We start from the raw sequence: 56,655 nt of genomic DNA, 5'->3' as shown, positions 1-56,655 counted from the left end.
ACTCGTATCTGCTGCTGCGCGACGAGGGGGCCGTCGTCTATTCGGGACCCGACAGCGCCGCCGTCGACGACACCGTCACCCGCGGCGAGCACCGCTATTCGGTGATCGCCGTGGCCCATGGCGTGCCGTCGGCGGCGAGCGAGATCTCGACCGTGACGGTCGGTGACACCTGGGGGAGCTGGGCGCCGCTGGTGGCCGAGTTGCCCGACCTGCTCCCGCAGTTCCCGGACCAGACCGGCTGGCGGGAACTGACCTGCATGCCGATGGCGCGGGCGTCGGTGCCCGAGGTGGGGGACGGACCGTACGGCACCGACAGGCCGATCAACACAGCGCGGCTGGCCTGCGAATCCGACCGGGTGGGCGCGCTCCACGTGACCTGGCAGGCGTCGGAACAGGGGACCGAGGCCTACCTCGCCGACCTGGCGAGCCTGCCGACCGCGAGTCCGGTCACCTGGCGGCACGGCACCGGCTACTACTTCTCGGACACCACCGAACTGGTGCTGCGGCCGTCGACGCCGTCGACCGTGGTCTTCTCGCTGTCCGCGGACAAGGCTTCGAAGGACGATCTGCTCGGCACGGCCAACGACCTGCCGCTGGGCTGAACCGTCGCCGCCGCCGGCCCCCGCCGGTGTGGCGAATTCCACTACCGCGGAGAACGGGCCAGACCAGGCACAGCGAGGGCTACTGTAGAACGGGCGGGGGATCGCCGCTGCGTTGGTTGTGGACCTTTTGGGATGGTGGGAGCACATGGATCGGCTGAGTGGACTCGACGCGTCATTCCTGTACCTGGAGACGCCTTCGCAGGTGATGAACGTCGCGATCATCATGGAAGTCGATCCGAGCACCATCCCCGGCGGCTACAGCTTCGACGGTCTGCGGGCGGAGATGAATCGCCGGGTCACCGGGCTTCCGGTGATGCGCCGCAAGCTCGCGGACTCGCTCACCAACATCGACCATCCGGTCTGGGTGGAGGACGACGACTTCAACATCGAACGGCACGTGAACCGGATGGCCGTGCCCTCGCCCGGCCGCATCCAGGAGGTGGCGCAGATGTGCAGCCACCTGCTCGGTCAGGAACTCGACCGCAAGAAGCCGCTCTGGGACATGTGGGTGATGGAGGGGCTGGAGGGCGGCCGGATCGCGCTGTTCATCCGGATGCACCACGCCACCGTCGACGGCGCCACCGTCGCCGACATCCTCGCCGACCTGGCCACCACCAGTCCCGATGCGCCGGACCTGGATCCGGAGCTGGTGGCGGCGAACTCCGGCTCGGCGGTGCGCGGGGAACTGGCCCTGCACGGGGCGGCGAACTTCCTGATCCGCCGGCCCATCGCCGCGCTCAAGCTGATCCCCAAGACGGTGCCGGTGCCGTTCGAGTGGCTCAAGCGGGTGCGTTCCGGCGACGGCATGCCGGCCCCGTTCGAGGCGCCCCGCACCCGGTTCAACGCCCCGCTCAGCCCGCGCCGGTCCATTTCGCTGAGCCAATTCCCGCTGGCCGACGTCAAGAAGGTCAAGGACCACTTCGGGGTCAAGGTGAACGACGTGGTGCTGGCCATGTGCGGCGGCGCTCTGCGCCAGTACCTGATCGATCACGACGAGTTGCCCGACGCCCCGCTCGTCGGCCTGGTCCCGGTCTCGGTCCGCGGCGCCGACGAACACGATCTGGTGGAGATCGGCACCAACAAGGTGACCGGCATGTTCACCCGGCTGCCCAGCACCGTCGACGATCCCGTCGACCGGCTGCGCCTGGCGCAGATGTACGCCGGCCAGGCCAAGCAGCACCACAAGGACATCGACGCCAACATGCTGCGCGCCTACGCCGAGTTCGCGCCGGGCAACACCCTCGGCGCCCTGATGCGCATCTACGCCGACCGGCGGCTCTCGGCGCTGCACCCGCCGGTGTTCACGGCCATCGTCTCCAATGTGGCCGGGCCCCCGATCGACATGTACTTCCTCGGCGCGAAGGTCGAGTCCTGCTATCCGATCGCCCCGATCTTCCACGGTCTGGGCCTGAACATCACCGTGTTCTCCGCGGGGGACAAGCTCAACCTGGGCATCGTGACCTGCCCGGACATCACCTCCGACGTCTGGCATCTGGCCGAGTGCTTCCAGGGCCAGCTCGAGGCGCTCGTGGCGGCGGTCGACGCCGACGTGGCCGCCGGCCGCACCAGCGCGGCCGACACCGTCGACTGAGGACCCCCCACACCCCGGCCTCCGGGGAGTCCGCGACATCAGAACCGGCACGCGGGTCTGCGCACAGTCGCGTACCGGTCCGCGGGTCGCGTTCGTCGACGGCGGGGCCGGTCCGCGCTCGGGTCAGTCGGTGAGCGGGCGGAGCCAGGCGGTCGACGGGGCGTCGGAGGGGGCGCGCCAGTCGCCGCGCGGCGAGAGCGAACCGCCCGAGCCGATCTTGGGGCCGTTGGGCATCGCGGTCCGCTTGAACTGGTTGGCCATGAAGCGCTTGAGGAAGACCTGCAGCCAGCGGGCGATCGTCCCGTCGTCGTACACGTGGCGCTCGTCGTCGGACATCATCGACGGCCACCGGCCCCGGTCGAGCCGGCCCCACGCCTGGCCGGCCAGATAGGCGATCTTCTCCGGCCGGTAGCCGAACCGGGTGAGGTAGTACAGGAAGAAGTCGTGCAGCTCATACGGGCCGACGGCATCCTCGGTGGACTGTACCGATCCGTCCTCGCCCGGCGGGACCAGCTCAGGGGTGATCACGTCGGCGAGGATCTCGCGCAGTGCCGCCGTGGTCTCCGGCGCATAGTCGCCGAAGCCGATCATCCACCGGATCTGGTGCTGGATCAGCGATTTGGGCACCGAACCGTTCACGTTGTAGTGCGACATCTGATCGCCCACCCCGTACGTGCACCAGCCCAGCGCCAGCTCCGACAGATCACCGGTGCCCAGCACCAGCCCGCCCAGCCGGTTCGCCAGCCGGAACAGGTGCGAGGTCCGCTCACCGGCCTGCACGTTCTCGAATGTGACGTCGTAGACCGGCTCACCGTCGGCGAACGGATGGCCCAGGTCGGCCAGCATCTGCCGGCACGACGGCCGGATGTCGAGCTCGGTGCCGCTCACCCCGAGCGAATCCATCAGCACGTGACTGCGCGCCAGGGTCGCCTCGCCGGTCGCGAAACCGGGCATGGTGTAGGCGTGGATGTCGGTGCGCGGCAAGCCGATTCGGTCGAACGCCTCCACCGCCACGAGCAGCGCCAGGGTCGAGTCCAGGCCGCCGGACACTCCGATCACGATCCGGCCGATCCCGGTGGCCTTCAGCCGCGCCACCAGACCCTGCACCTGAATGTTCATCACCTCGCGGCACCGCCGATCCAGGTCGGCGTCGCCGGCCGGGACGAACGGGAAGCGCGGCACCTCCCGGTGCAGCAGGCCGTCCACGTCGTCCAGGTCGCCGAGCGTGAACGCGATCCGCCGCATCGAGCGGGCCTGCTCGGCGTAGTCGCCCACCTGGTCGCGCAGGCTGATCATCCGGGCGCGCTCGCTGCGCAGACGGTCCAGATCCACCTCCGAGACCAGCAGTTGCGCGTCCATGGAGAAGGCCGTGCTGCGGGCGAGCAGCGTGCCGTTCTCGGTGATCAGCGCATCGCCGTCCCAGGCCAGGTCCGTCGTCGACTCGCCGAAACCGGAGGCCACGTACAGGTGTGCGGCCACCAGCCGCGCCGAATGGCTGGTGCTCAGGGCCAGCCGGTAGGCCTCCTTGCCGACGGTCACCGGGCTGCCCGAGAGGTTCACCAGCACGGTGGCCCCGGCCAGCGCCGCCCAGGTGCTCGGCGGGATCGGCACCCAGCCGTCCTCACAGATCTCGGCGTGTACCCGGAAGCCCGGCAGATCGCTCGCCTCGAAGATCAGGTCGGTGCCGAACGGGACCTCCTGCCCGGCCAGCGTCACCGTGTCCACCACCGCATCGCGGGCGGCGGCGAAGAGCCGCTGCTCGTAGAACTCGCGGTAGTTCGGCAGATACGACTTGGGGGCGATGCCGAGGATCTGCCCGTCCTGAATCATGATCGCGCAGTTGAACAGTCCGTCGTCGACCCGCAGCGGAGCGCCGACCGCGATCAGCGGCCGCAGGCCCACAGAGGCGTCGACCACCGCGCCGATCGCCTCCATCACCGCATCGAGCAAAGCATCCTGCTGGACCAGATCGTCGACGCTGTACCCGCACAGCCCGAGTTCGGGGAAGACCACCAGCGCGGCGCCCGAGCGTTCCGCCTGCTCGATCAGCTCGATGGTGCGCCGGGCGTTGGTGTGCGGGTCGGCGAGGGCGAGCACCGGGACGGCCGCAGCCACCCGGGCGAAACCGTGAGAGTAGACGGACACGGGTTCAGGTTAGTGGACGGAGCGCGGCGAGGCCTCGATACACATCGCTCCTTCGTCGCGATGCACTCGGCCACCGAAAGGGCACTCGGCCACCGAGGGGAGGACGCGGAGCCGAAGGGCACTCGGCCACCGAAGGGGTATTCGGCCACCGAGGGGAGGGTGCGGCGCCGAAGGGCACTCGGCCACCGAAGGGGCGGGGAGATCCGTGGCAGCATAGGGGTATGAAACGTCGCGGTCTGCTCGTAGTGCTGGTCTCTCTCGTCGTGGCGGCGCTCACCGTCCTGGTCGCCGCGCCGGCGTCCGCGCATTCGGCGGCCACCGGATCGTCGCCCGAGAACGGGTCGAGCATCGACTCCTCGCCGGGCACCGTCTCGGTCACCTTCAACGAGAACCTGCAGGACGACGGCTTCGCGGTTCTGGTGGTGGTCGGACCCGACGGCCACTACTGGCACGGCGGCGAGCCGACCATCGACGGCCGGACCATCTCGGTTCCCGTCGGCGAACTTGGCCCCACCGGCGAATACAAGGTCAACTACCGGGTCACCTCGGCCGACGGCCACCCCGTGCAGGGCCAGCGCACCTTCACCCTCACCCAGGCCGGTGACGGCACCCCCGGACCGGTCGCCGATGACGTCGACACCACCGGCGACGGCGACGGTTTCCCGGTGTGGGCGATCGTGGTGATCGTCGTCGTCGTGCTGCTCGTCCTCGGTGGGGCGGCCGCCGCCGTGCTGGCCCGCCGACGCTCCTGACCGCGGCCGGTCCGCGCGAATGAGCCGGACCCCGCAGCCCGGCGTGGACCGTCGGCGCATCGTGCTCGCGGCCCTCGCCGGCGGCCTCAGTGTGGCCGGGGTGGGACTGTGCTGGATCCTCGCCCACCCGGCCGGACCGGAGAGCGCCGCCTGGCCGGGCGGGCTCGGAGTGCTCGCCGCCAGCCTGCTGCTGGGGATGGGCGGCCTGGAACTGCTCGGCGTCGAACCGCGGCGCGAGATGATCGCCGCAGTCGCCGCCGTCTGGGGTGCCGCCTCGGTGATCGCGGCCTGGCTGCAGGTGGCCGACCGGGCCGGAGTGAGCCCACTGAACCTCGGTGTCGACGATGTGCGGCTGGCCATGGAGAGCGGCGTCGCGCTGCTGGTGTGCGTGGCCGGCGCGGTCGCCGTGCTCGCCTGGAGCTGGTGGCCGATCGTGCCCGCATCCGCGGTGGGGCTGGTCGCGCTGATCGGGGTGCTGGTGATCGCCACCTCCGGGCATGCGGGCGTCCACCCCTGGACCCCCGTGGTGGTGGGGGTGCACGCGCTGTGCGCGGCCTGGTGGATCGGCACCCTCGGTGCCCTGATGCTGTGCGCCCGCGGTCGCCGCGGCTGGGCGCAGGCGCTGCCGGTGTTCTCCCGGTACGCCCTCTACGCCGTCGGCATCCTGCTGTTGACCGGCATCGTCGCGGCCGTCGCCGAACTGTCCGCACCGGAGCAGCTGTGGAGCACCGGGTACGGCCGGGTGCTGCTGGCCAAGACCGTACTGCTGGCCGGGCTGGTGGCCGTCGCGGCCGTGCACCGACGGAGCTGGCTGCCCGACGTCGCTCGCCACCGCGGTACCGAGACCGGGGCCCTGGCCCGGGCCGGCCTCGAGGTGGCGCTCGGGGCCGTGGTGCTGGGGCTGGCCGCCGGATTGGCCGCCACCGCGCCGGGTCTGAGCTGATCAGCACATGTGAAAACGGTGTGTATGTCGCGTTCCGGGCGGCGCCGCCGCGCACCGAAGAGTATTTTCGAGGCGTGGGGAAGAGTGGTTTTGAACTGAGTTCGATCAAGCGCGCCGCCGGTCATGTGATCCGGCCGTATCCGGTGCGCGATCTGCCGACCGGTGAATACCTCGAGCTTCCCGGCCGCGGCACCACCTACATCACCGACTCCGGCCCCAAGGACGGCCCGGTGCTGTTCCTGCTGCATTCGGTGAGCACCACCGGCCTGCTGTGCTGGTACCCGGTGATTCCGGAATTGAACAGCACCTACCGGGTGATCACCATCGACCACCGCTGGCACGGCCGGGGCATCCGGTCCGACGACTTCAGCCTCGACGACTGCGCTGACGACGCCGTCGCCGTGGCCGATGCGCTGGGCATCGACAGCTTCATCGCCGCCGGCTTCTCCATGGGCGGCGGCATCGCGCAGCTGGCCTGGCGCCGGCACGCCGACCGGGTCGGCGGACTGGTGCTCTGCTCCACCGGCCCCTTCTTCTCCAGTCACGACCCGGAGAACCTGGCCGTGGACATGCGGGTCGCCTCGGTGGCGCAGCGCCTGGACCGCTACCTGCCGGTGCCCACCGAGCGGCGCCTGAACGACACGACCGGCCGGCACCCGTTCGGCTGGGCCATGGCGCAGGTGCTGTCCACGCCGCTGACCAAGCTCGGCCAGTTCAGTGAGGCGATGGCGGTCTTCGACTCGCGCGACTGGCTCGGCGAGGTGAACATCCCCACCTCGGTGGTGGTCTCCACCCGGGACAAGGTGGTGCCCCCGCAGCGACAGGAGTTGCTGCTCAACGGAATTCCCGATGCGCAGTTCTTCGGAGTGGACGGCGGGCACGCCTGCTGCGTGGTCGGCGCCGAGCGATTCGTCCCGAACTTCGTCGACGCCGTCGACTCGGTGGCGCAGCGCAGCCTGGCCGCCCGGCCGATCATCCTCGGTTGACCAGGTCCGGCGCCGGAGGCGTCCGCCGATCCGGTAAACTGCCTGACGCGTTCGCTTCTCGTGGGCGTGATCAGCCCCTATAGCTCAGTTGGTAGAGCTACGGACTTTTAATCCGCAGGTCGTAGGTTCGAGCCCTACTGGGGGCACTCTCGGAGCCTCCGTCGTCCCCATCGGGGCCGGCGGGGGCTTCTTCGTGCGTAACGGGGGCTTCTTCGTGCGTAATCCGGGAGACCGGCTCACCTGCGGTGGCTGGAGCGGCCGCAGGTGAGTGTGAGGCAGCGACGATGAATGCGCGGCGGGGCGGCTATGCACGGCGCAGAGCTCGAATGCAGTGATGATCGTGCTCACGCCGGCGACGGTACACTGGCGGCGTGAGCGAGGTCGACTGCTTCTACGTGCGCGGCAGCCAGGCTGACGTGCCGGCGGTCAAGGCTGCGCTGGAGGCTATCCCGTACGACCGCGGGGCGGTTCAGGTGGTCGTGGAGTTCGACCCGCTGAACGGGCACGACATCGCCGTGGACGTGGAGACGTACCGGGGAATTTCGGCCACCACTGTGACCGCCAGCCTGATCGAGCCGATGGCGGGCTGGTCCGTCCTCGACTCAGACGAGATGGCGTCGGCCATTGAGGCCGAAATGCTGGGTACGACCCTCACGCCGCTCTGACGGGTCGGCGCCCGCGATCGAGGTCGAAGTGAGGTTCCCCGGTGGCCATGCCTAATGAACGACTGTGGGACGACTCCGGGTTCGTTCCGGCCGGTATGCCTCGGCCTGCGCCGCAGAGTCTGGGGCAGCTTCTGGCTAACCTTCACCTGACAACAGCGGACGACGCCACTCGACGCCGCGGGATTCACCGATGGCTCATCTCAAACACCCCGTCGGACCGGCTGGTACGCAGTATCCGACGCCGGGGTTACGGGGATCTGCTGAGTCAGCCCGCCGACTGATTCGCGACAACGAGACCGGCTCCGCACTATCCTGCGCGACCGGTCTCGTAGGCGTCCGCATGCCGGCCGGCGGTGGTGAGGCAGTGACCTTTCGGGACGAGCGGCCCATGGGGACTCGAGGCGGAGTTGGCCGCCGAGTCGGAGCCGGACGACGGAAGCGGCACGGGCGTCGTTGCAGCCGTTGAACCGCGCGTTCTCGCCACCGGGCAGAACCTGCAGACCTGTAGAAGAAGGAAGTTGTGGGTGCTGCACGGAAATAAGCTGATGCTGGTCCGGCTGATATGGAAAACGGGGCAGGAGGTTCGGCCTTTCAATCGTCCTGTTATTTCAAGGATCGGCCGAAGCGCCTCCCGCCTCACCTGGGACTTTACCCTGAATGGAAGGACAACGGCAATGGCTGCAACTGCACTGGCGGGCGGGCGTTGACCGCGCCGTCACGATTCCCGCGCACGTGCTGGACAACTACATCACGGCCGGCAGCTCGGCTGGCTCGCTCGACTACTCGGCGGAGCGGCACACAGGGTTCGAGCCCTACTGGGGGACAGCAGACCCCGCCCGGACGCTTCGTCCCGGTGGGGTCTCGTCGTTGCGGGCTCGGCGGGTGCGTGGATCCCCCGCGCGCCCCGGCCGATTCGCGCCGTTGGAGGGGGCCGGGAAGGCATCTGCTGCGACCCCCGAAAACCGACGGTGAACAGCCGATTTGTGTTTCTTTGAGAACGTGCCATAAGCTAAGCAAGCTCCCAACGAGGAACACCGGCCCCCTTCGTCTAGCGGCCTAGGACGCCGCCCTTTCAAGGCGGTAGCGCGGGTTCGAATCCCGTAGGGGGTACGCAAGGGGTACACCCCGGGCAACAACAGAATATGGCCCTGTGGCGCAGTTGGTTAGCGCGCCGCCCTGTCACGGCGGAGGTCGCGGGTTCGAGTCCCGTCAGGGTCGCTTAAGGTATCGGGTTTTCCGGCACGCCTTGAGGCCAGGTAGCTCAGTTGGTACGAGCGTCCGCCTGAAAAGCGGAAGGTCGCCGGTTCGATCCCGGCCCTGGCCACCCATTAGCCTCTCACTTGCTGCACGCAGGTGAGGGGCTTTTGTCATTGCGGCCGGCCGGGGAACTTCGGCACTCAAGTGTGGATGTGAGCCACACTTGAGTGCCGAAGTTCTTACGGCGGCGAAGCCGGGCCGCAGGAGCGGCCGTCGGGGGTTTGACGATTGCCGCGATCACCGGCTGACCTGGGAGTAGTTTCGTTCACACAGGGGACGATTGCGATGCCGACAGGCGCGCACCGATGCTTCTGTGGAAACCTGTGTGTACGTGCAGAACTCAGGAGGAGGCGTGATGGCCAAGGGCACTGCAGCCGATGGCGGTGACCACAAGGTCCCGAATGTCGTGGACAACGTGGTGGACCGGGAGTTCACCGTCGAACGACTGGTGGAGAATCCCGTCGAGAAGATCGTCGACAAGCCGGTCACGCTCGAGCGCATCGTCGAGCGCCTGGTGGTCGACACCGTGGACACCGTCGTCGACAAGCCCACCACCGTCTCCCGCCTGGTCGAACGCCCCGTGGTGACCATCGTCGACGACGTCACCGACAAGCCCGTCAAGGTCTCCCGGCTGGTCGAACGTCCGGTGGTCACCGTGCACGACGACGTCCAGGACACCCCCGTCGACGTGCCGCGGCTGGTGGAGAAGCCGATCGTCACGATCGTCGACGACGAGGTGGAAACCGACGTCGAGGTCTCCCGCATGGTGGAGAAGCCGGTCGTCACCATCGTCGACGACGTCCACGACAAGCCCGTGGACGTGATGCGCTTCGTGGAGAAGCCGCTGGTCAACATCGTCGACAATGTGGTCGAGATCCCCGTCGACGTCTCCCGGGCGGTGGAGAAGCCGATCGTGACGATCGTCGACGACGTGCAGGACAAGCCCGTCGACGTGTCCCGCCTGGTGGAGAAGCCGATCGTCTCCATCGTCGACGAGATCACCGAGAAGCCGGTCAACCTGCAGCGCCTGGTGGAGAAGCCGGTCGTCACCATCGTCGACGACGTGCAGGACAAGCCCGTCGACGTCGAGCGGCTGGTGGAGAAACTGGTCGTGAACGTGGTCGACGAGATCGCCGAGAAGGCGGTCGACGTGCCGCGGCTGGTGGAGAAGCTGGTCGTCACCGTGGTCGACGAGGTGGTCGAGGCGCCCGTCGAGGTGGACCGGCTGGTGGAGAAGCTGATCGTCTCGATCCGCGACAAGATCGTCGAGAAGCCGGTCACCATCGAGCGCGTCGTGGAGCAGCCGGTGGTCACCGTGGTCGACCGCGAGGTGGAGATCCCCGTCGAGACCATCGTCGAGAAGATCGTCGAGAAGCCGGTGGAGAAGATCGTCGAGGTGATCGTCGAGAAGCCGGTGGAGAAGATCGTCGAGAAGATCGTCGAAGTCCCGGTGGAGAAGATCGTCTACACGATGGTCGAGAAGGAAGTCGAGAAGATCGTCGAGGTGACCGTCGAGAAGCCGGTCGTCAAGGTGGTCGAGAAGCCGGTCGAGGTGACCGTCGAGCAGGTCGTCGAGAAGCCGGTCGAGAAGGTCGTCGACCACGTCGTCGAACGCATCGTCGAGCAGCCCAATGTGGTGGAGAAGCTCGTCGAGCAGCCCGTCGACCGGGTGGTCGAGCGGGTGGTGGAGAAGCCGAACATCATCGAACAGGTCACCGAGAAGCCGGTCGACCGGGTGGTCGAGCGGATCGTGGAGACCCCGAACGTGGTCGAGAAGGTCGTCGAGAAGCCGGTGGACCGCACCGTCGAGCGGATCGTGGAACAGCCGAACATCATCGAAGAGGTCGTCGACAAGCCCGTCGATCACGTCGTCGAGAAGATCGTCGAGAAGCCGAACGTGGTCGAGAAGGTGGTCGAGAAGGACGTCGACCGGGTGGTCGAGCGCGTCGTGGAGAAGCCGAACATCGTCGAGAAGGTGATCGAGCAGCCCGTCGACCGCACCGTCGAGCGCGTCGTGGAGACCCCGAACATCATCGAAGAGATCGTCGAGCGCGAGGTGGACCGCACGGTCGAGCGGGTGGTGGAGAAGCCGAACATCGTCGAGGAGATCGTCGAGAAGCCGGTCGACAAGACGGTCGAGCGGGTGGTGGAGAAGCCGAACATCGTCGAGAAGGTCGTCGAGAAGCCGGTCGACAAGACGGTCGAGCGGGTGGTGGAGAAGCCGAACATCGTCGAGAAGGTCGTCGAGAAGCCGGTCGACAAGACCGTCGAGCGGATCGTCGAGCGGCCCAACGTGGTGGAGAAGCTGGTCAACAAGCCGGTCCAGCACGTCGTGGAGAAGATCGTCGAGCGCCCCGAGGTGGTCGAGAAGCTCGTCGAGAAGCCGGTCAGCCGCGAGTTCGAGAAGGTCGTGCAGAACCCGGTCCTCGTCGAGAAGGTCGTCGAGAAGGAGTTCAAGCAGGTCGTCGAGCGGGTGGTGGAGAAGCCGGTGCCCGTCGAGGTGGAGAAGGTCGTCGAGAAGCCGGTCTTCGTCGAGGTGGAGAAGATCGTCGAGAAGCCGGTCGAGAAGATCGTGGAGAAGGTCGTCGAGAAGCCCGTCGAGGTCGAGAAGATCGTCGAGGTGGAGAAGATCATCGAGAAGCCGGTCGAGAAGATCGTCGAGGTGGTCGTCGAGAAGCCGGTCTTCGTCCGCAAGGTCGTGGAGAAGCCCGTCGAGCGGGTCATCGAGGAGAACGAGAGCCGGCGCACCATCACGCACGAGCCCGGCCGCGGCGAGAATCCGCAGGCGCAGTACCGGCCCACCGAGGAACGCCCCTCGGCGTGGGTCGACGCGCAGACCCTCGAGCACCCGGAGGACAACATCGCCGGCGCGGACTCACCCGAGTGGCAGGCCCGCGACGTGGTGGACGCGCAGTACATCGTCGACGACGATGACGCCGACGGTCCGCGCGACGCACAGTCCTGACGGGCGGAAACGGTGCACCTCGCGCGGCGGTCCGCCGCTGTCTTCACCGCTCTGCTCCTGATGCTCGGCGTGGCCGCCGCGCCCGGGCCGGCTCGCGCCGACGTGCTCGGCGACGCCCGCACGGCGATCACCGGCTATCTCGCGCAGGACGATCACGAGCAACTGCTCGGGGACCCGTCCGGCGGGGTGCGCCGGGTCGCCGGCGGCGCCGTGCAGTCCTTCGAGCACGGCCGGGTCTACTTCTCCCGGTCCACCGGCGCGCATGCGGTGCTCGGCGCCATCGCCGACCGGTACCGGGCGGCCGGCGGACCGGGAGCTCTGGGCTTCCCGGTCACCGACGAACAGGACGCCGGACCGGGCAAGGTGAGCGAGTTCGACCTGCCCGGCGGCGCGGCGATCTACTGGAGCCGGGACACCGGGGCGCACGCGATCCGCGGCGGCGTGCTCCGCGCCTGGCGGGCCAGCGGCGGAGTGGACGGACCGTTCGGCTTCCCGACCAGCGACACCGCCAGCACCGGCCGGGAGGACGCCTCCGAGTTCGCCGGTCCGCAGGGCACCCGGATCAGCTGGTCGTCGACGCTGGGGCTCGAGACCACGCCGGCCGAGCTGATGACGACCATTCCGGCGATGGCTCAGGCGGCCGCCGAGAACCCGGGCACCGGCGCGGCGGCGGCACCAGCCGAGGACGAGGGCACGTCGGTGACCGACTGGCTGCGGGACTGGTGGCTGTGGCTGCTCGTCGCAGTGGTCGTGCTGGTGCTGCTGATCTGGCTGCTGTGGTGGCTGCTGACCCGCCGGCGACGCAGCCGCACGGCTGCGGCAGCGGCCCCGGCCCCGGCCCCGGCGGCGGCGCCGAAGCAGGTGAAGCCCGCGAAGACGAAGCCGGCGAAGTCGAAGCCGGCGAAGGACAAGCAGAAACCGGCGAAGACGAAGAAGCCCGGGACGTCGAAGGCATCGGAGGCGGCCCGTCTCGCCGGGCCGGCTGGTACGAAGGAGAAGGACCGCACAACCGCCGACCAGAGTGAGGGATCGACGATCGATTCGACGACGCAGACCACGCAGACCGCCCCGGCCGAGGCCGCGCCGCCGAAGGAGGTGCTGACCCCGATCCCCGTCGATCTGCCCGACGAGCCGGAGGGGATGCGGCTGGTCTTCGACGGAGACGAGCCGGTCGACTCGCCCACGCTGGTGGTGAACTTCGAATCCGGAGACACCGGCCTGCAGGTGGCGTACGAGAACAACGCCGTCGGCGACGCCGAGCACAGCGGCGACGACGTGACGCTGGGCCTGCTCAGCGGCGACGACAGGCCGGCAGAGGCGGCGTCGGAGGGCGGGGACTCGGAAGGCGGGGACTCGGACGGTGAGAACGCGGCGAGCGAGAACGCGAAAGGCGGGGACCCGGAAGGGGACGAATAGGGGCGGAGATGTGACTCCTGCCACAAAGTCCGGAGCCACGGAATCAAGCGGACCATAGTCCGGTTATTCTGGGTATCGAGCGATTCGATAGACGTCCGACTTTCCACAAGGAGCACTCATGAGCATCAACGCCACCCCTCTGCTGACCGCCGGCACCTGGAACATCGACCCCGCCCACTCCACCGTGGGCTTCTCCGTGCGGCATCTGATGGTGTCCAAGGTTCGCGGCAACTTCGGTAACTTCTCCGGCGTGATCACCGTCGCCGAGGACGGCACCCCGTCGGTGACCGCCGACATCGACGTCACCTCCATCAGCACCCACAACGAGCAGCGTGACGCGCACGTGCGCTCGGCCGACTTCTTCGACGCCGAGAAGTTCCCCAAGGCCACCTTCGTCTCCACCTCCGTCGACGCCGACGGCGACGACTACGTGGTGCACGGCGACTTCACCCTCAAGGGCGTCACCAAGCCGGTCGATCTCAAGCTCGAGTTCAACGGCGTCAACCCGGGCATGGGCAACGGCCCGGTCGCCGGATTCGAGGCCGGCACCGTGATCAACCGCAAGGACTTCGGCATCGACATCGAGATGCCGCTCGAGACCGGCGGCACCGTCGTCGGCGACAAGATCACCATCACGCTCGAGATCGAAGCCGGACTCGCGCAGTAGTCCGCTCCCGCCGGCGGGCCGCTGAGGCGGTCCGGCCCGGCAGCACGCCTCCGCTCGCCTCCCGGGCTTGGGTACTCTGCAAGCCAGAGCGCTCGAGGCGGGAGGTGAGTCGTGGTTGAGCGGGAATGGGCTCGCGGCCTGCTGCATCGCCTCGCCGACCAGGCGGACCGGCTCTCCTTCGCGCAGCTGATCGGCGGCCCGCTGGGCACCGGCGAGGCACGCGGGGCCGGCGGCTACCTCGCCGAGGACTGGCGGGCCCTGGATATGGACCGGCGACGGCGCATCGCCAACCGGGCTATCGCGGTCAGTCTGGTGGTCGGTCTCGGTGCGCGGGTGCTGATCACCATCGAGACCTTCCTGCTGGTGCTGCTCGCCTTCAACGGCGGCCGGCTGAGCGTGCACACCGCCGTCGACCACCCGTCCTTCTGGGACATGTTCTGGGCCGTGCTGATCGGCGGCCTGGTGACTCTGATCGCGGCCGGGCTGCAGCTCAAACCCCAGACCGACTGGTTCATCTCGGGCGAGGTGGCCGACGCCGAACGCCGCAGAGCGGTGCGCAACATCCCGCTCAAACAGGCCTACAGCGACGTTCTCGGCTGGGTGGTGAGCATCGGCATCTACGCCCTGGTCGCCGATGTGAGTCTGCCGTTCCTGGCCGCGGTGGGCGGGGCCTTCTCGCTGGCCGCCGTCACCTCCGCCTGCCTGACCTACCTGTTCGTCGAGTCGGTGGTCCGGCCGATGGCCGTCATGGCGCTCAGCGGAAACTCCGAGTCCCGCGTGGTGCACGGGGTCCGCGAGCGGATGATCGTGGTCTGGTCGGTGTCCACAGCCGTGCCCATGCTGGGCCTGATCGTCATCAACTTCGGCCGCTGGATGGACTGGGTGGCGCCGGTGGCCGGCCGGGTGGACTGGGCGTCGATCTTCCTCGCCGGCGTCGCCCTGCTCTCCGGCCTGCGGGTGATCACCCTGGTGGGCCGGTCCATCGCCGACCCGCTCACCGAGATGCGCGAGGTGATCCAGTCCGCGGCCGGCGGCGACTTCACCTCCCGCGTGGCCGTCTACGACTCCTCCGAGCTCGGCATCCTGCAGAGCGGGCTCAACGGCATGCTCGACGGCCTGCAGGAACGCGAACGGATGCGTGAGATCTTCTCCCGGCACGTCGGCGACACGGTGGCCCGCCTGGCCCTCGAACAGCAGGGGGAGATGACCGGCGCCAACGCCGACGCGGCGGTGCTCTTCGTCGACATCACCGGGTCGACGGCCTTCGCCGAGAACCGCGATCCGCGGGAGACCGCGGTGGTCCTCAACGCCTTCTTCTCGCTCGCCGCCGAAGTGGTGGAACGGCACAACGGGCTGATCAACAAATTCGAGGGCGACGCGGCACTGGTGGTCTTCGGGGCGCCCACAGTGCTCGACGACCCGGCCGGTGCGGCACTCGCCGCGGCCCGCGAGCTCGGCGAGGTGCTGGCCGAGAAGCTGCCGCTGTCCTGGGGCATCGGGGTGAGTTACGGGCGGGTCTTCGCCGGGAACATCGGCGCACAGACCCGCCACGAGTACACCGTCATCGGCGATCCGGTGAACGAGTGCGCCCGGCTCTGCGACCGGGCCAAGGACGGTGCCTCGCCGATCTGTGCGGGCGGGCGGGCGGTGGCCGCGGCCGCGGAAACCGAAGCGCAGCACTGGCGTTCCTCCGAGCGTGTGACGTTGCGCGGCAGGGCCGAGGTCACCGAGATCTTCGTCCCGCGCGGAATGGCCAGTCACGCGGTGCCGCCGACCCTGGGCAGTGTGCTCGCCGAACTGGTCAAACTCCCGTACCAGACCCTGGTGCGCGGCGGCACCAGCGCCCGCGAACCGCGGCACGCCGCTCCGGCCAGGCAGACCGGAGCGGCGCGCCCACCGGTCGACGACGGCGCGCCGCCGGCCTGACCCGGATGGTCCCCGGTGACCGATGCCACGTCAGTGGGTAGGCTGACCGAAGTTCGTCACGAGAAGGGACACCGATATGAGCGGCTGGTCGATGCGGAATCTGGGGGACCAGACCGGGCGGAAGGTGACGATCACCGGCGCCAACAGCGGGCTGGGCGCGCAACTGGCGCTCGCCCTGGGCGCCGCGGGCGCGCAGGTGACCCTGGCCTGCCGCAACCAGGACAAGGCGCGCGCCGTGGCCGAGCAGATCGGCCCGTCCGCGACGGTCGCCGAACTCGACCTCGCCTCCCTGGACTCGGTGCGGCGCTTCGCCGACGGCTTCGCCGGCGCCGACGTGCTGATCAACAACGCCGGTGTGATGGCCGTGCCGCGGGCGCGCACCGCGGACGGCTTCGAGATGCAGATCGGCACCAACTTCCTGGGCCACTTCGCGCTCACCGGCCTCGTGCTCGACCGGGTCGCCGACCGGGTGGTCACCATGAGCTCGGCCATGCACCGGCTCGCCCGGCTCAACGTCGACGACCTCAACTGGGAGCACCGGCGCTACCAGCGCTGGATCGCCTACGGCGACTCCAAACTCGCCGACCTGATGTTCGGGCTGGAACTGGCCCGGCGCCTGGCCGGCGCCGGATCGTCGACGTCCTCGCTGATCGCTCACCCCGGGTACGCCGCCACCGATCTGCAGGGGCACACCGACTCCTGGATGGATTCGGTCATGGCGCTGGGCAACAAGACCCCGTTCGCGCAGTCCGCGGCGGACGGCGCCCTGCCGGCGCTGTTCGCGGCCACCGCGCCGGAGGCCGACAACGGCGAGTTCTACGGCCCCAAGGACTTCGGCGGCATGCGCGGCGCCCCGGTCCGTTGCGGCTACCGCAAGGTGGCCGACGACCAGCAGCTTCGCGGACGGCTGTGGGACAAGGCCGCGGATCTCACCGGGGTCAGCTTCCCCGTCTGAGCGGGCGGGTCACCGCACCCCGCGCGGCCGGAACTGCACGCTGATCCGCGGGCCGCAGCCGGCCGCCGTCTTGGGCACCGCATGATCCCAGGTGCGCTGGCAGCTGCCGCCCATCACCAGCAGGTCGCCGTTGCCCATGGTCATCCGCAGAGAGGCGCCGCCGCCGCGCGGGCGCAGCGCCAGCGTGCGCGGCGCGCCGAGCGAGACGATGGCGATCAGAGTGTCCTCGTAGTCGCCGCGGCCGATCCGGTCGCCGTGCCAGGCCACCGAATCCGATCCGTCGCGGTACAGGCACAGGCCGGCGGTGGCGAAGCCGTCGGGGAGCTCGCGCCGGTAGTGACTGCTCAGCTCGTCGCGCAGCTGCACCAGCAGTGGATCGGGGAGCGGGCGGTCGGCGTCGTAGTGCGCCATCAGGCGCGGCACCGTGAGCATGCTGTCGTACATCTGCCGTCGTTCGCCGTGCCAGGGGACGTGCTCGCGCAGCCGGTCGAACAAGGCGCTGGCCCCGGTCAACCAGCCCGGCCGCAGATCCACCCAGGCGCCGTGGGACAGTTCACGGCGGCGCACGCCCCCGGCCAGCGGGTGCACCGCGGTGACCGTCTCGTCGGGTGCGTCGAAGAGGGACTCCTGGATTCCGCCGCGCATGACGTCACTCTACCCCGCGATGTCGAAAATGTGTTCGACTGAGGGTGGGCCTCGATACACCGCCCTCGTTCCTCGGGCGGCACTCGGCCACCAAAGGGGGCTCGCCGGTACTCGGCCACCAAAGGGGGCTCGCCGGCACTCGGCCAGCAAGGGGGGCTCGCCGGTACTCGGCCAGCAAGGGGGGCTCGCCGGGACTCGGCCAGCAAGGGGGCTCGCCGGGACTCGGCGACCAGGGGGGCTCGCCGGGACTCGGCGACCAGGGGGCTTGATAGACCGCCCAGCCCGGGGGACTCGCCGGAACCCGGCCACCAAGGGGGGCGCCGGTACTCGGCGACCAAGGGGGGTCGCCGGAGCTCGGCCACCGAGGGGCTCGCCGGCACTCGGCCGAGGGTGCGGCGGGGGTCAGACGGTGTAGGCCTCGATGGTGTTGGTGAGGAGGCGGACCCGGCGGGCGCGGGCGAGAGCGACGTCTTCTTCGATCATGCACTGGACGAGGGTGCCGTCGTGGACGGCGACGACGGCCGCGCACAGCTCGGCGTCGTCGACCGCCGTGCGGCCGCTGCCCGCGAGCAGCGAACGCAGCACCGGCGCCAGGGCTGCCTGGACCTTCTGCTCCTGGGCGCGCAGCAGGGCGAGCACCGCCGGCTTGCGGCCGGCGATCGCGGTGAACTCGGTGGAGAGCTGGAACCACGACGGATCGAAGCCCAGGCCCTCGTCCACGGCGCGCACCAGCGTCTCGATGCTCACCGGACCGGTGGTGGCCAGCGTATCGCCGATCTCGCCGATCTGCGCGACCAGCCCGTCCGAATACTGCTGCCACATCTCCAGATACAGCTCGTCGAGGGAGGTGAAGTTGGAGTAGAAGGCGCCCCGGGTGAAGCCGGCCGCGTCGCAGACGTCATGCACGGTGGTCTGACCGAAACCCTTGGCGGCGAAGACGTCGAATGCGGACTCGAGCAGCCGGCGGCGGGTGTTGCTGCGTTTCCGGCGCAGCTGCGGGTCCGCGTCGGCGTCTGGCGGCACTGCGGACATGGTGAATCCCCCTTGGACTCTCGCTGCTGGTGCGGACAGTCGCTTGAGCGGCGCGTCTCGCCCCCAGGATAGTACTCGCACCGCACCCCGCCGCCGGCTCACAGCGCGCGCAGCCGTCGCCCCGCCTCGGCGATCGCCGCATCCGATTTGGCGAAGGCGAACCGCACCAGATGATCCCAGCGCGGATGATCGTCGACGAAGGCCCCGACCGGCACCGCGGCCACTCCGATCCGTTCCGGCATCTCCCGGCACAGCGCCGCGCCGTCGGAGAATCCCAGCGGTCGCGGATCGGCCAGCACGAAGTAGGTGGCCTCGCTGCGGTGCACGGTCAGCCCGGCGTCGGCCAGGGCCGCGCGCAGCAGATCCCGCTTGGCCTGCAGCTCCTGCGCCGACTGCGCCACCCAGTCCAGCTCGGTGCGCAGCGCCAGCGCCACCGCCGGCTGGAACGGGCCGCTGCCCACGTAGGACAGGTACTGCTTCGCCGCCCGGGCGGCGGCCACCAGCGGCGCCGGACCGCTGATCCAGCCCACCTTCCAGCCGGTCACATTGAAGGTCTTGGCGGCCCCGGAGATCCGCAGGGTCCGCTCGTACAGGCCGTCGAAGGCGGCCATCGGCCGATGCGGGCGGCCGTCGAAGAGCAGATGCTCGTACACCTCGTCGGTGATCACCACCGCGTCGTGCTCGATCGCCAGCTCACCGATCCGGGTCAGCTCCGCATCGGTGAGCACCGTGCCGGTCGGATTGTGCGGCGAATTCACCAGCACCGCGGCGGTATTCGGGCCGAACGCCGCCGCCAGCGCATCCAGGTCGAGGCGGAAACCGTCGCCGTCGGGCACCAGGGGCACCGTCTTGCGGACCGCGCCGGCCAGTGCCACGACCGCGGCGTACGAGTCGTAGTACGGCTCGATCATCACCACCTCGCGGCCCGGCTCCACCACACCGAGCACCGCCCCGGCGATCGCCTCGGTGGCGCCGACGGTCACCAGCACCTGATCGTCCGGGTGGTACTCGAGCCCGTACCGGGCCCGCTGGTGTTCGCTGATCGCCGCGCGCAGTTCGGGGACGCCGGCCCCCGGCGGATACTGGTTCCGGCCGTCGGCGATCGCCTGCCGCGCCGCCTCGAGCATGGCCGCCGGGCCGTCGGCGTCCGGGAAGCCCTGCCCCAGGTTCACCGCGTCGTGCGCCACGGCCAGCGCCGACATCTCGGCGAAGATCGTCGACGCGAAGGGCCGCAGCCGCGCCACCATGGGCTGCCGGTCGCCGCTCATACCAGCGGCAGATCGTCGGCGTCGATGATGCGGTAGGCGTAGCCCTGTTCGGCCAGGAAACGCTGCCGGTGGGCCGCGTAGTCGGCGTCGAGGCTGTCGCGCGAGACCACGGAGTAGAAGTGCGCCTGACCGCCGTCGGCCTTGGGCCGCAGCAGCCGGCCCAGCCGCTGCGCCTCCTCCTGCCGGGAGCCGAAGGTGCCCGAGACCTGCACGGCCACCGAGGCCTCCGGCAGGTCGATGGAGAAGTTGGCCACCTTGGAGACCACCAGGGTCTGCAGTTCACCGCTGCGGAAGGCGTCGAAGAGCCGCTCGCGCTCCTTGTTGCGGGTCGACCCCTGGATCACCGGGCAGTCGAGCTCCCGGCCCAGCTCCTCGAGCTGATCGATGTAGGCGCCGATCACCAGCGTCGGCGAACCCCGGTGCTGTTCGAGGATCGAGCGCACCACCCGCAGCTTCGAATGCGCGGTGGAGCAGAGCTTGTACTTCTCGTCGGCCTCGGCCACCGCGTACTGCAGCCGCTCCTCGTCGGTCATGGTCACCCGCACCTCGACGCAGTCGGCCGGGGCGATCCAGCCCTGCGCCTCGATGTCCTTCCACGGCGCGTCGTAGCGTTTGGGACCGATCAGGCTGAACACGTCGCCCTCCCGGCCGTCCTCGCGGACCAGTGTGGCGGTCAGACCCAGCCGGCGGCGGGACTGCAGATCGGCGGTCATCCGGAACACCGGCGCGGGCAGCAGATGGACCTCGTCGTAGACGATCAGCCCCCAGTCGCGGGAGTCGAACAGGTCCAGGTTCTTGTACTCGCCCTTCGATTTGCGGGTCATCACCTGGTAGGTGGCGATGGTGACCGGGCGGATCTCCTTCTTCTCGCCGGAGTACTCGCCGATCTCGTCCTCGGTGAGGCTGGTGCGCGCCACCAGCTCCCGCTTCCACTGCCGGCCCGCGACCGTGTTGGTCACCAGGATCAAGGTGGTGGCCTGCGCCTTGGCCATCGCGGCCGCGCCCACCATCGTCTTGCCGGCGCCGCAGGGCAGCACCACCACACCGCTGCCGCCGGCCCAGAACGAGTCCGCGGCCAGCTGCTGGTAGTCGCGCAGCTCCCAGTCGTCCTGCTCCAGGGCGATCGGATGCGCCTCGCCGTCGACGTACCCGGCCAGATCCTCGGCCGGCCAGCCGATCTTGAGCAGCACCTGCTTGAGCCGGCCGCGCTCGGACGGATGCACGACGACTGTGTCGTCGTCGATCCGGTCGCCGAGCATCGGCGCCACCTTCTTGTTGCGCAGCACCTCCTCGAGGACCGCGCGGTCGAGGGAGACCAGGGTCAGACCGTGCACCGGGCTCTTGACCAGCTGCAGCCGGCCGAAGCGGCCCATGGTGTCGACGATGTCCACCAGCAGCGGCTGCGGCACCGGATACCGGGAGAACGAGACGAGGGCGTCGACCACCTGCTCGGCGTCGTGACCGGCGGCCCGCGCATTCCACAGCGCCAGCGGCGTGACCCGGTAGGTGTGAACGTGCTCGGGCGCCCGTTCGAGCTCGGCGAACGGGGCGATCGCCGCCCGCGCCTCACCGGCATCGCGGTGGTCCACTTCCAGCAGCAGAGTCTTGTCCGATTGCACGATCAACGGTCCGTCAGTCACCCGATCCATTGTCCAGATCGGCGGCCCGGCTGTCAGGTCAGGGCCACCGAACGCTACAGGACGTCGACGGCGGTGATGCGGTGCAGCGAGAACCGCTGCGGCTCGTCGTCGTCGCCGGCGGTGCCCACCAGCTGACCCGCGGAGATGGCCGACGGGCTCACCAGGTGGCGGCTGGCCACCCCGGTGGCGTCGACGTAGCCGATGCGCAGGGTTCGGCCGCTGCGGATGGCGAGCTGGATCAGCGCCGGAGTGGAGGCGCCGCCGCCGGAGGCGAAGACGTCCGGATCGCGCGGGGCCTCGGCCCGGTCGGAGGCCCGCATCCGGCTGATCACCGCGGCCAGCTGCCCGGGCCCGGGACGGGACCGCCGGTGCGCCGGGCGGCCCGGCGGTCTGCGGGCAGGAACCCGGCCGCCGCGGCTGCGCAGGTCGATCAGGGCGCCGGAGGAGTCCTCGCCGGCCGGGGCGAAACCCGCCGTCTGCAGGGCGACGAGCACATCGCGGACCGGGGCGGGGGAGACGGCCACCGTGGGCGCCAGCGCCCGCAGTGACAGTTCGGCGGCCGCATCGCTGCGCAGTACCTCGGCCAGCGTCGCCGGATCCTCGCAGCGGACGAACGACGACGCCAGCCCCACCCGCAGCCGGCCGTGCCGGCGTGCGACGTCCTCGATCAGGTAGGTCAGCGACTGCGGGACCGGGGTCTGTGAGGCGGTGGTGAACAGCTCGACCAGTTCGGCGCCGCTGCGTCCGGTGTCGAGGGCCCGGCGGATGGACTCCTCGCTGATCCGGTACACCGAGGCGGCGCCGCCGGATTCCAGATCGGCCACCGCGGTGACCTGCTCGGCGAGCTCCGGGGTCATCGGGCCGGGCACCATCAGGGTCAGATCGGCCTGCACCAGGAAGTGGTCCACCGGTGCCGGGAGGGCGGTGTCCATGGCGGCCAGTACGGCGGCTGTCGAGGCCTCGTCCTCCGGGTGGTCGTCGGCCTCCTCGGCCGCCTCGAGCAGGGCGCGGCCGACGCTGGTCAGCGCCCCGTGCGCGACCAGTCCGAGGTCGGTGGCCTCGCGCAGCGTCTCGCTCACATAGCGATCGGTCCACCGGCGCAGCTGGCGGGGTCGGCGCCACGCCAGGGCGGTGGCCAGCTCACGCGCACTGACCACGGTGGCCGGTTCGGTAGCGGCCAGTGCTTCGAAGACCTGGCGGCGGCTGATCGCGGCCCCGGCATCGTGCAGTTCGGACGACAGCGCCGCGAGGGTGTTGCCGTCCCGGTCGGTGTCGCCGACCTGCCACGGCCGCCGCGGCAGGTCCAGCCAGGCCTGGGCGAGGGACAGCCAGCGTCGTTCGGTGCCCAGGGTGCGCCAGCCGTCGACCGCCACGGTCGGGGCGAAGACCTCGTCGCCGTTCCAGCCGTCCGGCGCCGGCTCGGGGAAGCCGCGATCGATCAGCCGCGCGGCGGAGAGCAGCTCGGCCAGCAGGGCGATCCGCGCGGTGGTCAGGCCGGTGGCCTTGGCCAGGCGGCGCAGCTCGCGCACCCCGAGGCCGCCCGAGCGCAGGATGGCCGCCGGGCTCAGGGCCAGGGCCGTGAGCAGTTCGTCGGCGTGCCGGAGCAGTTCGAGCGCCTCCCCGGCGCCGGCCGCGTCGATCTGCTCCGGGCCGAAGCGGCCGGCCGCACCGGGCTGCGGCTCGGACAGGTCGGCGGTGATCAGCGGCGGTTCGCCGCGCAGCAGCCGCCCGGCCATCGGCACCAGCTCCACGGTCTGTTCGTCGATCCGGGAGAGCAGGCCGTCGGCGATCAGCTGCGGGACCGGCGCCTGCGGGTCCGCATCGGGCGCCGCATCCCGGCTGCGGCCGAGCGGGGAGCCCGCGGCCAGGGTGAGCAGCAGTCCGCGCCGGCGGTCGTCGAGGGCGTCGAGCCGGGATTCGACCATCGACGGGTCCTCGGTGGCCAGCGGGCCCAGCAGCACGTGCGCGCGCCAGGGCAGGGCGGCAGGCAGATGGATGCCGGCCACCCACTGCGGCTTGCGGGCGGTGCCGGTGCCCGCATCCCAGATGAGCGCCTGATCGGCCAGCAGCTTCAGTCGCGCATCCACGGCGGGGCGGCGGGCGCGGCGGCCGAGCCGGGCGACGATCTGGTCACGGCCGACCGGCCCGATCAGCTCGGTGCGGTCGGCGAGGGCGCCGGCGTCGAGGAAGGCTTCGAGGACGGCCACCGTGAGCAGGTCCAGGCCGTCGCCGGCCAGTGCGATCGACGCCGACGACAGTGCGCGCTGGGCCAGCACGCCGGTACCGCGCGGCGGCGGTGAGGCCAGGTCGGGACGGAGCGCCAGCAGTCCGGACAGTTCGTCGTCGGAGCGGTCGGCCAGGGTCTCGGCCAGGCCGCGCACGGGGCGATCCGGAGTCATCCGGACGATTCTACCGGCGCGCCGTCGCCGACCCGCTGGTCGCCGGGCGGGTCCGCAGGTCAAGGCGCAGCGTCCGGGCGGCACATGGCACAATGAGCGCGTGGCTAAGAAGAATCATTACGTGGACAACGGCTGGCCCGAGATCGAGGGCGACGATCATGCGGTGACCGAGCTGACCGCCCACCTCGCGGGTGCGCTGTCGCCGTTCGGCGACGAGACCGTCTTCCCGATTCCGGCAGAGGATCTGCCGTACGTGCACGCGCACACCGTCGTCAATCGCTGAACCGGCCGCCCGGCCGCCGCACCGGGCAGCGCCCCGCCGCTGCCGCCTGACGGTTCGGGCGTGCCCGGCGACGGGCACGGTCGCCGCCGGGACCTGCGGTATGCCGCGCAGCCACCGCTCCTGAAACCGACAAGCCCCGGACCTGTGCAGGTCCGGGGCTTGTCGCTGTGCGGTGAGGATCAGCCGAGGAACTGATCGATCGCCGACTTGTTGTCGTTGTAGATCTTCACCTGGTTGTCGTTGAGGGTGAAGCCCGACTTCTTGGCCGCGTCCCAGGCGCTCTTGACCTCGGGGCTGACCTTGGCGGAGTCGGCGACGCTCTGGTCGATCTGGGCGATGGCCTCGTCGCCGGACTTGGCGTCGTCGCTCTTGGCCTGCGGGGAGGCCTTCTTCGGGGCCGGCTGGTTGTCGGCCGGGGCCTGACGCGGGCTCGGGCCGCTCAGCACGGTGCCGCAGGTGGGCCAGGCGCCCTTGCCCTGGGTGGCCAGAACCTTCTCGGCCACGGCGATCTGCTGCTCCTTGGAGGCCTGGTGGGCGCTCGGGGCGAAGGCGGTGCCGCCGTGGGCGGCCCAGGTGCTCTGGCTGAACTGCAGGCCGCCGTAGTAGCCGTTACCGGTGTTGATGTGCCAGTTGCCGCCCGACTCGCACTGCGCGACCTGATTCCATTCGGAATCGGTGGCAGCGCTCGCGTGGCCGCCGCCCAGGACGGCGGCGCCGCCGCCGAGGACGGCACCGGTCAGGGCGACCTTGGCGAAAGTCTTGGTGGTGGTGCTGGTCGTCTGCTTGGCGTGACGTCCGGTCATCGAAGTATTTCCTCTCTCCACGCGCCTACGAAGTCAGCTGTCGGGTTCGGGCGAGAGGTGCCCGGTTCCGCCGCGTCGCGGTGGAACTTGACCCCAAGGCGGTCGGCGGGTGCCGGCTGCCGTTTCCCGTATGGGAGGTGGGTCCCCCGTCCTCGTTCCTGAATCGTTCTTCGGTTGACCCGGCGGCGGAACGAGGTTGGGCGCGACCGTCGGGACGTCCATATCGGTGGGTGTGATCACCTATTCGGGTGACCGCAGTGGACACTACGGAATCTGTGAGGTGGTTGCACGTCCTTGCGGCGGGTGCATTTCCGGGCCGATTTCGGGCGTTTCGGACCGGATCGGCCATCATCGCTGTTCACGGCGCTGACGCCTGGTTCGTATCCGGTTCGTTATCGCGTCGTTATGTGAGTAAGGTCACAGAATGGTTGAGACGTCCGACACGCCGCCACGGTCACCGCTGTGACGCATGAGGAGAGAGTGCGTGGAAGCTGCTGCCATGGAATACCAGCGGTGCCGCCTCGTGATCACTTCGTAATGCGCGCACGCGCAGCAGGACCACCAGATGGTCGCCGGCCGGCACCTCGCCCGCGATCTCGACGGCCAGATGCGCGGTGGCCCCCGGAATGAACAGTTCTCCGTCGTCTCCGGGGATCGGCTGCACGCCGTTGAAGCGCCCGGGCGACGGCCCGGCCAGCTGCCGGCACAGCTCGCCCTGATCGGCGGCGAAGACGCTCACCCCGAGCCGGGTCTGCTCACGCAATGTCCGCCAGGTGCCCGACTCCTGCCGCACGCACACCGAGACCAGCGGCGGCTCCAGCGAGACCGTGGTGAACGAACTGGCCGACATGCCGAGCGGTCCGCCGCCGCTCTGCCGGCACACCGCCACCACCCCGGACGGGAAGCAGCTGTAGGCGCGCCTGAGCTCGGCGAGATCCGACGCGGGACGCAGCTCGGCGTCGTGATTCATCGGCTGCGCCGCCCGGACAGCAGCGCGAAGACGACGGCCAGCACCAGGCCGATGGGCGCGCAGAGCGCGAGCACGTAGACGATCGTCACCACCGCGGTGTTGGTGTCGCGGACGGCGGGGACGAGCAGCGCCATGCTGGCCACCGCCCCGATCAGGACCATGACCACTGCGACGATCAACAGGGTCGGCGACTTGCGGGTCTGCATGCAGACCACGGTAGCGCTGGCGGTAGAGTCGACGGTAGCGCGCCTGGAGCTCGGACCGTCGGATCGAGGCGCGCTGACGTATTCAGACGTATTCAGACGTATTCAGACGTATTCAGCAGTGTTCGACGAGCAGTGTGAGGGTGAGCGCAGTGCCTACCGGCCGGGTGAAGTGGTACGACTCCGATAAGGGGTTCGGGTTTCTCTCGCAGGACGACGGCGAGGACGTCTACGTCCGCTCGTCGGCGTTGCCCGCCGACCTCGACGACGGCCTCAAGGCCGGTCAGCGGGTGGAGTTCGACATGGCCGCCGGCCGTCGCGGCCCGCAGGCGCTGCGCGTGGTCGTCCTCGAACCCGCGCCGAGCGTGGCCCGCAACGTCCGCGAGGCCAAGCGCTCCTCGGCCAAGCGGCACACCCCGGACGAACTCCACGGTCTGATCGCCGACCTGATCACCCTGCTCGAGGGCAAGGTGCAGCCGGATCTGCGCAACGGGCGCTACCCAGACCGCAAGACCGCACAGCGCATCTCCGAGGTGGTCCGCGCGGTCACCCGCGAACTCGATCGCTGAGCCGACTCGACCGCTGAGCCGGATCCGCCTCAGGCCGTCGGCGCGGCGGCGGCACCGGTGCCCGCCGGGACCTCGAAGCCCTTCGGGGTGGTGTTGGCCGAGAAGATCGCGCGGGCCAGGAAGTCGTCGGTCATCTCGTCGCCGGCCGGTGCCTGCACCACGGTGATCGGCTTGATCTCCACCCCGAGCAGCACCCGGTCGGCCGTCGACTCGAGCGACTGGCTGAACGTGGCCCCGGACCGGTGCACCCATTCGCGCAACTCCAGGCCCTGCGGGGTCCAGTAGGTGGCCTGCAGGCTCCACGGGCCGTCGGCGACCTCCGCCGGCACCGACAGCACCAGGGTCTTGCCGATGGCCACCGGTGCCGGAGTAGAGGTGATGGCGGCGATGTCCTCGGCGGTCGGCGCATGGGGCCGGCACTCGGTCAGCTCGGCATCACACCAGTAGGCCGGTGCCACGTGCACCAGGCCGTCGCCGGTGGCCAGCGACAGCTGCGGGGTGGGCTCGTCGGCGCCGCGCACCAGCAGGGCGGTGGCCACCACGATGATCACCGCGGCGAGCGCGGCCGCCGGCACCAGGAACTTCAGGGCTGTCTTGTCTCGGTCTTGCAGCGCCACGGGCTACCTCACGTCGTTCGATCAGTGGTCGCGGCGGCGTTGCGGGGCTGTCCGCGGTGCCGTCGGTCGGGTCGGGGCCGTCGGTGTCGTCGGTGATGTCGGGGCCGACGGTGATGACGGTGATGACGGTGATGTGGGGGCCGTCGGCGAGGTCGGGGCGGCGAAGGGCACGGTCGGTGCCGCCTGGTCGGGGCGGCGTCCGCCGAAGCCGGGGATCAGCGAGGCCCCGCGGCTGGTCAGGACGGTCTGGACCAGACCGATGCCCATCACCGCGGCGACGACGGTGAAACCGATCCACAGCTCGGTCGGCAGGACCACGCCCAGGCCGGCACCGATCACCCAGCACAGCTGCAGCACCGTCTCGGACCGGCCGAACGCCGACGCGCGCGAGGCCTCGGGCAGGTCGTCCTGGATCGTCGAATCGAGGCAGACCTTGGCCAGGGCGCTGCCGGCCGAGCCGACGAGCGCGGCGATCACCGCGAACAGCAGCGACGAGAAGACTGCGGCGAGCACCGCTCCGGCCGTCGCCGCGGCGGCGGAGGCCACCACGAACCGGGTGGGATTGCGCAGTTCGATGCGGGTGCCCACGCCGTTGCCGATCGCATTGCCCACACCGGCGGCGGCGCCCACCGCGCCGAGCATCGCCAGCTGCTCCCAGCCGCCGCCGTCCTGCGCCTTGGCGTAGAAGGCGATGTAGATGGTGAGGAAGCCGGTGAGCACCCTGATGGTGCCGTTGCCCCACAGGCCCACCACCACGCTGCGGCCCAGCGGCTGACGGATGTTGGCGGTGAGTTTGGCGGCGGTGCCGCGGGCCGAACGACGGCCGGCCGGCCGCTGCGCCTCGCGGCCCTCGTCGAGCGGATGCTCGACGGTGGGATCGCCGTGGAAGGTGAAGGTGGTGGGCACCTCGCCCTCGGTCACCTCCACCCAGGACGGGATCTTCATGCAGTAGTAGGCGCCGCCGAGCGCGGCCAGCACCAGGAAGACCATGGCGCCGGGGATGTGGAAGGGCAGCCACTTGCCCAGCACCGTCTCGAAGATCGCCGCGATCGCACCGGCGACGATGGTGCCGCCGAGCAGACCGAAGGTGGTCAGTCGCGAGTTCACCCGCACCAGGTCGATACTCGGCGGCAGCACGCGTGGGGCCACCGCCGATTTGAGTACGCCGAACGACTTGGACAGCACCATCAGGCCCAGGGCGCACGGATAGAGGACCCACTCCTTGTACTGGAGCTGGCCGGTCTGCGCATCCCAGCCGGAGTTGGCGATCACCAGCATCGCCAGCACCGCGCGCAGGACGAAGGTCGCGGCCATCGCCAGCCGGCGGCCGTGCTGCAGCTTGTCGAGCACCGGGCCGATCAGCGGGGCGATCAACGCGAACGGGGCGATGGTCAGCGCCAGGTAGAGTCCGACGCCCACCTTGGAGTCGCCGGTGGCCGCGGCGAAGAACAGGGTGTTGGCCAGGGCCACCGCCATCGCGGCGTCGACGGCGTAGTTCGCGATCACCGGCAGAGTGAGCGCGGTCAGGCCGGACCGGTCGGCGCCGTCCGCGGTGGCGGCGCGGTAGATCATCTTGACCCCGCGCGCACCGAAGTACTTGGAGCGCTGCGCCATCACCCGGACGACGGTCACCTTCTCAGGCGGTACGTACTCGGCGTCGTCGGCCAGCCGGCGACGGCCGCGTTTGCCGCCGAGCCGGCGGGTCTGCTCATCGGGGTGACTGTGCACGGTCGGCTCGTCCGGATCGAGCGGCGGCAGATGCGGATTGTGGGTGCGCGGAGGCAGGTAGGCGCCGCTCGCGGCATCGAAGCGGCGGGTCCGGGGGTTCGGCTGCGGGTCGGCCGGATACGCCTGCTGGCCCGGATGCGGCGCAGGACGGCGCGGCGGAGCGGGACGCCGGGGGTCGCCGGCCGTCCGGCGATCGTCTCGGGGTGCGCGGGAAGCCACGTCTTCGATTGTTCCCTATCGGCGGCGCACTGTCGGCAGCGGCACGCGTGCGCCGGGGCACAGGTGCCCCGGCACTGTGTCCGGCCCGGCGGCCGATACCGGGGCCGACGTGCATCGGCGGCGGTCTCTCGTGCACACTGGAAGGCGTGAGTACGGCAGTGCAGACCGTTCAATTGACGGACGCGGTCACGACCGCGCGCGAGGCGCTGATCGCCATGGGCGAGCAGCCCGGCGCGCATCTCGGTGCACACGCTGAGGACGCGTGGGCCGTCTCCCATTACTTCGCCGCCGACCTTCCCGGCTACCGGGGCTGGCGCTGGTGCGTGGTGGTGGCGGGCTCGCCGGACAGCGACGAGGCCACCGTCAGCGAGGTGGTGCTGCTGCCCAGCGACGGCGCCCTGCTGGCTCCGGACTGGGTTCCCTGGAAGGACCGCATCACCGCCGGCGACCTCGGTCCGGGCGACCGGCTGGCTGCGCCCGCCGACGATCCGCGGCTGGTGCCCGGCTACGTCGACACCGAGGACGTCGACCCGATCGACGCCGATCAGGTGGGCCAGGTGGCCGCCGAGATCGGGCTGGGCCGCAAGCGGCTGCTCTCCCTGGACGGGCGTGAGCAGGCCGCGCAGCGCTGGTACGACGGCGAGTTCGGCCCGGAGTCGCCGATCGCCCGCGGCGCCGACTACCCGTGCGGCACCTGCGGCTTCTACCTGCCGCTCGCCGGGGCCCTGCATGCGGCCTTCGGCGCCTGCGCCAACGAGTACTCGGCCGACGGCCGGGTGGTCTCGGCCGAGTACGGCTGCGGCGCCCACTCCGACGTGCCCGAGCCGCGCGGCGGTGCGGGCAGCCCCGCCTACGACGCCTACGACGACGGCTCGGTGGAGATCGTGACCGCTCGGTGACGGCGCCGTCGGCGTCGGCCGACCCGTTCGGCACGGCCGCCCTGCGCGAGGCGGTGCTGACCGCGTGGTCGGCCTCACCGACCCGGCTCGCCGAGGATGCGGCGGCCGAAGCCGACCTCGCCCGCATCGGTTACCGCGACCGGCTGCTGACCGAACTCGTCGCCAACGCCGCCGACGCGGCCGCCGCGGCCGGCATCGACGGCCGGGTGCGCATTCTGGCCGACGGCGACACCCTGCGGGTGGCCAACACCGGCGCCGGGCTCACCGCGGCCGGTGTCCGTTCGCTGACCGCGCTGCGGGTCTCGCCCAAGGGCGCCGGGACCGGTGAGGTAGGCCGCTTCGGTGTGGGTTTCCGCGCCACCTGCCTGGCCGAGCGGGTGGAGCTGCGCTCGGTCACCGGCTCGATCGGCTTCGACGCGGGCCGCACCCGGCGCGCGGTGCGCGAGGCCGGCATCGACCTGCCCGACGACGCCCCGGTGCCCGCCCAGCGCCTGGCGTGGCCGGTTCCGGAACCCCCACCGGCCGGCTTCGACACCGAAGTGGTGGTGCACCTGAGCGGCCCCGCGCAGGCGGCCGAACTGCTCGCGCAGGCGCGCGAGCAGGCACCGGATCTGCTGCTGGAGCTGCCCCGGATCGGCACCGTGGAGGTGGCCGGCACCACCTTCACCCTGGATCTGCCGGACGGCCCGGACGGCGGGACCGTGACCGTGCTGCGGAACGGGGCGCCGCTGCAGACCTGGCTCACCGCGGGGGAGGGCGCGACCCGCTGGCTGGTCCGGCTGGTCGACGACCCGGGGCTGGGGCCGCAGCTGCGGTCCGCCACCGGCGAGGTGCTGCGCAGCCCCACCCCCACGGCCATCGGGCTGACCCTGCCGGCCCGGCTGATCACCGATCTGCCGCTCACCCCGGACCGGCGCGGACTGCACCCCGATGCCGACATCGACACGGCCGCAGCCGGATACGTCGAGCTGATCCGCCGGGTGCCCGACGATCAGAAGCATCTGCTGGTGCCGCAGCCGGCACTGGCCGCCGGCGAGGTCGACGCCGCCCTGCACGCGGCGGTGACCGCCCGGCTCGCCGAAGGCGACTGGGTGCCCACCGCCGCCGGCGGACAGCGGTCGCCGGCGCGCACCTGGCTGCTGCGGGACCTCACCCCTGAACTGGCCGCCCGGCTCGGTGAGGTGCTGTCCCCGCTGGCCGCCCCGGCTCTTTCCGAGCCGGTCTCCGCAGCCGCCCTGCTGCGTCTGGGCGCACGCGAGCTGAGCCTGGCCGAGCTCGCCGATCTGCTGGCCGGTCACGAGGATCCGCCCGGCTGGTGGGCGGGCCTCTACGGTGAGCTGGCGGCGCTGGCCGTCGACCCGCAGGCCGTCGCCGAACTCGGCGCGCTCCCGGTGCCGCGCACCGACGGCCGGATCGCGCGCGGAGCGCGCGGCCTGGCGATCGTCGACGGGGTGACCGGCCCGAGCGCGGACAGCGGCATCGACTGGCTGCCCGCCGTGCACCCGGACGCCTACGATCCGCTGCTCGAACGCCTTGGGGCCGAGCACATCCCGATCGACGAGGTGCTGAGCCATCCGGCGCTGCGGCAGCGCATCGAGGACCCCGACAGCGACCACGACGAGCTCGCCACCCTCGTCCTGCCGCTGCTGGCCGCCGCCGGCGAACCGGTGCGGGTGCCGTCCTGGCTCGGCGCCCTGGAACTGCCCGTGTCGGACGGACAGCCGCGCCCGGCCGACGAACTGCTGCTGCCCGACAGCCCGCTGCGCGAGGTGCTCGTCGACGATGCGCCGTTCGGCACCGTCGACGAGCAGACGGTAGAGCGCTACGGGCCCACCGCGCTGCGCCGCCTCGGCGTGGGCTGGGCGTTCAGCGTGCTCGAGGAGGAACTGCCCACCGCCCCCGACCACGATCTGCCCGACGAACAGGAGTGGTTCGACGCGCTGCCGGTGCCGCCCGAGAGCCTCGTCGCCGTCCGCGACCTGGACCTGGTGGATCCCGGCCGCTGGCATCGGGCGCTGGAACTGCTGGCCGGCGACCCGGACACCGCGCCGCTGCTGGCCGATCCGCACGGCTACACCGGCTGGTGGCTGCGCCGCTACGCCGAACTCGGCGGGCAGCCGCTGCGGCTGCTGCGCAGTCCCGACGACCCGGCCTGGGCCGGACTGTTCGACGTGATCGACCATCCGCAGGCCCCGGCCCTGCAGGCGCTGCTGGCGGCCGCGGTGCCCGACGACGCCGGCGATGCCGCCGACTGGCTGGCCGCGCTGGCCGATCCGGACCGGGAGATCGCTCCCGGGGTGGCGGCACGCGCGCACGCCGCGCTGGTGCGGGGCCGGCGGGACGGCCGGTACGCGCCGGCCGACCTCGAGCCGCCGGCCGGGCTGCGCACCCTGGCCGGGACCGTCACCGGCGCCGGGCTGGTCGTCGACCAGCCGTGGTGGCTGCCGGTGCTCGACCCGGCCGTCGCCGTGCCGGTGGCCGGGGACGGCGCCGCCGCGCGGGACTTCGCCGACCTGGTCGATGCCGACCCGGTCAGCGAGGCCGGCCGGGCGCTGGTGCTCGGCGACGGGCAGACGGTGTCCCCGGATTCGGCGGATGCCCTCGTATGGCAGCTGCTCACGGGCCGGCCCGCCGACGGGCCGCTGGTGCTGCACGACGACCTTCAAGTGGCACTGGAGCTGCCCGCCGGGCGCAGCGAGCACAGGGTGGACTGGTGGTGCGACGCGGCCGGAGCCACCCACCGCCGCCGGCCCGGTACGGTCGGAGGCGAGTACGGGTGAGGAGTGCGCGATGACGGTCAATCGGTGTGAGCACTGCGGGCGTGCGGCCGCCGCCGGGCGGATCGCCGCGGACACCGGCCGGGGGCCGGTCCGATGAGCGTGGCGCCCTTCGACTTCGACGTCTCCACCACCGACTGGGTGGTGCGCAACCGGGCCGAACCGTGGACGTCGATGTGGCAGATGGTCACCGTCCTGGGCGACACGCTCACGCTCACCCTGGTGGTGATCGGCGTCTTCGTGCTGGCCTGGCTGGCCGGACGGATCGACCTGTCGGTGCTCATCGTGGTGGGCTCACTGCTGGGCTGGTCGCTGATGGTGCTGCTCAAACACCTCTTCGCCCGGGAACGCCCACCGGTGGCCGAACGCCTCATCGACATCGGCGGACTGTCGTTCCCGTCCGGGCACGCCATGCTCTCCACCGTGATCCTGGGGCTGGCGACGGTGATCTGCTACCGCATCTACCCGTGGCTGCGGGCCCATCCGGCGGTGCTGGTGCTGCCGCCGCTGGTGGTGGTGGCCATCGGGTTGTCCCGGGTGTACCTGGGGGTGCACTGGTTCTCCGACGTGATCGTCGGCTGGTCCGTCGGACTCGGCTGGCTGGCGGTGTGCCTGGTCGCCCACGCCCAGATCGTGCGCCGGCTGGCGCAGCGCCGGAGCGGTACCAAGACCACGCCCGTGCGCGCCGACGCCTGACCGGGCGGTCAGTACAGCTAGTCCAGCCCCTCCTGGGCGCCGCGGCTGCCGCGCCGGACCGCGGCCTGCTGGACCAGCACGATCGAGGTGCCGAGCAGGCCGATGATCAAGCCCACCCAGCACACGGTCAGCGCCCGGTCCGGGCCGATTCCAGTGATCCAGACGACCAGGGTGGCCACCAGCCAGGCGAGCATGCCGACGACGATCACCGGCTCGGGTGCGCGCAGTCGCGCCGGCAGTTCGGGGATCTCGGACGGCTCGCTCATGACATCTACGGTAGCTTTCTCCCGGTAGGCACGAGCAGCGAGGACCGTCGTCGATGAGTGATTCCGAACAGACCGAAGTGGTGACCGAGCCGGGACGGTCGCCGTCCGGCGGTCCGCTCGACCGCTTCTTCGCGATCACCCGGCGCGGCTCGTCGTACGGCCGCGAGGTGCGCGGCGGTCTGGTCACCTTCTTCACGATGGCCTACATCGTGGTCCTGAACCCGATCATCATCGGCGGCCTGCCCGGCGTGGACCACAACACCGACATCGACGGCCAGGTCCTGCCGTTCGACCAGGTCGCGGCCGTCACCGCGCTGGTGGCTGGCGTGATGACCGTGCTGATGGGCCTGGTCGCCAACTTCCCGTTCGCGATCGCCGCCGGACTGGGCATCAACAGCCTGCTCGCGGTCACCATCGCCCCGCACATGAGCTGGCCTGCCGCGATGGGCCTGGTGGTGATCGACGGCATCATCATCGTCATCCTCGGTGTCACCGGCTTCCGCACCGCGGTCTTCAACGCGGTGCCGCCCGAACTGAAGTCGGCGATCGCCGCCGGTATCGGCGCCTTCATCGCCTTCATCGGGCTGGTGGACGCCGGCTTCGTCACCGGCACCGAGGGCGGGCCCCCGGTGCAGCTGGGCGTGGACGGTTCGATCGCCACCGTGCCCACCCTGATCTTCGCGATCGGCGTGCTGCTGATGGGGGTGCTCACCGTGCGCAAGGTGCCCGGCGCCCTGCTGATCGGCATCGTCGTGATGACCGTCGTCTCCCTGATCGTGGAGAGCATCTGGCATCTGGGCAGCGCGCAGGACTCCGACGGCGGCTGGGCGATGAACGTCCCGGGCGCACCGGACAGTCTGGGCAGCGTGCCGGATCTCTCGCTGGTGGGCGATGTGGACCTGTTCGGCGCCTTCAACGGCTCGTTCGCCGATGTGGGCGTGCTGATGGCGTGCGTCTTCGTCTTCACCCTGGTGCTCTCGAACTTCTTCGATGCGATGGGCACCATGACCGGCATCGGCAAGGAGGCCGGCCTGCTCGACGAGAAGGGCAATCTGCCGGGCATCGGCAAGGGCCTGGTCGTCGAGGGCGCCGGCGCGATCGTCGGCGGCGGCGCCTCGGCGTCGTCGAACACGGTCTTCGTCGAATCGGCGGCCGGTGTGGCCGAGGGCGCGCGCACCGGTCTGGCCAATGTGGTGACCGGTCTGCTGTTCCTGATCGCCATGTTCTTCACCCCGCTGTACCAGGTGGTGCCGATGGAGGCGGTGACCCCGGCGCTGATCGTGGTGGGCGCGCTGATGATGTCGCAGGTCCGCGACATCGACTTCAGCCGCTTCGAGTACGCGCTGCCGGCCTTCCTCACCATCATGGTGATGCCGTTCACCTATTCGATCGCCAACGGTATCGGCGTCGGTTTCATCGCCTGGGTGGTGCTGGCCTGCGCCCGCGGCAAGGTGCGCACGGTGCACCCGCTGCTGTGGGTGGTGGCGGTGCTGTTCGTGCTGTACTTCGCGCGGGGACCGATCTCGGATCTGATCAGCTGACGCGCGGATCGTCGAATCGACCCGCTCTCGGCGGGTCGATTCGACAATCCGCGCAGGACGTCAGAAGAAGGTGCCGGCGAAGGGAGCGCGGCGGCCCGCCAGCAGGGCGGTCACCAGCTCCACTGCGGCGTCGTCGTCGGCCTGCAGCCGGCCCGCGGCGGCGAAGTCGCGCGCCGTGCCGCCGCCGAGGTACAGGCTCGACAGCACGGAGATGTCGAGCCGGATGCGCGGTACCCCCGGCGGTTCCGCCGCGTCGCGGGTCACCCGCCCGCGGCCGTCACCGACCTCCAGCAGGTAGTCGCCGGTGCGCCCGGCCCAGAAGTCCGAGACCTCCAGCAGCACCGCACCGTCGGTGTCGTAACGGCGCAACTCCAGGGCGGCCGCCACGTCCAGCACCGACAGCCACAGCTTGTCCGGACGCCCGGTGACCCGGACGGCGCGGGCGTTGACCAGCTTGAGCGGCAGGGTGTCGTCGAGCGGGAGCGAGGCGGAGATCCCGGACACCAGATCCAGTCCGGTCAGCACCCGCCACAGATCGGTGTGCGCCTGCTCGGTGGCGGCGAAGAAGCCCTCGATCAGGGCCGTCGAATCCCGAGAATCGATCCGGTAGGCGGCGTAGCCGTCCGCGTGCAGCAGGAAGTACACCCCGGAGACCTGCGGGCTGCGCCGGAAGTCGCGGTCGGCGAAGAGCGACGCCCACCATCCGTCCGGCCGGCCGACGGCACCCGGACGGTCCGCCGCCCAGCGCCGGTGCACCTCCGGTACGTGGACGCGGGCCTGGTCGAGGGTGCCGTAGCGCACCCGCGAGTCTGCCGGGGCCGCATCCCGCAGCTGTGCCGACGACGGATCGATCCGCACGTCGTGGGCGTAGCAGGCCGGGCCGAAGCCGAACCGTTCGTAGATGCCGCCCTCCGAGGCGGTCAGCGCGGCCAGCGGAAGTCCGTCCCGCTCCCAGCTGCGGAAGTGCTCGGCCATCATGGTGCGCAGCAGTCCGCGGCGGCGATGGGTGGCGGCCACCGACACCCACGACAGACCGGCGACGGTGGGGATCGCCCCGCCCGGCACGGTCAGCGGCAGCCGGTGAAACAGCGAGAAGGCCACCAGCGGCCGTCCCGGACTGTCCTCGTCGCGGACGGTCAGGGTGTCCGCGTCCGGTGCGCTCGAGCGGAATTCGGCCAGTTCGTCGGCCGGCAGCGGGGCCGGCAACGTGAACGCGCGGGCGTCCAGTTCGCCGATCTCGGGCCAGTCCTCGTCTCGGGCGGGTCGCAGGTTCAGGTTCGGTGACTGGCTGCTCATTGCATCGAGTCTGCCAAACCGCTGTGGCGCACGGGAACGGACTATGCCACGGTGTGTGCGTGCAGTCTGCTCTCGCCGTCGACGTCGTCGACATCACCGACCCCGACGATCCCCGCGTGGACGACTTCCGTGACCTCAATTCGGTGGACCGCCGGCCGGATGTGCCGGCGCTGCCCGGCGGCCGGGTGGGCAAGGGACTGGTGATCGCCGAGGGCGTGCTGGTGGCGCAGCGGATGATCGCCTCGCGGTTCGCCCCGCACGCCTTCTTCGGGGTGGACAAGCGGCTCGCCGAACTGGCCGGCGATCTGACCGGCCCGACGCTGTCGGGGGTGCCGTTCTACCGCACCGACGCCGACACCATGGCGCAGGTGGTGGGCTTTCATCTCAACCGCGGGGTGCTCGCCGCCGCTCGCCGCGCCCCGGCGCTGACGGTGCCGCAGGTGCTCGACGGCGCCCGCACGGTGGCCGTCCTCGAGGGCGTCAACGACCACGAGAACATCGGCAGTATCTTCCGCAATGCGGCCGGCCTGGGCGTGGAGGCGGTGGTCTTCGGGCAGGGCTGCGCCGATCCGCTCTACCGGCGCTGCGTCCGGGTCTCGATGGGGCATGCGCTGCTGGTCCCGTTCGCCCGCTACGAGTCCTGGCCGCAGGATCTGCAGATCCTGCGCGCCGAGGGGTTCGCGCTGATCGCGCTGACTCCGGGGGAGGGGTCGGTGCCGCTGTCGGAGGCGGTGACCGCCGAGAAGGTGGCCTTCCTGGTGGGCGCCGAAGGCCCCGGACTGGCCGAGCACACCATGCGGGCCTGCGATGTGCGTGCTCGCATTCCGATGAGCCGGGGCACCGACTCGCTCAATGTGGCCACGGCGGCGGCGGTCGCCTTCTACGAGCGGGCGCGCTGACCGGCCTGCCGCGCCGACCGGCTGTGGCCGGACTATTCGTCGGGGTGGCTGCGGACCCCGAGCAGCACGTCCTCCCAGGCCGGCACGGCGGGCTTGCCGCGTTTGGTGCGGTGCCGCGGGGTGCCGGTCGACTTGGGCGCTTCCTGCTGGGGGGCGGGCGCCGGGCGCCGGGGTTCCTGGGCCTCCTCGACCGCAGCGGGCTCGACTGGAGTGGGCTCGACTGGAGTGGGATCGGTCTGCGCGGGGGCTTCCGGCTCGGGAGCGGCGGACGGCTGAGCGACCGGGTCCGCGGCGCCGCTGTGAGGGCCGTCGTCGAAGTACGGTTCGTCCTCGACCGGGATCTCCTCGGCTCCGGCCTCGGGGGTGTCCTCGAGGGACGGTTCCTCGGCGGGTGCCTCGACGGCCCGGCCGGAGGAGTACCGCAGATCCAGCACATCGGCCAGTGGCGCACCGCGCACCGGCTTGCTGCCGCTGGCCTGCGCCTCCACCAGGACGTCGGCGTCGACGGTGACCTGCTCGTGCCCGTCCGGGCGCACCTGACGCTGCGGCTGGGGGCGTGGCGGCGGGGCCGTCTGCGGGGTCTGCGGCCGCACCGAGGTGAGCATGGTGCGCCGGCGGGTGTTGCGGGACAGTTCGGGGTCGGTCAGCTCGGTGGCCAGCTCGTCGATCGGTTCTGTGGTGCCGCCGTGCGAGCCGGGATGGAAGCGCCAGTGGGCGTAGCCCTCGGTACCGCTCTCGAGCCAGGACACCTGGATGACCCAGAACCCGTCGGCGCTCTTCCACGAGTCCCAGCGGGCCTCGGCCGGCACCGCGCCGCGCAGCACCAGGCACTCGGTGACCAGTTCGCCGAGCGTCGACAGGCTCGGACCGTCCATCCCCATCGGGTGGGAGGCGCGGGCCAGTTCGGCGGCGCGGGCACGTTCGAGGAGCACCGGATGGGCGTAGCGCTCGATCCGGCTCGCACTCACCCCGGCCACCGTGGCGAGTTCCTCGACGGTGGCGCCGGCCCGGATGCGGGCCTGGATCTCCCGGGGCCGCAGATCGGCTTCGGTCGCGGCCGGGAACGGCTCGGATTCGGCCGGTGCCGGGGTCACGGCTGCACGCAGATCATCGCCGACGTGGATGCGGAAGTGCTCGTCGTCGGCGCGGTCGATCAGGATGATCTGGCGGCCGTCGGCCTCGACGCGCAGCACTTCGAGCTCACGCATGCGATCCTCCTCCCCGCCGGGTCCGTCCCCCGGACGGTTCCGCCCAGCCTAACGCAGGTCAGGCTCGCCCCGCGGGTGGAACACGCGCCGGGCGAGCCGGAACTGACCGGGACAGCCGTCGGTCAGAGCCGCTCGACGATGTAGTCGATGCACTGGGTCAGCTTGGTCACGTCCTCCGGATCGATGGCCGGGAACATGCCGATACGCAGCTGGTTGCGGCCGAGCTTGCGGTACGGCTCGGTGTCGACCACGCCGTTGGCGCGCAGCGTCTTGGCCACGGCCGCGGCGTCGACCGAGTCGGCGAAATCGATGGTGCCCACCACCTGGCTGCGGTGTGCCTCATCGGCGAACGGGGTGGCGAACTCGCTGGCGTCGGCCCAGTCGTACAGGCGCGAGCTGGAGTCGGCGGTGCGGGCGACGCACCAGTCCAGACCGCCGTTGGCGTTCATCCACTCGATCTGGTTGGCGAAGAGCAGCAGCGAGCCGACGGCCGGGGTGTTGTAGGTCTGGTTCTTGCTGCTGTTGTCGACGGCGGTCGGCAGCGACAGGAACTCCGGGCACCAGCGGCCCGACTCCTTGATCTGCTCGATCCGGGCCAGGGCGGCCGGGCTCATCAGGGCCACCCAGATGCCGCCGTCGGAGGCGAAGCACTTCTGCGGGGCGAAGTAGTAGACGTCGGTGGCGCTGACGTCCACCGGCAGCCCGCCGGCACCGGAGGTGGCGTCGATGGCCACCAGTGCGTCGCCGGCGGCGGCCGGGCGGAGCACCGGCACGGCCACACCGGTGGAGGTCTCGTTCTGCGCCCAGCCGATCAGGTCCACCCCGTCGACGTCCTCGGCGGTGATCGCCGCCGGGTCCGGCGCGGTGCCCGGCTCGGTGGAGATGACCTTCGGATCGGCCAGGAACGGCGCCTTCGTGGAGACGGTGGCGAACTTCGACGAGAACTCGCCGTAGGTCAGGTTCAGGGCGCGCTCGTTGATCAGGCCGAAGGCGGCGGCGTCCCAGAAGGCGGTGGTGCCGCCGTTGGAGAGGACCACCTCGTAGCCGTCGGGCAGCGAGAACAGGGCGGAGAGGCCTTCGCGGATCGCGCCGACCACATTCTTCACCGGCGCCTGCCGGTGGCTGGTGCCGAACACCGACGCCCCCGTGTCGACGAGCGACTGCAACTGTTCGGGGCGCACCTTGGACGGGCCGCAGCCGAAGCGGCCGTCAGCGGGGAGGAGGTCGGCGGGCAGCGTGATCTGCGAGGCATCGGTCATGCAGATCAGTTTAAGGCGTGCTCCGGGTCACCCTCGCATCGCCGGGGTCCGGCGGCCGCCGGTGCGGCGGCGCCGGAGCAGGATCGGCCACGGTGATCACCCGATCCGGACGACGCCGGATCGGATGGTTCAGGAGAAGCGGATGGCCAGGGTGGCCATGCCGAAGATCTTCTTGCCGGCCGACTTGGCGACCAGGATCACCACGCCGGTGCGGGTCTGAGGATCGAGCGACTTGATGCGGCCGCTGAACTCGATGTCGCCGCCGGTCGCCGCGGAGACGATGGCCGGTGAGGACAGCCGGACCGCGTAGCGGGTGACCGCACCCGGATCGCCCGACCAGTCGGAGACGAAGCCGGCGCCCACACCCATGGTGAGCATGCCGTGCGCGATGACGTCGGGCAGTCCGGCCAGGGTGGCGATCTTCTCGTCCCAGTGGATCGGATTGGCGTCGCCGGAGACGCCGGCGTAGTTGACCAGGTCGCCGCGGCTGATCCGGACGTCGTGCATCGGCAGCTGATCGCCCACCGAGAGCTCGTCGAAGCTGCGGGCGGCCGAGGGGCGGGCGCTGCCGTCGGCCAGCGGGATCTCGCCCTCGGGGCGCACCGTCTTGGTGTAGCCGGCGTCCGACTCCTCCTGCGCCAGGATGTTGACGTCGTGCGCCATCACCTGCTGCACGGCGCCGGTCAGCTCCGGATCCACCTCCTCGGCGGTCACGCCCACCACGGTCGTGTGCATGGTGTGCACCCGCTCGCCCCGGGCGTCGGTGAAGGTGTTGGTGACGGTGAGCATGTCCTTGCCGGCGATCCGGCGCACCGAGGACAGCTCCACGTCGGTGATCAGCTCGTCGCCGTCGACGATGGGCCGGTGCTGCTCGAAGACCTGCTCGGTCTGCACGTAGGTGTCGTAGCCCACGACCACCGACTCGAAGAGGGCGCGGTTGGCGGCCATCGCCGGGATGGAGGTGAAGGTGAGCGGGGTGACCACGCCGCTGTACCCGGCGGCCCGGGCGGCCTCCTCGTCCCAGTGGACCGGGTGGTAGTCCTGCACGGCGCGCGCGTACTCGCGCACCTTCTCGCGGGCCACCCGGTAGGTGCCGTCGGCCTGATAGTAGTGACCGAGCCGGGACTCGACCCCGGAAGCGTCCGGCGCGTTCGGTTCTGCCGCAGTGGTCATCGGTCCTGGTGTCCTTCACATCTCGGTCGGCGCATGGCGGTCGGGGCGTGCGGGCCACGTACCGGGAGTCCAGACTAGTCGCCGCCGGCGCGGCGGGGACACGCGCGGTGTCCCCGCCGGGCATCCGGCGGCCCGGCGGGGCGGGCCCTGCGCCGTGTCTAGCCGAGTGCGGGAGTGGGGGTGACCGACTCCCAGCCGGTCACATCGCGCGGATCGCGGGGGCCCGGACCGGTGTACAGGGCGGCCGGGCGCACCAGCCGGCCGAGCTGCTTCTGCTCCAGGATGTGCGCGCACCAGCCTGCGGTGCGCCCGCAGGTGAACATCGCCGGCATCATGTGCGCCGGCACCTGCGCGAAGTCGAGGATCACCGCGGCCCAGAACTCCACATTGGTCTCGATGGCCCGGTCCGGGCGGCGCTCACGAAGCTCGGCGAGGGCGGCCTGCTCCAGTGCGGCGGCCACCTCGTAGCGCGGCACCTGCAGCTCCGCGGCGGTGCGGCGCAGCACCCGCGCCCGCGGATCCTCGGCCCGGTACACCCGGTGCCCGAAGCCCATCAGCTTCTCCTTGCGATCGAGGATGCCTTTGACCAGCGCGCGGGCGTCGCCGGTGCGCTCGACCTCCTCGATCATCGGCAGCACCCGCGCGGGGGCGCCGCCGTGCAGCGGGCCGGACATCGCGCCCACCGCCCCCGACAGCGAGGCCGCCACGTCGGCGCCGGTCGAGGCGATCACCCGGGCGGTGAACGTCGAGGCGTTGAGACCGTGCTCGGCGGCGCTGACCCAGTAGGCGTCGATGGCCCGCACATGGCGCGGGTCGGGTTCGCCCTGCCAGCGGGTCATGAACCGCTCGGTGACCGTGCTGCAGGCGTCGATCCGGTCCTGCGGCACCGCCGGGGCCTCCGAGCCGCGGGCCGACTGCGCCACATAGGACAGCGCCATCACCGCGGCCCGGGCCAGATCGTCGCGGGCGGTCTGATCGTCGACGTCGAGCAGCGGCTGAAAACCCCAGAGCGGGGCCAGCATCGCCAGCCCGGCCTGCACGTCCACCCGGACGTCGCCCGAGCGGACCGGCAGCGGCAGCGGCTCGGCCGGTGCCAGGCCCTGACCGAAGCGGCCGTCCACCAGCAGCGCCCACACGTCGCCGAAGCTCACCCGGGCATCGACCAGGTCCTCGATGTCCACGCCGCGGTAGCGCAGATTGCCGCCGTCCTTGTCCGGTTCGGCGATCTCGGTGGTGAAGGCCACCACGCCTTCGAGTCCGGGGACGAAACCGTCGGGAACGTTCTGGGCCATCTTCGATCCTCCACTCGTCGGAACCCTCGGCTCCAGGGTTCCACGCCGGGGCTGTGCCCGCGCATCGGCTGCCGGAGCCGACTGTAGCGATGCTCGGTAACATCCGGGTGGTGAGCGAGGAATTGGACCTGTCGGCGATGCGGGTGGGCTACGGCTCGGCCGGGGCCGACGGGGTGGCCGAGAATCTGGATCCGTCCTGGCTGACGGGGGATCCGCCGTGGCTGGGGCTGTTTCAGCGCTGGCTCACCGATGCGCTCGCCGCCCGCATCCCCGAACCCAATGCGATGGTCCTGGGCACCGCGGATGCGGCCGGCCGGCCGGCCACCCGCACCGTGCTGTGCAAGGGCGCCGACGCCTCCGGGGTGGTCTTCTTCACCGGCTACGACTCCGGCAAAGGCCGGGATCTGGCCGCCAATCCGGTTGCCTCGGTGACCTTCCCGTGGATCGCGATGGAGCGGCAGGTGCACTTCCGGGGACCGGTGACCAAGGTCGATCCGGCCGAGACGGCCGCGTACTGGCAGAACCGGCCGCGGGGCTCGCAGCTCTCGGCCCGGGCCTCGGCGCAGTCGCAGCCGATCGCCTCGCGCGCCGACCTGGAGGCCGCCGCGGCGGCGGTGTCGGCCGAATACGGCGGCGCCGCCGGCGACCGGCCGGTGCCACCGCCGGAGCACTGGGGCGGCTACCGGCTCGACCCGGTGCGGGTGGAGTTCTGGCAGGGCCGCGCCGACCGGCTGCACAACCGGGCCGTCGCGGTCCGGGCGGGCGATAGCTGGACCGTCGAACGCCTGCAGCCGTAGCGCCGGTCGGCGCGCCATCGGCGGCGCTGCCGGGAGCGGGTCCGGCGCCGGGTCCTAGGCTGGCTGGGTGGCCCGACTACTCGCCGATACGACGCCGCTGCGGAACCCGAACTTCTCGCGGCTGTGGTGGGCCAACATCATCACGGTCATCGGCGCTCAGCTCACCGTGGTGGCGGTCCCGGCCCAGATCTACGCGATCACCGGCAGCTCCGCCTATGTGGGTCTGACCGGCATCTTCGGTCTGGTGCCGCTGGTGGTGTTCGGCCTGTGGGGCGGGGCCATCGCGGACGTCTTCGACCGCCGGATCATCCTGATCGTCACCACCACCGGGCTGATCGCCACCGCAGTGCTGTTCTGGCTGCAGGCCTTCGCCGAACTGAACAACGTCTGGCTGCTGCTGGGCCTGTTCGCACTGCAGCAGTCGTTCTTCGCGGTCAACCAGCCCACCCGGGTGGCGGTGCTGCCGAGGATTCTGCCGGCCCAAGACCTGCCGGCCGCCAACTCGCTGAACATGACCGTCATGCAGGCCGGTGCCATCGCCGGGCCGCTGGTGGGCGCATCGCTCATCCCGGTGATCGGCTTCTCGCTGCTGTACCTGCTCGATGCGGTCGGTCTGCTGGCCACCATGTGGGCGGTGCTGCGGCTGCCGGCCCTGCGGCCCGACCGTGCCGACGGGGCGGCGCCGAGCACGCCGGGCCTGCGCTCGGTGATCGAGGGACTGACCTATCTGCGCGGGCACAAGGTCCTGCTCGCCTCGTTCGTGGTGGATCTGATCGCGATGATCTTCGGCATGCCGCGGGCGCTGTTCCCGCAGATGGCGCACGAGAACTTCGGCGGACCGAGCGAGGGCGGGCTGGCCTTCGCCCTGCTGTTCGTCGCGATCCCGGCCGGGGCCGTGCTCGGCGGGGTGTTCTCGGGCTGGGTCTCGGGTGTGCGCCGGCAGGGCCGCGCGGTGATCATCGCCATCACGATCTGGGGCCTGTCGATCACGGTGGCCGGGGGTGCGCTGTTCTTCGCCGACGGCGCCGCGCTGCCGATCCTGCCGATCGTGCTCGTCGCGCTGGTGGTCGGCGGTGCCGCCGACATGGTCTCGGCGGCGTTCCGGCAGACCATGCTGCAGAGTGCGGCCGACGACGATGTGCGCGGGCGGTTGCAGGGCGTGTTCATCGTGGTGGTCGCCGGCGGTCCGCGGGTGGCCGACGTGGCGCACGGGGCCACCGCCGCCGCGGCGGGAACCGCCGTGACGGTGGCCGGAGGGGGTCTGCTGACGGTGCTGCTTACCGTGGTCGCCGCGGTGGCCTTCCCGATGTTCTGGCGCTACCGGGTGGCCGCCCGCGGGTGACGGTCAGTCGTCGACGTCGTTGCTCTGCCAGGGCAGTCGGGCGCGGCGGGCGGCGTGCACCGGGCAGTAGTGGATCGGCTTCTCGCGTTCGGCACCCGACGGCAGATTGCGGACCGGGGTGTGCAGCAGCGGGGCGTCGGCCGGGATCCGTCCGGCCGCCCGGTCGTCGGCGTCGCGGGCCCGCGGATGCCTGCGGTAGCGGGCCGGCACCAGCAGCAGACCGGCCTGCACCGCGCGGCCGAAGGTCCGGAACCGGCGTTCGTCGCGGGCGGTCCAGGTCAGGCCCATCATCTCGCGGATCGGCTCGTCGTACAGACCGGTGGTGATCCACAGGAACAGGCGCTGCCCGGTGCCCACACTGCGCCGCCACACCGGCTCGGGCAGCCAGCGGCGCGCCCACGGCGGGGCGGGCAAGGCGGTGATGTCCAGGACGGTGCGCACCGCATCGTGATCGCGCAACACCCGGCGGCACATGTGATCCCAGTAGTCGAGGAAGTCCTCGTAGGTGTCCGGGCAGGGCCGCATGCTGACCCCGTACCTCGAGTACCAGACGCGGGACTCGTCGAAGAGCCGGCGTTTGTCGGCCTCGGTGAGCTTCGGGCCGAAGACCTCGGCGCAGCGGATGTTGCCGTACCAGAAGGTGGCGTGCGCCCAGTAGAAGACGTCCGGGTCCAGCGCGTGGTAGCGCCGGCCGTCGGCCATGGTGCCCTTGATGGTCAGGTGGTAGTCGCGGACCTCCGCGCCGGTGGCGTCGGTGCCGTCGAAGACCGTGCCGATGATCGGGTACAGCGAGCGCATCAGCCGCTCCCAGCGTTCGCCGAAGAAGTCGGAGTGGTCCCACACCCCGGCGGCCAGTTTCGGATGCATGTTCTGCATCGAGCCGGACCACAGGCCCATCAGCATGCCGCGCCAGTCGCCGAAGTACCGCCAGGTCAGCGAGTCGGGTCCGAGAGTGTGCGGCGTGGCGGCATCGACGGGCGTGGCGGCCTGCGGCCGGGGTGTGACGACGGTCATGGAACAAAACTATACATCTGTTCCAAAGTGGCGGGGCCGGTTCCGCCGGTCAGCCCAGCCGCAGCGTCACCCGCTCGCCGACGACGAGCTGAGCGGCACGGCTCAGTGACTCGGGGGAGAGCACCGCCACCACCGGATAGCCGCCGGTCACCGGGTGATCGGCCAGGAAGATCACCGGCTGGCCGGCCGGCGGCACCTGCAGACCGCCCAGCGGAACGCCCTCCGACGGCAGCTGCCCGGCGCCCGGCTGCAACCGCAGTGCGGGCGCCTCCGGATCCTCGGCGCCGACCGGGTCCAGGCGCACCCCGATCCGGTTGCTGGCCGCATTGACCGACCAGGCCAGCGTCTCGAGCTCGGCCGGGTCGGCCAGGTGATCGGACCGGGGCCCGGGCCTCAGCACCAGCCGCACCGGACCGGCAGGCCGGGCCGGCTGCGGCGCGAGCAACGCCGAGGGCCAGGCCGCCGCCTGATCGCTGATCGCGATCTCGTCGCCTCCGTGCAGCGGCGGCGGCCCGAGCCCGGACAGCGAATCGGTGGCCGCCGAGCCGAGGGTCGTCGGCGCCGAGAGTCCGCCCCGCACGCAGACGTAATGACGGCAGCCGGCGGCCGGCGAGCGCACCTCCACCCGTTCGCCGCTGCGGACCGGGAAGGCGGCGTTCACGCCCACGGCCCGGCCGCCGACGGTCACCGTCGTGGCCGGTCCGGTCACCGCCATCAGCAGGTCGCCGTGCGCGCGGGCCGACCAGCCGCCGAAGGTGGTCTCGATGCCGATCGCCGACGGCTCGTTGCCCACCAGCCGGTTGGCACGATCGAAGGCGATCAGGTCGGCGGCCCCGGAACGGGGCACCCCCAGATGGGCGTAGCCGGGCCGGCCGCGGTCCTGGAAGGTGGCCAGCGGGCCGGTGGTGAGCACCGTCAGTCCAGACATGTGAACCTCACCCGGGTCCCGGCGGCCAGTGTCGCCGGGGGCGTCGCCTGCACATCCCACATCGGAAAGTCGGTGCGGCCCAACAGAAACCAGCCGCCGGGGCTGACTCGCGGATACACGGCGCTGTAGCCGGCGGCCACCGCCACCGAGCCGGCGGGCACCGCCGGCCGCGAACGGTCGCGGCGGGCCAGGCCGGCGAAGAGCGCCACCTGAGCCGGGTCGTTGCCGGCATCGTCGTCGGGAACCAGATAGCCGAAGCCCGGCGCGAAACCCATGAACTGCACCCGCCAGCCGATCGCCGCATGCGCGCGGGCCACCGCGCCGGGGTCGGTGCCGGTCACGCCGGCCACCTCGGCCAGATCCTCGCCGTCGTAGACCACCGGAATCGTCACCGCCGGGGGCTCCTCGCCGGGGGCTGCGCCGCCGTGTGCCCTCGCGCGCAGTTCCCGGTACACCGCCAGCGAGTCGATGCCCTCGCCCGGGCCGGCCTGGACCAGTACCGACAGCCCGCTGGGCACCACATCGGCCAGCCGCAGCCTGCCCTGCGCGGCGGCCTCCCGCAGCACCCGGGCCGCCCGGGTCGCCGCGCGGGCCGGGTCGTCGGCGCCGGAAAAGTCCAGCAGCACCGCGTCGTCTCCGGCGGACAGCTCTCGCATGACATCAACCTACTCACTGTGGGTAAGCTGTGCGGGCGGCATCAGCCGCCTCGCCTCACACTGGGGGACCCTCAGTGAGCGAGTCCATCGCCATCGGACTAGGTTGTTACCCGACAACTGGTCAGCCGCGAGTTAGGGGTATGTGTGTCCGCGGAGAAAGCAACAGCCGACGATCAGGTGACCGGTACCTTCACGTACCCCGGTGGCGAGATCGAACTGCCGATCCTCAAGGCCGCCGAAGGAAGCGACTCGGTCCAGCTGGGCTCGTTCCTCGCGAAAACCGGCCTGACGACGTTCGACGGCGGTTTCGTCAACACCGCAGCCACCAAGTCGGCGATCACCTACATCGACGGCGACGCCGGAATCCTGCGCTACCGCGGGATCCCGATCGACCAGCTCGCCGCGCACTCGACCTTCCTCGAGGTCAGCTACCTGCTGATCTACGGGGCGCTGCCGACCGCCGGTGAGCTCGACGATTTCACCGACCGGATCCGCCGGCACACGCTGCTGCACGAGGACCTCAAGCGCTTCTTCGACGGCTTCCCGCGCAATGCGCACCCGATGCCGGTGGTCTCGAGCGCGGCCAACGCGCTCAGCGCCTACTACCCGGATTCGCTCGATCCCAAGGATCCCGAGCAGGTGGAGCTGTCGACCATCCGGCTGCTGGCCAAGCTGCCGACCATCGCGGCCTACGCCTACAAGAAGTCCGTCGGCCAGCCGTTCCTGTACCCGGACAACTCGCTGAGCCTGGTGGAGAACTTCCTGCGCCTGACCTTCGGTTTCCCGGCCGAGCCCTACGAGGTGAATCCGGAAGTCGCCAAGGCGCTCGACATGCTCTTCATCCTGCACGCCGATCACGAGCAGAACTGCTCCACCTCGACCGTGCGCCTGGTGGGTTCCTCGCAGGCCAACCTGTTCACCTCGGTCTCGGCCGGCATCAACGCGCTGTGGGGCCCGCTGCACGGCGGCGCCAACCAGGCGGTGCTGGAGATGCTCGAGGGCATCCAGGCCTCCGGCGGCGACACCGCCGACTTCATGCGCCGGGTCAAGAACAAGGAAGACGGCGTCAAGCTCATGGGCTTCGGCCACCGGGTCTACAAGAACTACGACCCGCGTGCGGCCATCGTCAAGCAGACCGCCGACAAGATCCTCGAGTCGCTCGGTGTGCAGGACGAGCTGCTCGACATCGCCAAGGGACTCGAAGAGGTCGCCCTGAGCGACGACTACTTCATCGAGCGCAAGCTGTACCCGAACGTCGACTTCTACACCGGCGTCATCTACCGGGCCATGGGCTTCCCGACGCGGATGTTCACCGTGCTCTTCGCCCTGGGCCGGCTGCCCGGCTGGATCGCCCACTGGCGCGAGATGCACGAGGACCCGGCCACCAAGATCGGCCGTCCGCGTCAGCTGTACACGGGCCACACCGAGCGTGACTACATTCCGATGGGAGACCGCTGATGTCCGACAAGCCCGAGGTGGAGTTTCCGGAGGGCCCGGCGCCCGCCGCCCTCGAGATCACCGATCTGATCGTCGGCGACGGCGCCGAAGCCGTCCCGAACGGCATGGTGGACGTGCACTACGTGGGCGTCGAGTACGAGACCGGCGAGGAGTTCGACTCCTCCTGGGATCGCGGCCAGTCGGCGAACTTCCCGCTCAACGCCCTCATCCAGGGCTGGCAGGAGGGCATCCCCGGTATGAAGGTGGGCGGCCGTCGTCGTCTCGTCGTACCGCCGGAGCTGGCCTACGGCCCGGCCGGCGCCGGTCACCGGCTCTCCGGCAAGACCCTGATCTTCGTGATCGACCTGCTGGGCGTCTGAGCGCAGATCTCCCCGCAGTCTCACAGCGCGCAGGCCCCGTCGACTCGTCGACGGGGCCTGCGGCCGTGAAGCGGGTCCGGGTCCTCAGCCCCGGCTGAGCATGCCGGCCACCTCACCCCAGCCGATCCGGCTTCCGGTGCGCAGCACGGACCGGGTGTAGATCCGGGCGGCGGCCCACACGGCGAGCGCGCAGGCGACGATCATCACCGCGAACGTGGCGACCACCTGGATCGCATCCGTGTCGCCGGTGGCGATGCGGATCGGCATCAGCACCGCGCTGAACGGCGGTATCCAGCTGAGGGTCTCGATGAGCGGTGAATCGAGGGCGGTGACGCCGAAGGTGCCCGAATACAGGACCGCCAGCACCAGCACGGTCAACGGTGCGGTGCTCGAGTTCAGTTCCTCCTGGCGGCTCACCATCGCGCCGGTCGCGGCGTAGAGCGCGGCGAAGAACAGGTAGCCGAGCAGGAACCAGGCCAGGACGGCGGCGAACACGGTCCCCGCGGTCCCGGTGATGGTCAGCAGTCCGGTGGCGCGACCGGCGATCAGCGCGGTGGCCCCGATCAGCACCACCTGGGCCAGGCTGATGGCGCCGATCCCGAGGATCTTGCCCCACAGCAGCTGCAGCGGCCGCACCGCGGTCAGCAGCAGTTCGACGATCCGCGAGGTCTTCTCCTCGACCACGCCGACGGCCACCGCGATCCCGCCCATGAGGATGGCCATCACCAGCAGCATGGCGCCGACCAGGGCGACGGCGATGCGCTGATCCTCATCCGGCTTCTCGGGCTGGAGGCGGTCGGCGTGCAGGGTGGGGGCGGTCAGCGTCGACGGATCGACGCCGCGATCGGTGAGCGACCGGCCGAGCGCGTACTGGCCGACGGCCGTGCGCAGGACGTTCTCGAGCGCCGTGTCGGGAGCCGCCTCGGTGACGGTGGTGTACTCGCCGCCTGGACCCACGACGAGCGCGGTCGCCAGGTCGCCGTCGTCGATCTGCCGGTCGGCCCGGGCGCGGTCGGGGAGATCGATCACCTGCACCGGGGTGCCGGCCGCGTCGCCGGCGGTCTCGAGTGCGGTGTGCAGCGAGGCGTCGCCGCCGACCAGGCCGACCCGCTCGCGCGTGGTGCCGTCGTCGGCCAGGGCCGACCAGACGATCGCGCCGACGATGATCACCAGCAGGATCAGTCCGGTGCTGACGAGGAAGGAACGCTGTGTGGCGCGGGTGCTGATCTCCCGTCCCGCCACCAGCATCACGGTGTTGTTCGTACGCATGTCAGACCAGCTCCCGGAACAGTTCGGTCAGGCTCGGAGTCGAGGCGGCGAAGCGGTGCACCGGCCCCGCTGCGAGTGCGGCGGCCAGCACCTGCTGGTCGTCGTTGTCGTCGGAGACGTGGAGTACGGTCGACGGCCCGTATTCGGCCCCGGTGACGCCAGGCAGCCCGTCGGCCCAGGCGATCGCCGGATCCGGACCGGTCACCTCCAGGCGTTTGCCGCCGCTCGCGCGCAGCTCGTCGACGGTGCCCTCGGCTTTGATGACTCCGCCGGAGATGACCCCCACCCGGTCGCACAGCCGCTCGACCAGGTCGAGCTGATGGGAGGAGAAGAGCACCGGGACGCCCTGCGCGGCTTTGCCGGCGAGTACCTCGCTCATCACGTCCACCGCCACCGGATCGAGGCCGGAGAACGGCTCGTCGAGCACCAGGACGTCGGGGTCGTGGACCAGTGCGGCGGCCAGCTGCACGCGCTGCTGGTTGCCGAGCGAGAGGTCGCCGACGTTGTCGTCGAGGCGTTCGGCGATGCCCAGGCGTGCGGTCCAGTCGGCACAGGAACGCCGGCCGGCGGCGTCGTCGAGGCCGTGCAGCCGGGCCAGGTAGACCAATTGCTCACCCACCTTCATCTTGGGGTACAGGCCGCGTTCCTCGGGCATGTAGCCGATCCGGCGGCGGGCGGCGAAGTCGAGGGGACGCTCGCCGAGGCTGACCTCGCCGGAATCGGGGGCGATCACGCCGAGCACGATGCGCATGGTGGTGGACTTGCCTGCGCCGTTGCTGCCGACGAAGCCGTAGATCTCGCCGGGGGAGACGGACAGGCTCACGCCGTCCAGTGCGCGCAGTGATCCGTAGTTCTTCCGTAATCGATTGACGTGCAAGGTCTCTGGCATGTCAGTTCTCCTGTGTAGGGGAGTGGTTCGGGGAATGTGAGGTGTCGGCGCGGGGTGGGCGGGGTCAGTTCTCGGTTCGGCCGCGGTACAGCTCGGTGGACATCGCGGTGAACGGAGTCCGCGAGAACACGGCCTCGACCGGGAGGTCGAAGGCCTCGCAGATGCGCAGGGCCAGATCGAGGCTGGGGTAGTAGTCGCCGCGTTCGAGCGCGCCGACCGATTGCACATTCACGTTGATCAGCGTCGCGAGCTGTGCGCGGGAGAGCCCGCGCTCGGCGCGCAGGACGGCGATGCGGTTGTAGATGGGCTGCTTCTCATCCCGACGCACTGGACTCACAGAACATAGTGTTGTGAAAACACAACATTGTGTCAAGAGTTGGTGACGGGTGCCCGGTCGTTCGGGGTGCTCGGTAGGGTGCTTCCCATGATTGTCAGCAGCCGCAACGAAGACGTCGTCACCATCGAGCTCGCCCGCGAGGAGAAGCGCAATGCGCTCGACCACCAGATGGTGGCCGACCTGACCCGGGCCTTCACCGAGGCCGTCGACGGCGGCGCCCGGGTGATCGTGCTGACCGGACGCGGCAGCGTCTTCTGCGCCGGCGCAGACCTGTCGGGCCCGGTCTACGACCCGAAGTTCCTGGAGAGCCTGGTCGCCCTCAACCAGCTCATCGAGTCGCTGCCGGTGCCGGTGATCGCCGCCCTCAACGGCTCGGCCCTCGGCGCCGGCCTGCAGCTTGCGATCGCCGCGGACCTGCGGGTGATGGCCCCCGACGCGCTGGCCGGCATTCCGGCCGCGAAAATCGGTGTCGCGGTGGACGAGTGGACCATCCGGCGGCTGGTGTCGCTGGTCGGCACCGGCACGGCCCGCGGCATCCTGATCGGCTGTGACCCGCTCACCGCCGACCGGGCGCATACGCTCGGCTTCGCCAACCGCATCGGCGATCTGGCCGATGCCCAGCACTGGGCGGCGGCCATCGCCGCGCTCGCCCCGCTGACTCTGCAGCACTACAAGCTGGTGCTCAACGGCGACGGCGCCCGCGACACCCCGCCCGCCGAGCGCATCGCGGCCATGGAGGCGGCGTGGACCAGCGAGGACGTCCAGGAGGCGCGGCAGGCGCGCGCCGAGAAGCGCACCCCGGTGTTCACCGGCCGCTGACCGCGGCTGTGCCCGGGGTGCGACCCCGGGTCAGTACCACTAGCGGCCGAGGACCTGCTGCAGATACGGATTGGCGAAGGTGCGGTCCGGGTCGTACCGGTCGCGGACCGCGAGGAAGTCGCCGAAGCGCGGGTAGACGGCCGAGAGGTACTCCGCGTCGCGGGTGTGCATCTTGCCCCAGTGCGGCCGGCCCTCGTGGGCGGTCATGATGTCCTCGACATCCTGGAAGTAGACCTTCGAGGCCGCCGGATCGTCGTGGTGGTAGCGGTGCACCGCGATGTACCCGGAGGTGCGTCCGGAAGCGGTGGAGACCATGAGCTCGTCGGCCGCGGCGGCCCGCACCTCCACCGGGAAGCTCACCTTGTGGCGCCGCCGGTTGATCATGGCGCGCAGCTCGCGGAGCACCTCGGGCACCGCCTCGAGCGGCACCGCGTACTCCATCTCCCGGAAACGCACCGAGCGTGCCGACACGAAGACCTTGTCCGAACGATCGGTGTAGGTGCGGGCCGAGAGGGCGCGACCGGACACCTGGTTCACGGTCGGCACGATGCGCGGCGCCCGTGCGCTCACCTCGCACAGCACCCGATACAGGCCGTTGGAGAGCAGCTCGTCGTCGATGTACCGCCGCAGCCGGCCGGGCCCGCCGACGGGGCTGTGCGCCGGCAGCCGCGTGTTGGTCTTGGTGAGCGCACAGTTGGTGTGCGGGAACCAGTAGAACTCGTAGTGGTCGTGCTCGCGTACCCGCGGAAGGAAGGTGTCGATCGCCTCGTCCGCCGACGCCGGCTCCTCGACGGCCCGCAGGTTGAAGGCGTCCACGCACTGCAGAGTGATCTCGGTGAGGACCCCCAGCGCGCCGAGTCCCAGTGCCGCCGCCGGCAGATCCGGGTGGTCCTCGCCGAGATCGCGCACCTGTCCACGGCCGTCGACCAGAACCGCGCCGACGATCTGGGTGGCGATGCCGCCGAAGCCCAGGCCGGTGCCGTGGGTGCCGGTGGAGGTGGCCCCGGCGATGGTCTGCCGGTCCACATCGCCCAGGTTGGCCATCGCCAGCCCGTGCGGCTCGAGCAGTGCCGGGATCTCGTACAGGTGGGTGCCCGCGCCGAGGGTGACCCGGCTGCGCGCCGCATCCACGTTGCGCAGCCCGCGCAGACCGGACAGCCCCAGCTGGATCTGCGGGGCCACCGCGATCTCCGAGAAGCTGTGTCCGGCACCGGCCGGTTTGACGGTCTCGCCGCGCTCGGCGGCCGCGCCGACGGCGGCGGCCAGTTCGTCGACGCTGCCCGGCACGAGCCGCTGCGACGGCGCGCAGCTGGCGGTACCGCCCCAGTTGGTCCAGGTGGTCTCGGTCTTCACAGGAAACACTTCCCTTCGCCGCGGTAGGTGGGTACGACCTCGGAGACGTGCGCGCGGCCGGTCTCGTCGTGATCGATCAGTGCGACGGACTGCGCCCGCTCGCAGACCTCGCCGGACTTGGTGTGCCGGAACCAGACTCGGTCGCCGATCGACAGCGCGGCCGCCGCCTCGCCGGTCAGCGGGGTCTGCACCTCGCCGGCCGATTCGGTACCGATGTACGAGAGTCCTTGCGGCCACACCGGTTTGGGCAGCCGGTCCGGTCCGGGCGGGCCGGAGGCGATCCAGCCGCCGCCCCCGCAGGTGACGATCTGCGGGGCGGGCCGGCGCAGCACGTCCAGACCGAAGGCCAGCGCCGGGGCGGGCTGGAAGTGCCGGTAGGTGTCGAAGAGGTGGCCGCCGAGCAGTCCGCTGCCGGCCGCCACATCGGTCACCGCCGCGTCGCGGGAGGTGGCTTCGAGGGAACCGGTGCCGCCGGCGTTGACGAACTCGAGCTCGGCGATCCGGCCGATCGCCGCGATCGCCTTGCCGCGACGACGGCGCAGCTCGGCCATCGAGACCGATTGCATGCCGCGCACCGCCAGATTCATCAGCGGGGCACCGGGTACGCCGTTGCCCACCCCGGCCACCTGCGCCTCGTACGACATCACCCCGACCAGGTCGAAACCCGGGCGCCCGGCGATGGTTCGGGCCAGTGCGAGGGCGGCGCCGGCATCGTGAACGGGGGAGCGGCGCACTCCCACGTGCACCCGGCCGCCCAGGGCGCGCAGCGAGGCGTCCAGATCGATCGCCACCCGCACCGCGGGCCGGGTGGCGGGGGCGGCCACCGCGTCGACCACGTCGAGCTGCCCCGGATCGTCCACCAGCAGGGTCACCCGCGAACAGGCGAGCTCGTCGGCCAGCAGTGCGGCCAGCGCGGTGCGGCGCACCGTCGGATAGCCCAGCAGCACGTCTTCGATGCCCGATTCGGTTGCCAGCCAGTGGGCTTCGGCCACATCGTAGGCCAGCACCCCCGGGTGGAAGCCGCTGCGGGAGAGGACGTCGGCGATCACCGAACGGATGCGCACCGACTTGGTGGCCACCCGGATGGGCATGCCGCCGGCACGGCGCCTCAGGTCGGCGATGTTGTGGTCGAGAGCGCCCCGGTCCAGTGCCAGCACCGGAGCGTCCAGCCCGGCCTCACGGACCGCCTCGTCGATCGCGCCCCAGTATCCCGCGGGATCGTGGGCCGGCCGTACGGGCGGGTGGGGCATGTGCGCGCTCCTCGGGGGTGGCGGGTTTCGTCGGGTTCGAGCTGTCGGGTTCCAGCTTAGGTGCTGCGGTAGATTCGAACGCCAGAGACCGTTCTCCGAGCACCGTCACCAGGAAAGAGCACCTCCAGCGCATGAGCACCCCCGTCAGTGCCCGCAATGCCGGGCTCACCTCGCAGGAAGTGGCCGACCGGGTCGCGGCCGGGGACGTCAACACCCAGCCCGGCAAGACCGGCCGCAGCGTGGGGCAGATCGTCTGGGCCAACATCTTCACCCCGATCAACGGCATCCTCGGTGTGCTGTTCGCGATCGTCGCCTACACCGGCTCGCTGATCAACGGCCTGTTCGGTCTGCTGATCGTGGCCAACAGCGGTATCGGCATGATCCAGGAGATCCGAGCCAAGAGGACCCTCGACCGGCTCTCGATCGTCGGCCAGGCCATGCCGACGGTGCGCCGCGACGGCGAGAGCAGGCTGATCCCGCCGGATCAGGTGGTGCTCGGCGACATCATCGAACTCGCCCCGGGCGAGCAGATCGTCGTCGACGGCGAGACGGTGGAGGCCGAAGCGCTCGACGTGGACGAGTCGCTGCTCACCGGCGAGGCCGACGCGGTGGACAAGTCGCCCGGCGACGAGATCATGTCCGGCAGCTTCGTGGTGTCCGGTTCCGGGGCGTACCGGGCCACCAAGGTCGGCGCCGACGCGTACGCCGCCAAGATCGCGGCCGAAGCCTCCAAGTTCACCCTGGTCTCCTCCGAGCTGCGCAGCGGCATCAACAAGATCCTCGCCGTGATCACCGTCATCCTGATCCCGGCGGGCGCCCTGACCATCTACAACCAGCTGGTGATCAGCCGGCAGGATCTCGACGACGCCCTGCTCGGCATGGTGGCGGCGCTGGTGCCGATGGTGCCCGAGGGAACTGGAGCTGCAAGACCAGCCGCTTCATCAGCTCCCACAGGAACCGCAGCCCGGCGTGGGCGACGAGCTCCTGCTAGTCTGGCCGCCCGTGGTCGCACGGCCCGTGGCGCGAGAGGGGCCAGCCGAGCCACAGCTGCCCTTGCAGCCACCTTGGCTAGTCGTCGTGCGCGTCTGGGCAGCTGGGGTCTAGGCTCCGGTCCGAGCGCCAGAGGCTGAGGCCTAGGTCGTCGTGCAGGCCGCGTGGCTGGTCGGTCAACGGCACACGCCGCGGCAGCCGCGGGCGCTTGCTCTGTGGCGACTTGAACAACCGGCTCCGCTTGCCGTCGTGGCGCGACCACACGGTCAGGCCCCGCGAGCCTATCCGGAGCCGCTAGCGGACCTACCTCCGCAACCCTACGAACAGCCTCCGCCGCTGCCGGCGCTCGTGGAGGAGCTCGCAGAGGGCCGACTCGCTGAGCAGCTGGTGGAAGTCGAGCCTGTCCGCGTACGGCAAGAGCCACTCCCACGGCCAGAACAGCCACGTGTGGTGCAGGTGGGCCCGGTCGGGGAGCTACCGCCCGTCGAGCAACTGGTCCGTGACCGCGACTGGCTCGGCCTAGTGCGGCTGGCGCTTCCGCTAGCTCCAGTAGTCGTGGTCTGGGAGCCCGTGGTAGCCGTGGTCGCGGCGGTGGTACGGCTCGTCCCGCAGCAGCTCTAGGACGGCCGACTAGTGGTCGAC

At 70.8% G+C, this 56,655-nt stretch carries 50 protein-coding genes, 4 tRNA genes and 1 riboswitch (1 of these 55 cut by a window edge); of the genes, 29 read left to right on the top strand and 25 right to left on the bottom strand.

Features of this window, described 5'->3' with window-relative positions:
* Both ACJMNC_RS08525 and ACJMNC_RS08520 read left to right on the top strand, forming a co-directional pair.
* A protein-coding gene (locus ACJMNC_RS08525; protein ID WP_408947513.1) for a protein kinase domain-containing protein crosses the window boundary here: on the top strand, window positions 1–602 show its final stretch. It extends 1,459 nt beyond the left edge of the window; 602 of the gene's 2,061 nt are visible here — the last part of the coding sequence; the start codon falls outside the window, past its left edge; it ends in the stop codon at window positions 600–602.
* Between the two features lie 145 nt (window positions 603–747).
* Window positions 748–2,193: a WS/DGAT/MGAT family O-acyltransferase gene (locus ACJMNC_RS08520; RefSeq protein WP_408947512.1), complete on the top strand. Its 1,446-nt coding sequence runs from the start codon at window positions 748–750 to the stop codon at window positions 2,191–2,193.
* A gap of 123 nt (window positions 2,194–2,316) precedes the next feature.
* Here the strand turns inward: ACJMNC_RS08520 and ACJMNC_RS08515 are convergent, their stop codons facing one another.
* Window positions 2,317–4,338 carry an NAD(+) synthase gene (locus tag ACJMNC_RS08515; RefSeq protein WP_408947511.1) on the bottom strand — a complete coding sequence of 674 codons (2,022 nt, stop codon included), beginning with the start codon at window positions 4,336–4,338 and terminating at the stop codon, window positions 2,317–2,319.
* 221 nt (window positions 4,339–4,559) lie between these two features.
* Here ACJMNC_RS08515 and ACJMNC_RS08510 point away from each other — a divergent pair, with 221 nt between their 5' ends.
* The 14 genes from ACJMNC_RS08510 (at window position 4,560) to ACJMNC_RS08445 (ending at window position 16,870) form a co-directional block, all read left to right on the top strand.
* Entirely contained in the window at window positions 4,560–5,090 is a 531-nt protein-coding gene (locus ACJMNC_RS08510; RefSeq protein WP_408947510.1) for a copper resistance protein CopC, read from the top strand.
* 19 nt (window positions 5,091–5,109) lie between these two features.
* Window positions 5,110–6,033: a copper resistance D family protein gene (locus ACJMNC_RS08505; protein ID WP_408947509.1), complete on the top strand. Its 924-nt coding sequence runs from the start codon at window positions 5,110–5,112 to the stop codon at window positions 6,031–6,033.
* Window positions 6,034–6,107: 74 nt separating this feature from the next.
* Window positions 6,108–7,019: an alpha/beta fold hydrolase gene (locus ACJMNC_RS08500; RefSeq protein ID WP_408947508.1), complete on the top strand. Its 912-nt coding sequence runs from the start codon at window positions 6,108–6,110 to the stop codon at window positions 7,017–7,019.
* 73 nt (window positions 7,020–7,092) lie between these two features.
* Window positions 7,093–7,165 (top strand) — tRNA-Lys (locus ACJMNC_RS08495).
* Window positions 7,166–7,390: 225 nt separating this feature from the next.
* Window positions 7,391–7,684 (top strand): hypothetical protein, encoded by a 294-nt coding sequence (locus ACJMNC_RS08490; RefSeq protein ID WP_408947507.1) that lies wholly within the window; start codon window positions 7,391–7,393, stop codon window positions 7,682–7,684.
* Between the two features lie 407 nt (window positions 7,685–8,091).
* Window positions 8,092–8,391 (top strand): hypothetical protein, encoded by a 300-nt coding sequence (locus tag ACJMNC_RS08485; RefSeq protein WP_408947506.1) that lies wholly within the window; start codon window positions 8,092–8,094, stop codon window positions 8,389–8,391.
* 330 nt (window positions 8,392–8,721) lie between these two features.
* A tRNA-Glu gene (locus ACJMNC_RS08480) sits at window positions 8,722–8,794 on the top strand.
* A gap of 34 nt (window positions 8,795–8,828) precedes the next feature.
* Window positions 8,829–8,902, top strand: a tRNA-Asp gene (locus tag ACJMNC_RS08475).
* Between the two features lie 32 nt (window positions 8,903–8,934).
* Window positions 8,935–9,008, top strand: a tRNA-Phe gene (locus tag ACJMNC_RS08470).
* A gap of 288 nt (window positions 9,009–9,296) precedes the next feature.
* Window positions 9,297–11,906, top strand: a complete 2,610-nt coding sequence (locus ACJMNC_RS08465) for a hypothetical protein (protein WP_408947505.1) — start codon at window positions 9,297–9,299, stop codon at window positions 11,904–11,906.
* Window positions 11,907–11,918: 12 nt separating this feature from the next.
* The gene (locus ACJMNC_RS08460; RefSeq protein WP_408947504.1) at window positions 11,919–13,322 is read left to right on the top strand and encodes an LGFP repeat-containing protein; all 1,404 of its coding nucleotides are present in this window, start codon (window positions 11,919–11,921) and stop codon (window positions 13,320–13,322) included.
* Between the two features lie 118 nt (window positions 13,323–13,440).
* Window positions 13,441–13,989, top strand: coding sequence for a YceI family protein (locus ACJMNC_RS08455; RefSeq protein ID WP_408947503.1), 549 nt, complete (start codon window positions 13,441–13,443; stop codon window positions 13,987–13,989).
* A 111-nt stretch (window positions 13,990–14,100) separates the two neighbouring features.
* Window positions 14,101–15,915 carry an adenylate/guanylate cyclase domain-containing protein gene (locus tag ACJMNC_RS08450; RefSeq protein ID WP_408947502.1) on the top strand — a complete coding sequence of 605 codons (1,815 nt, stop codon included), beginning with the start codon at window positions 14,101–14,103 and terminating at the stop codon, window positions 15,913–15,915.
* A 76-nt stretch (window positions 15,916–15,991) separates the two neighbouring features.
* Complete coding sequence (locus ACJMNC_RS08445) at window positions 15,992–16,870, top strand: oxidoreductase (protein ID WP_408947501.1); 879 nt, start codon at window positions 15,992–15,994, stop codon at window positions 16,868–16,870.
* A gap of 9 nt (window positions 16,871–16,879) precedes the next feature.
* Here ACJMNC_RS08445 and ACJMNC_RS08440 read toward each other — a convergent pair whose 3' ends face one another.
* The 5 genes from ACJMNC_RS08440 to ACJMNC_RS08420 all read right to left on the bottom strand — a co-directional run bounded on the left by ACJMNC_RS08440 (window position 16,880) and on the right by ACJMNC_RS08420 (window position 23,854).
* Window positions 16,880–17,515, bottom strand: coding sequence for an alpha-ketoglutarate-dependent dioxygenase AlkB (locus ACJMNC_RS08440; RefSeq protein WP_408947500.1), 636 nt, complete (start codon window positions 17,513–17,515; stop codon window positions 16,880–16,882).
* Window positions 17,516–17,917: 402 nt separating this feature from the next.
* Window positions 17,918–18,547, bottom strand: a complete 630-nt coding sequence (locus tag ACJMNC_RS08435; protein WP_408947499.1) for a TetR/AcrR family transcriptional regulator — start codon at window positions 18,545–18,547, stop codon at window positions 17,918–17,920.
* 98 nt (window positions 18,548–18,645) lie between these two features.
* Window positions 18,646–19,815, bottom strand: coding sequence for a pyridoxal phosphate-dependent aminotransferase (locus ACJMNC_RS08430; RefSeq protein ID WP_408947498.1), 1,170 nt, complete (start codon window positions 19,813–19,815; stop codon window positions 18,646–18,648).
* A complete protein-coding gene (locus ACJMNC_RS08425; protein ID WP_408947497.1) occupies window positions 19,812–21,455 on the bottom strand; it encodes a DNA repair helicase XPB in 1,644 nt (547 codons plus the stop codon). Before ACJMNC_RS08425 ends, ACJMNC_RS08430 begins: the two co-directional genes overlap by 4 nt.
* Before the next feature lie 53 nt (window positions 21,456–21,508).
* Window positions 21,509–23,854 carry a helicase-associated domain-containing protein gene (locus ACJMNC_RS08420; RefSeq protein WP_408947496.1) on the bottom strand — a complete coding sequence of 782 codons (2,346 nt, stop codon included), beginning with the start codon at window positions 23,852–23,854 and terminating at the stop codon, window positions 21,509–21,511.
* 100 nt (window positions 23,855–23,954) lie between these two features.
* Here ACJMNC_RS08420 and ACJMNC_RS08415 point away from each other — a divergent pair, with 100 nt between their 5' ends.
* Window positions 23,955–24,137, top strand: a complete 183-nt coding sequence (locus ACJMNC_RS08415) for a hypothetical protein (protein WP_408947495.1) — start codon at window positions 23,955–23,957, stop codon at window positions 24,135–24,137.
* A gap of 179 nt (window positions 24,138–24,316) precedes the next feature.
* Here ACJMNC_RS08415 and ACJMNC_RS08410 read toward each other — a convergent pair whose 3' ends face one another.
* The 3 genes from ACJMNC_RS08410 to ACJMNC_RS08400 form a co-directional block, all read right to left on the bottom strand.
* Window positions 24,317–24,940 carry a transglycosylase family protein gene (locus ACJMNC_RS08410; RefSeq protein ID WP_408947494.1) on the bottom strand — a complete coding sequence of 208 codons (624 nt, stop codon included), beginning with the start codon at window positions 24,938–24,940 and terminating at the stop codon, window positions 24,317–24,319.
* A 6-nt stretch (window positions 24,941–24,946) separates the two neighbouring features.
* Window positions 24,947–25,119, bottom strand: a riboswitch (cyclic di-AMP (ydaO/yuaA leader).
* Window positions 25,120–25,394: 275 nt separating this feature from the next.
* Window positions 25,395–25,910, bottom strand: a complete 516-nt coding sequence (locus tag ACJMNC_RS08405) for a flavin reductase family protein (protein ID WP_408947493.1) — start codon at window positions 25,908–25,910, stop codon at window positions 25,395–25,397.
* Complete coding sequence (locus tag ACJMNC_RS08400; RefSeq protein ID WP_408947492.1) at window positions 25,907–26,116, bottom strand: hypothetical protein; 210 nt, start codon at window positions 26,114–26,116, stop codon at window positions 25,907–25,909. The genes ACJMNC_RS08405 and ACJMNC_RS08400 overlap by 4 nt, the downstream gene beginning before the upstream one ends.
* 149 nt (window positions 26,117–26,265) lie before the next feature.
* On the opposite strand from ACJMNC_RS08400, the gene ACJMNC_RS08395 reads away from it, so the two are divergent.
* Window positions 26,266–26,682: a cold-shock protein gene (locus tag ACJMNC_RS08395; protein WP_408947593.1), complete on the top strand. Its 417-nt coding sequence runs from the start codon at window positions 26,266–26,268 to the stop codon at window positions 26,680–26,682.
* 29 nt (window positions 26,683–26,711) lie between these two features.
* On the opposite strand, the gene ACJMNC_RS08390 is transcribed toward ACJMNC_RS08395, so the two are convergent.
* Window positions 26,712–27,299: a DUF2771 family protein gene (locus tag ACJMNC_RS08390; RefSeq protein ID WP_408947491.1), complete on the bottom strand. Its 588-nt coding sequence runs from the start codon at window positions 27,297–27,299 to the stop codon at window positions 26,712–26,714.
* Window positions 27,300–27,320: 21 nt separating this feature from the next.
* Window positions 27,321–29,246 (bottom strand): MFS transporter, encoded by a 1,926-nt coding sequence (locus ACJMNC_RS08385; protein WP_408947490.1) that lies wholly within the window; start codon window positions 29,244–29,246, stop codon window positions 27,321–27,323.
* A gap of 146 nt (window positions 29,247–29,392) precedes the next feature.
* Here ACJMNC_RS08385 and ACJMNC_RS08380 point away from each other — a divergent pair, with 146 nt between their 5' ends.
* The 3 genes from ACJMNC_RS08380 (at window position 29,393) to ACJMNC_RS08370 (ending at window position 33,618) form a co-directional block, all read left to right on the top strand.
* Complete coding sequence (locus ACJMNC_RS08380; protein ID WP_408947489.1) at window positions 29,393–30,145, top strand: DUF3027 domain-containing protein; 753 nt, start codon at window positions 29,393–29,395, stop codon at window positions 30,143–30,145.
* Window positions 30,142–32,925, top strand: a complete 2,784-nt coding sequence (locus tag ACJMNC_RS08375; RefSeq protein ID WP_408947488.1) for a sacsin N-terminal ATP-binding-like domain-containing protein — start codon at window positions 30,142–30,144, stop codon at window positions 32,923–32,925. The genes ACJMNC_RS08380 and ACJMNC_RS08375 overlap by 4 nt, the downstream gene beginning before the upstream one ends.
* A 93-nt stretch (window positions 32,926–33,018) precedes the next feature.
* Window positions 33,019–33,618, top strand: coding sequence for a phosphatase PAP2 family protein (locus ACJMNC_RS08370; protein WP_408947487.1), 600 nt, complete (start codon window positions 33,019–33,021; stop codon window positions 33,616–33,618).
* A gap of 17 nt (window positions 33,619–33,635) precedes the next feature.
* Here ACJMNC_RS08370 and ACJMNC_RS08365 read toward each other — a convergent pair whose 3' ends face one another.
* A complete protein-coding gene (locus tag ACJMNC_RS08365; RefSeq protein WP_408947486.1) occupies window positions 33,636–33,884 on the bottom strand; it encodes a DUF2530 domain-containing protein in 249 nt (82 codons plus the stop codon).
* Window positions 33,885–33,937: 53 nt separating this feature from the next.
* Here ACJMNC_RS08365 and ACJMNC_RS08360 point away from each other — a divergent pair, with 53 nt between their 5' ends.
* Window positions 33,938–35,425 (top strand): NCS2 family permease, encoded by a 1,488-nt coding sequence (locus ACJMNC_RS08360; protein ID WP_408947485.1) that lies wholly within the window; start codon window positions 33,938–33,940, stop codon window positions 35,423–35,425.
* A 60-nt stretch (window positions 35,426–35,485) separates the two neighbouring features.
* On the opposite strand, the gene ACJMNC_RS08355 is transcribed toward ACJMNC_RS08360, so the two are convergent.
* On the bottom strand, window positions 35,486–36,721 hold the full coding sequence (locus ACJMNC_RS08355; RefSeq protein ID WP_408947484.1) for a GNAT family N-acetyltransferase: 1,236 nt from the start codon (window positions 36,719–36,721) through the stop codon (window positions 35,486–35,488).
* Between the two features lie 59 nt (window positions 36,722–36,780).
* Between ACJMNC_RS08355 and ACJMNC_RS08350 the strand changes: the two genes are divergently transcribed.
* On the top strand, window positions 36,781–37,620 hold the full coding sequence (locus tag ACJMNC_RS08350; RefSeq protein WP_408947483.1) for a TrmH family RNA methyltransferase: 840 nt from the start codon (window positions 36,781–36,783) through the stop codon (window positions 37,618–37,620).
* A gap of 32 nt (window positions 37,621–37,652) precedes the next feature.
* Here ACJMNC_RS08350 and sepH read toward each other — a convergent pair whose 3' ends face one another.
* The 4 genes from sepH to ACJMNC_RS08330 form a co-directional block, all read right to left on the bottom strand.
* A complete protein-coding gene (sepH, locus tag ACJMNC_RS08345) occupies window positions 37,653–38,828 on the bottom strand; it encodes a septation protein SepH (protein ID WP_408947482.1) in 1,176 nt (391 codons plus the stop codon).
* 122 nt (window positions 38,829–38,950) lie between these two features.
* Window positions 38,951–40,087, bottom strand: a complete 1,137-nt coding sequence (gene serC / locus ACJMNC_RS08340) for a phosphoserine transaminase (protein ID WP_408947481.1) — start codon at window positions 40,085–40,087, stop codon at window positions 38,951–38,953.
* Between the two features lie 129 nt (window positions 40,088–40,216).
* On the bottom strand, window positions 40,217–41,260 hold the full coding sequence (locus tag ACJMNC_RS08335; protein WP_408947480.1) for a fused (3R)-hydroxyacyl-ACP dehydratase subunits HadA/HadB: 1,044 nt from the start codon (window positions 41,258–41,260) through the stop codon (window positions 40,217–40,219).
* Window positions 41,261–41,418: 158 nt separating this feature from the next.
* On the bottom strand, window positions 41,419–42,552 hold the full coding sequence (locus tag ACJMNC_RS08330) for a citrate synthase 2 (protein ID WP_408947479.1): 1,134 nt from the start codon (window positions 42,550–42,552) through the stop codon (window positions 41,419–41,421).
* Window positions 42,553–42,641: 89 nt separating this feature from the next.
* On the opposite strand from ACJMNC_RS08330, the gene pdxH reads away from it, so the two are divergent.
* Both pdxH and ACJMNC_RS08320 read left to right on the top strand, forming a co-directional pair.
* Window positions 42,642–43,349 carry a pyridoxamine 5'-phosphate oxidase gene (gene pdxH / locus ACJMNC_RS08325; protein WP_408947478.1) on the top strand — a complete coding sequence of 236 codons (708 nt, stop codon included), beginning with the start codon at window positions 42,642–42,644 and terminating at the stop codon, window positions 43,347–43,349.
* A gap of 67 nt (window positions 43,350–43,416) precedes the next feature.
* Entirely contained in the window at window positions 43,417–44,691 is a 1,275-nt protein-coding gene (locus ACJMNC_RS08320) for an MFS transporter (RefSeq protein WP_408947477.1), read from the top strand.
* A 3-nt stretch (window positions 44,692–44,694) separates the two neighbouring features.
* On the opposite strand, the gene ACJMNC_RS08315 is transcribed toward ACJMNC_RS08320, so the two are convergent.
* From ACJMNC_RS08315 to ACJMNC_RS08305, 3 genes are read right to left on the bottom strand one after another with little or no spacing between them, the layout of a single operon-like run.
* Window positions 44,695–45,705: an oxygenase MpaB family protein gene (locus ACJMNC_RS08315; RefSeq protein WP_408947476.1), complete on the bottom strand. Its 1,011-nt coding sequence runs from the start codon at window positions 45,703–45,705 to the stop codon at window positions 44,695–44,697.
* A gap of 49 nt (window positions 45,706–45,754) precedes the next feature.
* The gene (locus tag ACJMNC_RS08310) at window positions 45,755–46,633 is read right to left on the bottom strand and encodes a biotin-dependent carboxyltransferase family protein (RefSeq protein ID WP_408947475.1); all 879 of its coding nucleotides are present in this window, start codon (window positions 46,631–46,633) and stop codon (window positions 45,755–45,757) included.
* Window positions 46,621–47,289, bottom strand: coding sequence for a 5-oxoprolinase subunit B family protein (locus ACJMNC_RS08305; protein WP_408947474.1), 669 nt, complete (start codon window positions 47,287–47,289; stop codon window positions 46,621–46,623). The genes ACJMNC_RS08310 and ACJMNC_RS08305 overlap by 13 nt, the downstream gene beginning before the upstream one ends.
* A gap of 144 nt (window positions 47,290–47,433) precedes the next feature.
* On the opposite strand from ACJMNC_RS08305, the gene ACJMNC_RS08300 reads away from it, so the two are divergent.
* A complete protein-coding gene (locus tag ACJMNC_RS08300) occupies window positions 47,434–48,747 on the top strand; it encodes a citrate synthase (protein WP_408947473.1) in 1,314 nt (437 codons plus the stop codon).
* Window positions 48,747–49,106 carry an FKBP-type peptidyl-prolyl cis-trans isomerase gene (locus ACJMNC_RS08295; protein WP_408947472.1) on the top strand — a complete coding sequence of 120 codons (360 nt, stop codon included), beginning with the start codon at window positions 48,747–48,749 and terminating at the stop codon, window positions 49,104–49,106. Before ACJMNC_RS08300 ends, ACJMNC_RS08295 begins: the two co-directional genes overlap by 1 nt.
* Before the next feature lie 84 nt (window positions 49,107–49,190).
* On the opposite strand, the gene ACJMNC_RS08290 is transcribed toward ACJMNC_RS08295, so the two are convergent.
* From ACJMNC_RS08290 to ACJMNC_RS08280, 3 genes are all read right to left on the bottom strand, one after another.
* Entirely contained in the window at window positions 49,191–50,375 is a 1,185-nt protein-coding gene (locus ACJMNC_RS08290) for an ABC transporter permease (RefSeq protein WP_408947471.1), read from the bottom strand.
* A 1-nt stretch (window position 50,376) separates the two neighbouring features.
* Window positions 50,377–51,264: an ABC transporter ATP-binding protein gene (locus ACJMNC_RS08285; protein WP_408947470.1), complete on the bottom strand. Its 888-nt coding sequence runs from the start codon at window positions 51,262–51,264 to the stop codon at window positions 50,377–50,379.
* Window positions 51,265–51,328: 64 nt separating this feature from the next.
* A complete protein-coding gene (locus ACJMNC_RS08280) occupies window positions 51,329–51,601 on the bottom strand; it encodes a helix-turn-helix transcriptional regulator (protein ID WP_408947469.1) in 273 nt (90 codons plus the stop codon).
* 87 nt (window positions 51,602–51,688) lie between these two features.
* Between ACJMNC_RS08280 and ACJMNC_RS08275 the strand changes: the two genes are divergently transcribed.
* Complete coding sequence (locus tag ACJMNC_RS08275) at window positions 51,689–52,420, top strand: enoyl-CoA hydratase (RefSeq protein WP_408947468.1); 732 nt, start codon at window positions 51,689–51,691, stop codon at window positions 52,418–52,420.
* A 39-nt stretch (window positions 52,421–52,459) separates the two neighbouring features.
* On the opposite strand, the gene ACJMNC_RS08270 is transcribed toward ACJMNC_RS08275, so the two are convergent.
* Together ACJMNC_RS08270 and ACJMNC_RS08265 are read right to left on the bottom strand one after the other, a co-directional pair.
* Entirely contained in the window at window positions 52,460–53,782 is a 1,323-nt protein-coding gene (locus tag ACJMNC_RS08270) for a D-arabinono-1,4-lactone oxidase (RefSeq protein WP_408947467.1), read from the bottom strand.
* Window positions 53,770–55,023 (bottom strand): alanine racemase, encoded by a 1,254-nt coding sequence (locus tag ACJMNC_RS08265; protein WP_408947466.1) that lies wholly within the window; start codon window positions 55,021–55,023, stop codon window positions 53,770–53,772. Before ACJMNC_RS08265 ends, ACJMNC_RS08270 begins: the two co-directional genes overlap by 13 nt.
* Window positions 55,024–55,154: 131 nt before the next feature.
* On the opposite strand from ACJMNC_RS08265, the gene ACJMNC_RS08260 reads away from it, so the two are divergent.
* Window positions 55,155–56,153, top strand: coding sequence for a hypothetical protein (locus ACJMNC_RS08260; RefSeq protein ID WP_408947465.1), 999 nt, complete (start codon window positions 55,155–55,157; stop codon window positions 56,151–56,153).
* The last annotated feature ends 502 nt before the right edge of the window (window positions 56,154–56,655 follow it).

It is taken from the genome of Gordonia sp. VNK21 (assembly GCF_046098115.1).
GTDB lineage: Bacteria > Actinomycetota > Actinomycetes > Mycobacteriales > Mycobacteriaceae > Gordonia.
Note: the sequence above shows the minus strand (reverse complement) of the source record. Positions and strands in the feature narration are given on the sequence as shown.

Excerpts from the sequence above, each read along its gene's own strand:
- ACJMNC_RS08520 (WP_408947512.1), top strand. The coding sequence starts at position 748 with ATGGATCGGCTGAGTGGACTCGACGCGTCATTCCTGTACCTGGAGACG.
- ACJMNC_RS08510 (WP_408947510.1), top strand. The coding sequence starts at position 4,560 with ATGAAACGTCGCGGTCTGCTCGTAGTGCTGGTCTCTCTCGTCGTGGCG.
- ACJMNC_RS08505 (WP_408947509.1), top strand. The coding sequence starts at position 5,110 with ATGAGCCGGACCCCGCAGCCCGGCGTGGACCGTCGGCGCATCGTGCTC.
- ACJMNC_RS08465 (WP_408947505.1), top strand. The coding sequence starts at position 9,297 with ATGGCCAAGGGCACTGCAGCCGATGGCGGTGACCACAAGGTCCCGAAT.
- ACJMNC_RS08455 (WP_408947503.1), top strand. The coding sequence starts at position 13,441 with ATGAGCATCAACGCCACCCCTCTGCTGACCGCCGGCACCTGGAACATC.
- ACJMNC_RS08445 (WP_408947501.1), top strand. The coding sequence starts at position 15,992 with ATGAGCGGCTGGTCGATGCGGAATCTGGGGGACCAGACCGGGCGGAAG.
- ACJMNC_RS08440 (WP_408947500.1), bottom strand. The coding sequence starts at position 17,515 with ATGCGCGGCGGAATCCAGGAGTCCCTCTTCGACGCACCCGACGAGACG.
- ACJMNC_RS08435 (WP_408947499.1), bottom strand. The coding sequence starts at position 18,547 with ATGTCCGCAGTGCCGCCAGACGCCGACGCGGACCCGCAGCTGCGCCGG.
- ACJMNC_RS08430 (WP_408947498.1), bottom strand. The coding sequence starts at position 19,815 with ATGAGCGGCGACCGGCAGCCCATGGTGGCGCGGCTGCGGCCCTTCGCG.
- ACJMNC_RS08420 (WP_408947496.1), bottom strand. The coding sequence starts at position 23,854 with ATGACTCCGGATCGCCCCGTGCGCGGCCTGGCCGAGACCCTGGCCGAC.
- ACJMNC_RS08410 (WP_408947494.1), bottom strand. The coding sequence starts at position 24,940 with ATGACCGGACGTCACGCCAAGCAGACGACCAGCACCACCACCAAGACT.
- ACJMNC_RS08405 (WP_408947493.1), bottom strand. The coding sequence starts at position 25,910 with ATGAATCACGACGCCGAGCTGCGTCCCGCGTCGGATCTCGCCGAGCTC.
- ACJMNC_RS08400 (WP_408947492.1), bottom strand. The coding sequence starts at position 26,116 with ATGCAGACCCGCAAGTCGCCGACCCTGTTGATCGTCGCAGTGGTCATG.
- ACJMNC_RS08370 (WP_408947487.1), top strand. The coding sequence starts at position 33,019 with ATGAGCGTGGCGCCCTTCGACTTCGACGTCTCCACCACCGACTGGGTG.
- ACJMNC_RS08365 (WP_408947486.1), bottom strand. The coding sequence starts at position 33,884 with ATGAGCGAGCCGTCCGAGATCCCCGAACTGCCGGCGCGACTGCGCGCA.
- ACJMNC_RS08360 (WP_408947485.1), top strand. The coding sequence starts at position 33,938 with ATGAGTGATTCCGAACAGACCGAAGTGGTGACCGAGCCGGGACGGTCG.
- ACJMNC_RS08355 (WP_408947484.1), bottom strand. The coding sequence starts at position 36,721 with ATGAGCAGCCAGTCACCGAACCTGAACCTGCGACCCGCCCGAGACGAG.
- sepH (WP_408947482.1), bottom strand. The coding sequence starts at position 38,828 with ATGCGTGAGCTCGAAGTGCTGCGCGTCGAGGCCGACGGCCGCCAGATC.
- serC (WP_408947481.1), bottom strand. The coding sequence starts at position 40,087 with ATGACCGATGCCTCGCAGATCACGCTGCCCGCCGACCTCCTCCCCGCT.
- ACJMNC_RS08335 (WP_408947480.1), bottom strand. The coding sequence starts at position 41,260 with ATGACCACTGCGGCAGAACCGAACGCGCCGGACGCTTCCGGGGTCGAG.
- ACJMNC_RS08330 (WP_408947479.1), bottom strand. The coding sequence starts at position 42,552 with ATGGCCCAGAACGTTCCCGACGGTTTCGTCCCCGGACTCGAAGGCGTG.
- pdxH (WP_408947478.1), top strand. The coding sequence starts at position 42,642 with ATGCTCGGTAACATCCGGGTGGTGAGCGAGGAATTGGACCTGTCGGCG.
- ACJMNC_RS08315 (WP_408947476.1), bottom strand. The coding sequence starts at position 45,705 with ATGACCGTCGTCACACCCCGGCCGCAGGCCGCCACGCCCGTCGATGCC.
- ACJMNC_RS08310 (WP_408947475.1), bottom strand. The coding sequence starts at position 46,633 with ATGTCTGGACTGACGGTGCTCACCACCGGCCCGCTGGCCACCTTCCAG.
- ACJMNC_RS08305 (WP_408947474.1), bottom strand. The coding sequence starts at position 47,289 with ATGCGAGAGCTGTCCGCCGGAGACGACGCGGTGCTGCTGGACTTTTCC.
- ACJMNC_RS08295 (WP_408947472.1), top strand. The coding sequence starts at position 48,747 with ATGTCCGACAAGCCCGAGGTGGAGTTTCCGGAGGGCCCGGCGCCCGCC.
- ACJMNC_RS08290 (WP_408947471.1), bottom strand. The coding sequence starts at position 50,375 with ATGCGTACGAACAACACCGTGATGCTGGTGGCGGGACGGGAGATCAGC.
- ACJMNC_RS08285 (WP_408947470.1), bottom strand. The coding sequence starts at position 51,264 with ATGCCAGAGACCTTGCACGTCAATCGATTACGGAAGAACTACGGATCA.
- ACJMNC_RS08275 (WP_408947468.1), top strand. The coding sequence starts at position 51,689 with ATGATTGTCAGCAGCCGCAACGAAGACGTCGTCACCATCGAGCTCGCC.
- ACJMNC_RS08265 (WP_408947466.1), bottom strand. The coding sequence starts at position 55,023 with ATGCCCCACCCGCCCGTACGGCCGGCCCACGATCCCGCGGGATACTGG.
- ACJMNC_RS08260 (WP_408947465.1), top strand. The coding sequence starts at position 55,155 with ATGAGCACCCCCGTCAGTGCCCGCAATGCCGGGCTCACCTCGCAGGAA.